General features: G+C 65.5%; 52 protein-coding genes and 2 pseudogenes (1 of these 54 only partly in view). 26 read left to right on the top strand and 28 right to left on the bottom strand.

Annotated elements, in window-relative coordinates; all coding sequences use genetic code 11:
• Positions 1-143, bottom strand: a pseudogene (locus tag C7402_RS42710) (acetaldehyde dehydrogenase); the annotation flags it as partial.
• Between the two features lie 206 nt (positions 144-349).
• Between C7402_RS42710 and C7402_RS42715 the strand changes: the two are divergent.
• Positions 350-562, top strand: a complete 213-nt coding sequence (locus tag C7402_RS42715) for a ParD-like family protein (RefSeq protein ID WP_116614841.1) — start codon at positions 350-352, stop codon at positions 560-562.
• Positions 559-1,326: a type I methionyl aminopeptidase gene (gene map / locus C7402_RS42720; protein ID WP_116614842.1), complete on the top strand. Its 768-nt coding sequence runs from the start codon at positions 559-561 to the stop codon at positions 1,324-1,326. Before C7402_RS42715 ends, map begins: the two co-directional genes overlap by 4 nt.
• Here the strand turns inward: map and C7402_RS42725 are convergent.
• Entirely contained in the window at positions 1,323-2,309 is a 987-nt protein-coding gene (locus tag C7402_RS42725; RefSeq protein ID WP_112177904.1) for a GNAT family N-acetyltransferase, read from the bottom strand. The genes map and C7402_RS42725 overlap by 4 nt on opposite strands.
• 388 nt (positions 2,310-2,697) lie before the next feature.
• Here C7402_RS42725 and C7402_RS42730 point away from each other — a divergent pair, with 388 nt between their 5' ends.
• The 5 genes from C7402_RS42730 to C7402_RS42750 all read left to right on the top strand — a co-directional run bounded on the left by C7402_RS42730 (position 2,698) and on the right by C7402_RS42750 (position 8,193).
• On the top strand, positions 2,698-3,834 hold the full coding sequence (locus tag C7402_RS42730) for a porin (protein ID WP_116614843.1): 1,137 nt from the start codon (positions 2,698-2,700) through the stop codon (positions 3,832-3,834).
• Positions 3,835-4,050: 216 nt separating this feature from the next.
• Positions 4,051-4,383, top strand: a complete 333-nt coding sequence (locus tag C7402_RS42735) for a YciI family protein (protein WP_112177902.1) — start codon at positions 4,051-4,053, stop codon at positions 4,381-4,383.
• 50 nt (positions 4,384-4,433) lie between these two features.
• Positions 4,434-5,048, top strand: coding sequence for an NIPSNAP family protein (locus tag C7402_RS42740; protein WP_112177912.1), 615 nt, complete (start codon positions 4,434-4,436; stop codon positions 5,046-5,048).
• A 582-nt stretch (positions 5,049-5,630) separates the two neighbouring features.
• Positions 5,631-6,797 (top strand): porin, encoded by a 1,167-nt coding sequence (locus tag C7402_RS42745; protein ID WP_112177901.1) that lies wholly within the window; start codon positions 5,631-5,633, stop codon positions 6,795-6,797.
• Between the two features lie 70 nt (positions 6,798-6,867).
• Positions 6,868-8,193: an MFS transporter gene (locus C7402_RS42750; RefSeq protein WP_165842122.1), complete on the top strand. Its 1,326-nt coding sequence runs from the start codon at positions 6,868-6,870 to the stop codon at positions 8,191-8,193.
• A gap of 40 nt (positions 8,194-8,233) precedes the next feature.
• On the opposite strand, the gene C7402_RS42755 is transcribed toward C7402_RS42750, so the two are convergent.
• The 4 genes from C7402_RS42755 to C7402_RS42770 are packed head-to-tail and all read right to left on the bottom strand — an operon-like array spanning position 8,234 to position 11,731.
• A complete protein-coding gene (locus tag C7402_RS42755; RefSeq protein WP_116614845.1) occupies positions 8,234-9,292 on the bottom strand; it encodes a quinone oxidoreductase family protein in 1,059 nt (352 codons plus the stop codon).
• Positions 9,289-9,702, bottom strand: coding sequence for a Zn-ribbon domain-containing OB-fold protein (locus tag C7402_RS42760; RefSeq protein WP_112177898.1), 414 nt, complete (start codon positions 9,700-9,702; stop codon positions 9,289-9,291). Before C7402_RS42760 ends, C7402_RS42755 begins: the two co-directional genes overlap by 4 nt.
• A complete protein-coding gene (locus C7402_RS42765) occupies positions 9,699-10,823 on the bottom strand; it encodes a thiolase family protein (protein ID WP_116614846.1) in 1,125 nt (374 codons plus the stop codon). The genes C7402_RS42760 and C7402_RS42765 overlap by 4 nt, the downstream gene beginning before the upstream one ends.
• Entirely contained in the window at positions 10,820-11,731 is a 912-nt protein-coding gene (locus C7402_RS42770) for an SMP-30/gluconolactonase/LRE family protein (RefSeq protein ID WP_116614847.1), read from the bottom strand. The genes C7402_RS42765 and C7402_RS42770 overlap by 4 nt, the downstream gene beginning before the upstream one ends.
• Before the next feature lie 266 nt (positions 11,732-11,997).
• Between C7402_RS42770 and C7402_RS42775 the strand changes: the two genes are divergently transcribed.
• The 10 genes from C7402_RS42775 to C7402_RS42820 all read left to right on the top strand — a co-directional run bounded on the left by C7402_RS42775 (position 11,998) and on the right by C7402_RS42820 (position 23,439).
• Positions 11,998-13,437 carry an aldehyde dehydrogenase family protein gene (locus C7402_RS42775; protein ID WP_116614848.1) on the top strand — a complete coding sequence of 480 codons (1,440 nt, stop codon included), beginning with the start codon at positions 11,998-12,000 and terminating at the stop codon, positions 13,435-13,437.
• A 17-nt stretch (positions 13,438-13,454) separates the two neighbouring features.
• Positions 13,455-15,137: a long-chain fatty acid--CoA ligase gene (locus C7402_RS42780; protein ID WP_341869288.1), complete on the top strand. Its 1,683-nt coding sequence runs from the start codon at positions 13,455-13,457 to the stop codon at positions 15,135-15,137.
• Positions 15,134-15,916, top strand: a complete 783-nt coding sequence (locus C7402_RS42785) for a hypothetical protein (RefSeq protein WP_116614850.1) — start codon at positions 15,134-15,136, stop codon at positions 15,914-15,916. The genes C7402_RS42780 and C7402_RS42785 overlap by 4 nt, the downstream gene beginning before the upstream one ends.
• 50 nt (positions 15,917-15,966) lie before the next feature.
• Positions 15,967-17,130, top strand: a complete 1,164-nt coding sequence (locus tag C7402_RS42790) for a CaiB/BaiF CoA transferase family protein (protein ID WP_116614851.1) — start codon at positions 15,967-15,969, stop codon at positions 17,128-17,130.
• 39 nt (positions 17,131-17,169) lie between these two features.
• Positions 17,170-17,997, top strand: coding sequence for an enoyl-CoA hydratase/isomerase family protein (locus tag C7402_RS42795; protein WP_165842123.1), 828 nt, complete (start codon positions 17,170-17,172; stop codon positions 17,995-17,997).
• A gap of 168 nt (positions 17,998-18,165) precedes the next feature.
• Positions 18,166-18,834, top strand: a complete 669-nt coding sequence (locus tag C7402_RS48120) for a TetR/AcrR family transcriptional regulator (protein WP_279635610.1) — start codon at positions 18,166-18,168, stop codon at positions 18,832-18,834.
• Between the two features lie 215 nt (positions 18,835-19,049).
• Positions 19,050-20,633, top strand: a complete 1,584-nt coding sequence (locus C7402_RS42805) for a class I adenylate-forming enzyme family protein (RefSeq protein ID WP_116614854.1) — start codon at positions 19,050-19,052, stop codon at positions 20,631-20,633.
• A gap of 213 nt (positions 20,634-20,846) precedes the next feature.
• Positions 20,847-21,596, top strand: a complete 750-nt coding sequence (locus C7402_RS42810; protein ID WP_116614882.1) for an electron transfer flavoprotein subunit beta/FixA family protein — start codon at positions 20,847-20,849, stop codon at positions 21,594-21,596.
• A gap of 15 nt (positions 21,597-21,611) precedes the next feature.
• Positions 21,612-22,544, top strand: a complete 933-nt coding sequence (locus tag C7402_RS42815; protein ID WP_116614855.1) for an electron transfer flavoprotein subunit alpha/FixB family protein — start codon at positions 21,612-21,614, stop codon at positions 22,542-22,544.
• Positions 22,545-22,614: 70 nt separating this feature from the next.
• Positions 22,615-23,439: an HpcH/HpaI aldolase/citrate lyase family protein gene (locus C7402_RS42820; RefSeq protein WP_244315076.1), complete on the top strand. Its 825-nt coding sequence runs from the start codon at positions 22,615-22,617 to the stop codon at positions 23,437-23,439.
• A gap of 49 nt (positions 23,440-23,488) precedes the next feature.
• Here C7402_RS42820 and C7402_RS42825 read toward each other — a convergent pair whose 3' ends face one another.
• The 3 genes from C7402_RS42825 to C7402_RS42835 are packed head-to-tail and all read right to left on the bottom strand — an operon-like array spanning position 23,489 to position 26,716.
• Positions 23,489-24,667, bottom strand: coding sequence for a CaiB/BaiF CoA transferase family protein (locus C7402_RS42825; RefSeq protein ID WP_116614856.1), 1,179 nt, complete (start codon positions 24,665-24,667; stop codon positions 23,489-23,491).
• A gap of 16 nt (positions 24,668-24,683) precedes the next feature.
• Positions 24,684-25,844 (bottom strand): acyl-CoA dehydrogenase family protein, encoded by a 1,161-nt coding sequence (locus C7402_RS42830; RefSeq protein ID WP_112177884.1) that lies wholly within the window; start codon positions 25,842-25,844, stop codon positions 24,684-24,686.
• Positions 25,845-25,873: 29 nt separating this feature from the next.
• Complete coding sequence (locus C7402_RS42835; RefSeq protein ID WP_112177883.1) at positions 25,874-26,716, bottom strand: HTD2 family dehydratase; 843 nt, start codon at positions 26,714-26,716, stop codon at positions 25,874-25,876.
• 151 nt (positions 26,717-26,867) lie between these two features.
• Between C7402_RS42835 and C7402_RS42840 the strand changes: the two genes are divergently transcribed.
• Positions 26,868-27,812: a LysR substrate-binding domain-containing protein gene (locus C7402_RS42840; protein WP_116614883.1), complete on the top strand. Its 945-nt coding sequence runs from the start codon at positions 26,868-26,870 to the stop codon at positions 27,810-27,812.
• Positions 27,813-27,849: 37 nt separating this feature from the next.
• Here the strand turns inward: C7402_RS42840 and C7402_RS42845 are convergent, their stop codons facing one another.
• The 3 genes from C7402_RS42845 to C7402_RS42855 form a co-directional block, all read right to left on the bottom strand.
• Complete coding sequence (locus C7402_RS42845; RefSeq protein WP_112177882.1) at positions 27,850-28,563, bottom strand: Crp/Fnr family transcriptional regulator; 714 nt, start codon at positions 28,561-28,563, stop codon at positions 27,850-27,852.
• 252 nt (positions 28,564-28,815) lie between these two features.
• The gene (locus C7402_RS42850) at positions 28,816-32,862 is read right to left on the bottom strand and encodes an autotransporter outer membrane beta-barrel domain-containing protein (protein ID WP_133254646.1); all 4,047 of its coding nucleotides are present in this window, start codon (positions 32,860-32,862) and stop codon (positions 28,816-28,818) included.
• Between the two features lie 320 nt (positions 32,863-33,182).
• On the bottom strand, positions 33,183-33,557 hold the full coding sequence (locus tag C7402_RS42855; RefSeq protein WP_116614858.1) for a winged helix-turn-helix transcriptional regulator: 375 nt from the start codon (positions 33,555-33,557) through the stop codon (positions 33,183-33,185).
• A 169-nt stretch (positions 33,558-33,726) separates the two neighbouring features.
• Between C7402_RS42855 and C7402_RS42860 the strand changes: the two genes are divergently transcribed.
• The 3 genes from C7402_RS42860 (at position 33,727) to C7402_RS42870 (ending at position 35,797) form a co-directional block, all read left to right on the top strand.
• The gene (locus tag C7402_RS42860; protein ID WP_116614859.1) at positions 33,727-34,611 is read left to right on the top strand and encodes an alpha/beta fold hydrolase; all 885 of its coding nucleotides are present in this window, start codon (positions 33,727-33,729) and stop codon (positions 34,609-34,611) included.
• 518 nt (positions 34,612-35,129) lie between these two features.
• Entirely contained in the window at positions 35,130-35,456 is a 327-nt protein-coding gene (locus C7402_RS42865; protein WP_208949089.1) for a hypothetical protein, read from the top strand.
• Positions 35,457-35,491: 35 nt separating this feature from the next.
• Positions 35,492-35,797 (top strand): hypothetical protein, encoded by a 306-nt coding sequence (locus C7402_RS42870; protein WP_112177877.1) that lies wholly within the window; start codon positions 35,492-35,494, stop codon positions 35,795-35,797.
• A 64-nt stretch (positions 35,798-35,861) separates the two neighbouring features.
• On the opposite strand, the gene C7402_RS42875 is transcribed toward C7402_RS42870, so the two are convergent.
• The 3 genes from C7402_RS42875 to C7402_RS42885 form a co-directional block, all read right to left on the bottom strand.
• Positions 35,862-37,640, bottom strand: a complete 1,779-nt coding sequence (locus tag C7402_RS42875; protein ID WP_116614860.1) for a sigma 54-interacting transcriptional regulator — start codon at positions 37,638-37,640, stop codon at positions 35,862-35,864.
• A 201-nt stretch (positions 37,641-37,841) separates the two neighbouring features.
• Complete coding sequence (locus C7402_RS42880) at positions 37,842-38,573, bottom strand: pirin family protein (RefSeq protein ID WP_116614884.1); 732 nt, start codon at positions 38,571-38,573, stop codon at positions 37,842-37,844.
• 85 nt (positions 38,574-38,658) lie between these two features.
• Positions 38,659-39,414: an SDR family NAD(P)-dependent oxidoreductase gene (locus tag C7402_RS42885; RefSeq protein ID WP_116614861.1), complete on the bottom strand. Its 756-nt coding sequence runs from the start codon at positions 39,412-39,414 to the stop codon at positions 38,659-38,661.
• A gap of 122 nt (positions 39,415-39,536) precedes the next feature.
• Here C7402_RS42885 and C7402_RS42890 point away from each other — a divergent pair.
• Positions 39,537-39,669 (top strand): annotated as a pseudogene (locus C7402_RS42890) (LysR family transcriptional regulator); the annotation flags it as partial.
• A 106-nt stretch (positions 39,670-39,775) separates the two neighbouring features.
• Here the strand turns inward: C7402_RS42890 and C7402_RS46620 are convergent.
• A complete protein-coding gene (locus C7402_RS46620; protein ID WP_133254647.1) occupies positions 39,776-40,165 on the bottom strand; it encodes a hypothetical protein in 390 nt (129 codons plus the stop codon).
• Between the two features lie 229 nt (positions 40,166-40,394).
• Between C7402_RS46620 and C7402_RS46625 the strand changes: the two genes are divergently transcribed.
• Positions 40,395-41,033 carry a hypothetical protein gene (locus tag C7402_RS46625; RefSeq protein WP_133254648.1) on the top strand — a complete coding sequence of 213 codons (639 nt, stop codon included), beginning with the start codon at positions 40,395-40,397 and terminating at the stop codon, positions 41,031-41,033.
• Positions 41,034-41,650: 617 nt separating this feature from the next.
• Here the strand turns inward: C7402_RS46625 and C7402_RS42895 are convergent.
• Positions 41,651-42,484, bottom strand: coding sequence for an oxidoreductase (locus C7402_RS42895; protein ID WP_116614862.1), 834 nt, complete (start codon positions 42,482-42,484; stop codon positions 41,651-41,653).
• 94 nt (positions 42,485-42,578) lie between these two features.
• Between C7402_RS42895 and C7402_RS42900 the strand changes: the two genes are divergently transcribed.
• The gene (locus tag C7402_RS42900) at positions 42,579-43,550 is read left to right on the top strand and encodes an AraC family transcriptional regulator (protein ID WP_116614863.1); all 972 of its coding nucleotides are present in this window, start codon (positions 42,579-42,581) and stop codon (positions 43,548-43,550) included.
• Between the two features lie 22 nt (positions 43,551-43,572).
• Here C7402_RS42900 and C7402_RS42905 read toward each other — a convergent pair whose 3' ends face one another.
• The 3 genes from C7402_RS42905 to C7402_RS42915 all read right to left on the bottom strand — a co-directional run bounded on the left by C7402_RS42905 (position 43,573) and on the right by C7402_RS42915 (position 46,289).
• Positions 43,573-43,956, bottom strand: a complete 384-nt coding sequence (locus tag C7402_RS42905) for a nuclear transport factor 2 family protein (protein WP_116614864.1) — start codon at positions 43,954-43,956, stop codon at positions 43,573-43,575.
• A 65-nt stretch (positions 43,957-44,021) separates the two neighbouring features.
• Positions 44,022-45,146, bottom strand: coding sequence for a TAXI family TRAP transporter solute-binding subunit (locus C7402_RS42910; RefSeq protein WP_112177872.1), 1,125 nt, complete (start codon positions 45,144-45,146; stop codon positions 44,022-44,024).
• Between the two features lie 60 nt (positions 45,147-45,206).
• Positions 45,207-46,289 (bottom strand): zinc ribbon domain-containing protein, encoded by a 1,083-nt coding sequence (locus C7402_RS42915; RefSeq protein WP_133254649.1) that lies wholly within the window; start codon positions 46,287-46,289, stop codon positions 45,207-45,209.
• A 477-nt stretch (positions 46,290-46,766) separates the two neighbouring features.
• Here C7402_RS42915 and C7402_RS42920 point away from each other — a divergent pair, with 477 nt between their 5' ends.
• Complete coding sequence (locus C7402_RS42920) at positions 46,767-47,051, top strand: CppA family protein (protein WP_116614866.1); 285 nt, start codon at positions 46,767-46,769, stop codon at positions 47,049-47,051.
• A gap of 58 nt (positions 47,052-47,109) precedes the next feature.
• On the opposite strand, the gene C7402_RS42925 is transcribed toward C7402_RS42920, so the two are convergent.
• From C7402_RS42925 to C7402_RS42960, 8 genes are all read right to left on the bottom strand, one after another.
• The gene (locus tag C7402_RS42925) at positions 47,110-47,964 is read right to left on the bottom strand and encodes an ABC transporter permease (protein ID WP_116614867.1); all 855 of its coding nucleotides are present in this window, start codon (positions 47,962-47,964) and stop codon (positions 47,110-47,112) included.
• On the bottom strand, positions 47,936-49,126 hold the full coding sequence (locus C7402_RS42930) for an ABC transporter substrate-binding protein (RefSeq protein WP_116614868.1): 1,191 nt from the start codon (positions 49,124-49,126) through the stop codon (positions 47,936-47,938). Before C7402_RS42930 ends, C7402_RS42925 begins: the two co-directional genes overlap by 29 nt.
• 29 nt (positions 49,127-49,155) lie before the next feature.
• On the bottom strand, positions 49,156-49,947 hold the full coding sequence (locus tag C7402_RS42935) for an ABC transporter ATP-binding protein (RefSeq protein WP_116614869.1): 792 nt from the start codon (positions 49,945-49,947) through the stop codon (positions 49,156-49,158).
• Positions 49,944-51,086 (bottom strand): acyl-CoA dehydrogenase family protein, encoded by a 1,143-nt coding sequence (locus C7402_RS42940; protein ID WP_116614870.1) that lies wholly within the window; start codon positions 51,084-51,086, stop codon positions 49,944-49,946. The genes C7402_RS42935 and C7402_RS42940 overlap by 4 nt, the downstream gene beginning before the upstream one ends.
• Positions 51,083-51,649, bottom strand: coding sequence for a carboxymuconolactone decarboxylase family protein (locus C7402_RS42945; RefSeq protein ID WP_116614871.1), 567 nt, complete (start codon positions 51,647-51,649; stop codon positions 51,083-51,085). The genes C7402_RS42940 and C7402_RS42945 overlap by 4 nt, the downstream gene beginning before the upstream one ends.
• A 144-nt stretch (positions 51,650-51,793) precedes the next feature.
• The gene (locus tag C7402_RS42950; RefSeq protein ID WP_116614872.1) at positions 51,794-52,762 is read right to left on the bottom strand and encodes an AraC family transcriptional regulator; all 969 of its coding nucleotides are present in this window, start codon (positions 52,760-52,762) and stop codon (positions 51,794-51,796) included.
• A 175-nt stretch (positions 52,763-52,937) separates the two neighbouring features.
• Entirely contained in the window at positions 52,938-53,861 is a 924-nt protein-coding gene (locus C7402_RS42955) for a nucleotidyl transferase AbiEii/AbiGii toxin family protein (RefSeq protein WP_116614873.1), read from the bottom strand.
• The gene (locus C7402_RS42960) at positions 53,818-54,894 is read right to left on the bottom strand and encodes a type IV toxin-antitoxin system AbiEi family antitoxin (RefSeq protein WP_116614874.1); all 1,077 of its coding nucleotides are present in this window, start codon (positions 54,892-54,894) and stop codon (positions 53,818-53,820) included. The genes C7402_RS42955 and C7402_RS42960 overlap by 44 nt, the downstream gene beginning before the upstream one ends.
• Positions 54,895-55,300: 406 nt before the next feature.
• Between C7402_RS42960 and C7402_RS42965 the strand changes: the two genes are divergently transcribed.
• On the top strand, positions 55,301-56,166 hold the 5' portion of the coding sequence (locus tag C7402_RS42965) for a caspase family protein (RefSeq protein WP_165842124.1). It continues 862 nt past the right edge of the window; 866 of the gene's 1,728 nt are visible here — the first part of the coding sequence; the start codon lies at positions 55,301-55,303; the stop codon falls past the right edge of the window.

A 56,166-nucleotide genomic window follows, 5' to 3' on the forward strand; every position in this document is an offset into this window, starting at 1 on the left:
GCCAGGCCATCGGAGTTCGGGTCGATGCCGACCATCGCCGCCATCTCCAGATGCTGGCTGTTGCGCATGATCTTGATCATCAGGTCCGTGCCGATGTTGCCGGAGCCGATGATCGCGGCCTTGAGTTTTTCTCTTGCTGACATGTTTCCTCCACGATGGAAGGCGGCGGGCGCGCATGCGCTCACAGCCCTTCTTTTCAGTGATCGCATGGTAGGAGGACTCTCATTAACTGTCAACATGTGATTTAGACTACTGTATGTTGAGAGTTAATGGGTTGAATCGACTCGTGCTTGCGCAATTACCGGTTCAGACTATATGATTCGTATATGGAACATATAGGGAGCGTAGTATGGGCATCGTGAACATCGACGACGAACTGCACGATCAAATCCGCAAGGCGAGCGCCGTGTCATGCCGGTCGATCAACGCACAGGCCGCCTTCTGGATCAAGATTGGTATGTTGTGCGAAATGAATCCGACGCTGAGCTTCAATGAGATCGTGGCGCGTGAGTTGCGGGCCGCGGGCGTTGTGGAGCAGAGCGTCAGGGCGGCGTCGGCATGACGAAGCGCCCCGAAGAAGTGGCGTTGCTGGCTGAGTCGGGCAAGTTGCTCGCCGGTGTGTTCGCTCACCTGGACCGGCTGAACCTGATCGGCATGTCGACCATGGAGGTCAACGACCTTGTCGATAGCCACATCGTGAATGAACTCGGCGCACGCCCCGCGAGCAAAGGCCAGTATGGCTACGCCTACGCGCTCAACGCTTCGCGCAACAACGTGGTTTGCCACGGCGTGCCGTCCGCGACGGAGCGATTGCAGAGCGGGGATATCGTCAATTTCGATATCACGCTGGAGAAGAACGGCTATATCGCCGACTCCAGCAAGACCTATCTAATTGGCGAGGTGTCGCCAGCGGCCAAACGGCTCGTGCAGGTGACCTACGACGCCATGTGGAAGGGCATCAAGACGGTGCGCCCAGGCGCCAGGCTGGGCGATGTGGGGCATGCCATCGAGCGGCACGCCCGGCTAAACGGTTATTCGGTCGTGAGGGAATATTGCGGGCACGGCATCGGGCGCGAAATGCACGAGCCGCCCCAGGTGCTGCATTGGGGAAAACCGCGAACGGGTCTCGTGTTGCGCGAAGGCATGGTGTTCACCATCGAACCGATGCTGAACCAGGGTGGGCATGACGTTCAGACCGAAGACGATGGCTGGACGGTCGTCACGCGCGACGGGCAACTCTCCGCGCAATTCGAACACACCGTGGCCGTGACCGGAAACGGCGTGCGGGTCTTGACGCTGCGCCGCGACGAAAGGCCTGCGGCCTAACGCAGTTCGGACGCCGATGGTTCCAGCACGCTGCGCAGCTTGCCGAGCAGCCAGTTGACCAGCGGGTTTTTATGCCGGTAGTGATTCCATGTGGGAACCTGGTGCGCGCCCAGAATGCGTTTGAACTCGTATGAGGTCGCGCCCAGCTCGATTTCCGCGAAGCCTTCACGAATGCCGAATTCGACCGTGCGAATGAACATGGCGAAATACAAGCCGTAGTCATGGCTCCTCGCGTAGTCGAGCCCGATATAGCGGTTGACCAGGTGACGCCCCTTGCCGATCAACTGCGTGAAGCCGATCAGTTCGTCATCGAGAAAGAACAGCAGATAGTGGCTGAGGCGGCTCGTATTGGCGAAATACTCCGGCGTGAGCTTTTCGAATTTCAACTCGGCTTTTTGCCAGGTGTTCAAATACAGTTGATACACCTTGGCGACCAGGTGATCGGGCAAGCCCGCGCACTCTTCATAACGCAGCGCCGCCGCTTTTTTCAGCTTGCGTTTGAGCAGGTTCCTGCGGTCGCTCTTCATGGCCTGATAGTAGTCCGGGCCGATCGAGAGCACAGGCACGGGCAGCCCTTTTGCCGCCACGAAACCCTTGAGCGGCAGATTCTCGTCGAATCCCTTATAGGCGAGCAGACTCCCTTTCTTTTCGAGCGCCGCGCTGATGGCCGCGAGCGTCTCCCCGGAAACCTCGCCGTGAATGCGGCCGGCGTCGACAGTCGGGTGCCCGATGCACGCCAGCTTGAAGCGGATCCCGCTCAGGCTGCGCTTCAGCCAGCCGTTGGGCAGCAGGGTATTGAGCCGGAAATCCATCACGAAGTAGGGCGCCACGGTCACGAGCGCGCCTGCGCGGTAGACGGCGAAATAACCGAAGCTGAAGTCGTCCAGGCGCGCGGTCTGAAAGGCCTGATAAAACTCCGCGCCCTCCGGCTCGTCGCGCAGGAACCCCTCTGGCGGAGTGACCAGGTCCTCGATGTGCAGCATGGTAGCCGTCCTTTTTCTGATGGTCTTGCCATCGTTTTGTCATGGAAATTCACATCGTCCGTTCGCGTCACGGCAATGCCGGGCATCGATTGTCTGTGATCCGCACACGGTTGTCGAACGCCCGCAAGCCGTTGCGGCCGGAGCGATCGCTCACGGGCGATGTTGCACAAAAACGACTCCCGCTGCGGGCAAATACTGCTCGCCGTAGGCGAACTGACAGCGAGTGCCTTGCTGCGCCCGTCTTTTCGGCATTTGTTGCAGTTTTTTGAATTGATTCTTCCAGATTCAGGAAGAGACCTTGCGGAACCGGGATCACGTTTTCCCGAATGTCCTTTTCTATACTCGCGGCGTCTCAACCCCAGCGTTTCCATAGAACTGGAGTCTCACAGTGAAAAAAATCTCGATCGCCGCAGCATGCGTCACCGCATTCGCGGCGGCTTCGGCCCACGCACAAAGCTCTGTCACCCTGTACGGTCTCATCGACGCCGGTATCGCTTACACGAATAACGTGGGCGGTAGCGGTCGTGTCGCCCTCGCGAGCGGCAACATCAGCGGCAGCCGCTTCGGCCTGCGCGGCGCCGAAGATCTCGGCGGCGGCCTCAAGGCGGTCTTCGTGCTCGAAAACGGCTTTAGCGTCAACAACGGCGCACTGGGTCAGAATGGCCGCATGTTCGGTCGTCAGGCTTATGTTGGTCTGAGCAGCAACGCGTACGGTACGCTCACGATGGGTCGCCAGTACGACGACGTCGTCGACTTCGTCTCGCCGCTGTCGGCCACGGCCGGCACGTTCGGCGATTCGGGCTTCGCCCACCCGTACGACAACGACAACCTTCAGCACAGCGTTCGCTTCAACAACTCGGTCAAGTACACGAGCCAGAACTACGGCGGCTTCAAGTTCGGCGGCATGTACGCGTTCAGCAACAGCACCGAGTTCGCCGTGAGCCGCGCCTACAGCGCGGCGGCAAGCTACAACTACGGCCCGTTGACGGCCGCTGCCGGCTACTTGCAGACCAACGGCTCGGGCGCCAAGACCGGCACCGCGTTCTCGAACACGAGCGGCGCTGTCGACCAGGCCGAAGTCAAGGGCAACCTCACGTCCGACGTGCAACGCACCGTCGCTGCCGGCCTGAACTACGCGATCGGACCGGCCGTGCTGGGCTTCGTCTACTCGCACAGCCAGTACCAGGGCACGAGCGCGTTCGGTCTGAACAACGGTTCGGTGCGCTTCGACAACTACGAAGTGAACGGCATGTACAACTTCACGCCCGCCCTCAAGGCCGGCCTGTCGTACGCGTACACCGACGCGCATCTGAACGGCACGACCTCGTATGGCGCCGATCCGAAGTGGAGCCAGGTGAACGCGATTGCGCGTTACTCGCTGTCCAAGCGCACGGAAATTTACGGCGAAGCGATGTACCAGCACGCAACGGGCAACAAGAACGTCGCGGTCATGTACAACGCGGGCGGCGCGTCGTCGACGGGCAACCAGGTCATGGGCGCCGTCGGCATGCTCACGCGCTTCTAAAGCGGCGGCGTTGGCGTAGCACGAATTCATACGTCAATCCGGGAGTCTTTTTTGCCCGTCTAACCAGACGGGCTTTTTTATTGGCGCACGCGCCCGGCACGACCGGGCCGTCGCGCATTGCCTACTCGCAGTTTCAAAAGAAGAAACCAGCGGGGCGTTTATCGCCCGGTGGCGGTGAACTATCGTTGATCATCCTTTTTCAACGAGGCAATCGCCATGCACATCTACCTTGTCAGAATGGAGCATCCCGACGGGGAAGGCTGGAATCAGCACGTCGTCGAACACGTGCAGTATCTGAAAGCGTTGATCGCCCGCGGCCAACTGCTTGCATCGGGGCCGCTTAAGGCGGGACCAGGCGCGCGCCGGGCGGGCTTCATCGTCATGAAAGCGCCCGACCGCGCGGCGGTGCAGGCGCTTGTCGACGCCGATCCCTTTGCGCGCGAGGGCCTGATTTGCGCGCTCACCATCGAGGAGTGGGACCCGCTCTTCGGCATGCTCGCCGAACATTCGAGCCAGAGTTTGCCGCCCGAACTGGCCGCGCTTGCATGAAGCGCGAGCGCCGTTCGGATCATGGACCTCTTCATCATGGGAATCGCGACATGCTGTATGAAATCGTGACGCTTTCTTGCCTGCCGCTCGAGCAGGACACCGTTTCCGCCGGCGCACACCGCTGGGTATCGGACGCCGACGCGTCGGGCCTTCTGCTTGGGGCGTGGCGCACGGAAATCGGCGAGCTCTTTCAGATCAAGCTCCTGCGCGCGTTCGAGACGCCCGAGGCGCTGGAGCAGGAGCGCGCTCGCGCGCTCGCCAGCACGCGGCCCTTCAATATCGACACGCCGAGCGTGGGGCTGAGCATGGAGCGCTATGCGCCGTTTCCGTTTTTGCCGCCCGTGAAGCCTGCGGTGTTTGGCGGCGTGTACGAGTTCCGGACGTATTGCCTGAAGCCCGGCGGCCTTGAGCCGACCCTTGCGGGCTGGGAGCGGGCGATCGAACCGGCGCACGCGTATACGTCGCATCTCGTCGTGAACCTCTACGCGCTCGACGGGCCGCCGCGCATTACCCACATCTGGGGATTTTCGAGCTTCGCCGAGCGTATCGAGCTGCGCGCACGGCATTATGCGCAAGGTCTTTGGCCGCCCGTTGGCGGGCCGCAGCAGATCGCCCGCGCGACTTCGACGATCGCGTTGCCGGAAGCGTATTCGCCGTTGAAGTGAGGCTCAGGGTGGCGCGCCCTTGGCCGCCACCGCCGCCGCCGCGTGATTCCCATTCCCACCGTCTCCCGAAGCTTTTCGGCGTCTTGAGCCGCTACGCCTGTGCAGGCGGCTCACCCCTTCTCGCCGTTCCCCTCTCCGATCGCCCCGCATGACCCCTTCGCGCGCCCGCGCCAGCCGGCGCGCGCGGTGTCGCATGCGGGAAATGCCGTATTTGAATATCTAAAAAACACAGTGTATAAACACGTTGTTTAATAAGATCGAGCGAAAAATAGATATCGCGCGAAAAGGATTGGAGAGACGCCGCGAGGCGGCACGAACCAGCGACCCCGACCGGATGAAGGCGCCCCACGCGGCGCCCGCTGCGGCTTTCCGGCCCGCAGCGTGAACGGCCTGTCTGCAAGGCCGCGTCGCCTTTGGCACACGCGGCAGGGGCACGCTTTTGCCCGCAGTTCCGTGCATGTCGCGCAAATTGCCACGGCCCTGCGCACACGTGTCCTGCCAGCGGGCCGGTGACTGGCTTCGCGCAGCGTTTCAATTTGATTAGTACTACCTAATTCAAACCAGTGGAGAGGAGACTCAGGCATGAAAGGAAAGGTGCTGTTAAGTGCGTTGCTAGGTCTGTATGCCGGCGTTTCATGGGCGCAGGGCAGCGTGACGCTTTACGGAATTCTCGATGAGGGTCTGCTGTTCAACGACAACGCCGCCGGCCACCGCCAGTACGCGATGGTCGCCAGCGTGTTGAGCGGCAACCGTTTCGGACTGCGCGGCAGCGAGGATCTGGGGGGCGGGCTCCAGGCGGTCTTCGTGCTCGAGAACGGGTTTGACATCAACACGGGCAAGCTCGGCCAGGGCGGGTTGATGTTCGGCAGGCAGGCCTGGGTCGGCGTGTCGAACGCGCGTTGGGGGAGCGTCACGCTCGGGCGGCAATACGATGCGTCGATCGATTATGTGGGGCCGCTCGCCGCGCCGAGCCAGTGGGGCGGCTATATCGTCACGAATCCCGGCGACATCGAAAACTACAGCGCCGCCAATCACCTCAACAACTCGATCAAGTACAAAAGCGCCAGTTTCGCCGGCTTGACGTTCGGCGGCGTCTACTCGCTTGGCGGCGTGGCGGGCGACTTCACGCAGAACCAGATCATTTCGGTTGGCGCGAGCTACGCGAACGGCTGGATCGCGATCGGAACGTCCTACCTGAACGCACGCAATCCGAACGCCTCGTACTACGCGACGAGCCTGCCGAATGCCACGGCCGCGACCAACAACTTCTACACGCCCGTCAACAGCGGTTACGCGTCGGCGCACACGCTCCAGATGGTCAATGTCGCGCTTGCGTGGACGCTCGGGCAGGCCACGCTCGGCATGAACTATTCGAACAGCCAGTTCAAGGGCTTGAGCGGCCAGGCAGGCGTGCTCAATCCGGCCGGGCTCAAGGGCGACGCGGCATTCAACAACGTCGCGCTCAATCTGCGCTACCGGGTTTCGCCGGAACTGCTGCTCGGCGGCCAGGCGTCATACAGCCATGGCAGCGCGGTAGCGGGCGAACCCGGCGGCAAGTATGGCCAGTTCGATCTCGGCGCGCTGTACTCGCTCTCCAAGCGAACCGATCTCTACGCCACGGCCGTGTACCAGGTCGCCTCGGGCACGCAGTCGACGGGCACGCGTGCGGTCGCTTCGATCTTCGGGCTCACGCCTTCGTCCTCGAACCGGCAGGCGGCCTTGCGCCTCGCCATTCGTCACGTCTTCTAAACCGTCGGCGCGCATGCGCCATCCGGCCCGCGCCGCGAAAGCGCTCGGGCCGCCCAATGCGGAGCTATTCATGGAATCCATCGAAAACGCGAATCGCGCGCTGTCGGCTGCCGGTGCTACGGCGAGTCGTGCGAAATTCGTCGTCGGGGCGCTGTTCTTCATCAACATGGTGGGCTATCTGGACCGCCAGATCCTCACGCTCTTCGTGCAGCCCATCAAGCACTCGCTGGGGCTCAGCGACGGGCAAATGGGACTGATGCAGGGCGCCGCGTTCGTGCTCGCCTTCACGGTGGCCGGGCCCTTCATCGGCCGCCTCGTCGATCAGCGCAACCGGCGCAACGTCTTGGCGGCGTGCATCGCGATCTGGTCGCTCAGCGCGGCCGCGAGCGGCTTCGCGCACAACGCCACGCAGCTTTTCATCGCCCGCATGGGCGTGGGCATGGGCGAGGCCGCGCTGCTGCCCGCCGCACTCTCGCTGATCGCCGACTACTTCGACGCGACGCGTCGCGGCAAGGCGCTGGGTTTCTTCCTGACGGGCGTCTACGCCGGCGCCGGTTTGTCGCTCGCCATCGTCGGCTTTGCGTTGCCCGGCATGGATGGGCTCGCCGCGCGGCTCGCCGCCGCCGGGCTGCCGATCGAAACGTGGCGTCTCGTGATGTTCGCGATGCTGCTGCCCGGCGCGCTCTGCTGCGCCTTGCTCGTCTTCGTGCAGGAGCCGCCGCGCGCATTCGCCGCTTCGCACGCGGCGCCGCTCGACTGGTCGGGGCTGCGCGACTGGGTCCACGGCATCGCGCTTTACGTGCCGCACCACGTCTCGTTCGCGCTGATCACGTTCTGCTCGTTCGCCACCACCGGCTGGGTGCCGACGGTCCTGATCCGCGAGCATGGTTTCGCCGCGCGCGAAGCGGGCATGACGTATGGCTGCCTGCTCGCGGTCATCGGCTGCGCCGCCGCATATCTCGGCGGCGTGATCGGCGACTACCGTAGCCGCAAGGCCGGTGGCCACGGGCGCGTGGCCGTGGCGGCGTGGTGCCTGCCGTTCGCGGCCGCGGGGTTTGCGACCGTCGCGCTCGCGCCCAATGCGGGCATCGTGCTCGCGGGCACGGCGCTGCTCTCGGCGGCGCTCGGCGTGGCCATGGTGATCGGTCTGCTTTCGATTGCCGACCTCGCGCCCGCGCGCTCGCGTGGGCAGATCTCGTCGATCTATCTGATCTTCACGGGGTTGATCGGGTCGGCGGGCGGTCCCGCATGCATCGGCTATGCGAACGATCTGTGGGGTGCGCCGGGGCGGCCGTTGAGCCTGCTGCTGGGCCTCGTTTGTCTCGCGGTGCTCGGCGCGGCGGCGCTGCTGCTGTGGATTTGCCTTGGCAAGATTCGCGCAAGGACGGTGCGATGAGGAAGCCCTGCGGCCACGGCGGCCGCAGGGCGCGTCACGCTCAGGCCTGGAGCAGTTCGGGGTTGGGCGTGAGCACGAGGCGGCCCGACACACGCGCCGCCTCGACGCGCGCGTGGGCGTCCGCCGCGGCTTCGAGCGGCAGCGTCCCGGCGACGATGGGGCGCACCACCGACCGCGCGATCAACGCGAGCGTGTCTTCGAGCTGCGTGCGCGAGCAACTGGAAACCGGCAGCAGGCTGACCGTGCCGTGGATGAGTTGCGCCGGGCTGAAGCTCACGAAGGCGGGATCGACCTGGCCGATCAGCAGCCACTTGCCGAGCGGCGCGAGGCTGCGTCGCGTGGCGTGAAAGCAGGCGCCGCCGACGTTGTCGAGCACCACGTCCACGCCTTCGCCGCCGCATGCGCGGCGCACATCGGCGGAAAAATCCGCGCCGCGCCCGGCGATCACGACTTCATGCGCGCCGTTCTCGCGGATGATGGCCGCCTTGGCGGGCGACGACGTGGTGGCCACGACGAAGGCGCCTGCCGCGCGCAGCAGTTGCAGCGCGTGCAGGCCGAGGCCGCCCGCCGCGCCGGTCACGAGCACGCGCTCGCCGGGCGCGACGCGCGCGACGTCGCGTACGGCGTTCAGCGAGGTGCCGACGCAGCACGCGGCAATCGCCGCCTCGGCGAGCGGCACGTGCTCCGGCACGGGCGCCACGTTGCGCTGATCGACCGAGACGAACTCCGCATAGCCGCCGTTGAGCCCCCAGTCGCCGAGGAAAACGCGCTCGCCGCACAGCGTTTCCCAGCCGCCCCGGCAAAACCGGCAGGCGCCGCAGATGTAGCGCCGCTGCGTGGTGGCCACGCGATCGCCTGGCTTGAAGCCGCGCACGGCCGGCCCGGCGGCCTCCACGATGCCCGCGACTTCGTGACCCGGAATCAGCGGCAACTGCACGCCTTTGTGCAGCACGCCGGCGCGCACCGCGATGTCGTGCGCACAGACGCCGCTGGCGGCCACGCGGATCAGCACATCGGAGGGGCCGACTTCGGGGCGCGGGAGAGTTTCGAGCTTGAGGGCGTCCAGGCCGCCGGTTTCGCGTACGACGATGGCTCTCATGCGTTCACCCTTTCGAAGCGCACGAGCGCGGCGTGCTCGCCGAGCGGGTCGAGGACGGCGCGCACGCGCTCGCCCGGCGCGGGCAGCGCGTGCGGTTCGTCGACCAGATTGGCGTAGAGCAGCGGCCCTTCCTCCAGACGCACGACGATCACGGTATAGGGCAGCGCATCGGCGAACTCGGCGAAGTACGGCCGATGAAACCGGCACGCGCTGACGATCTCGCCGCGCCCGGACAGCGCGCGCAATTCGGCTTGCGCCGAGCGGCATGTGGGGCAGCGCAGCGCGGTGGGATAGCGCACGGCGCCGCACTGGCCGCAGGCCTCGCCGACGAATTCGCCGGCGCGCAGCGCCTGCCAGAAGCGGGCGTCGCGCTCTCGCACGGGCGGCATGGGCCGCGTTTCGATGGTCATGCTTCACCTCCATAGATGAGTACGGAACTTTGGGGCGCGGCGCACGCATAGACGATCGTTGCGGCGCCCGGAATCTGCCGGGCGAGCGCTTCGCCGCGAATCTGCCGCACGGCTTCGACGTTGAGCGCCCAGCCCTGCATGTAGCTTTCGGAGAGATGGCCGCCGCTCGGATTCGCGGGATGCGCGCCTTGCAGGCCGAGCGCGCCGTCGAGCACGAGGCGGTCGGCGCGGCCGGCTTCGGCGAGGCCGAGGCCTTCCAGTTCGAACAGGACGGCGGGCGTGAAGTTGTCGTAGAGCATCAGCGCGTCGGCGTCGGCGGCCCCGCGCCCGGCCATCGCGCGGGCCGACTCGTGCGCGCTCGCGAGCGCGCCGCGCCAGTGGTCGGCGGGGGGGAAGCTGGCGCCTGCAAAGTCCGCGCATTGCCCGTGTCCGGCGAGATAGACCGGGGGTTTCGCGAGACCTCGTGCCTCTTGCGCGGCGCTCATGATCATCGCGACGCCGCCGTCGTTGATGAGGCAGTAATCGAGCAGGCGCAGGGGTTCGGCGATATATCGGGATGCGAAGTAATCGTCGCGCGTGAGTGCCTTTTGCATGACCGCGAGCGGGTTGAGCGCCGCATGGCGGCGGAACGTGAGCGAGATCTCGGCGAGCGCGGCCGGATCGCTGCGATGCTCATGCGCGTAGCGGGCGTACATGAGCGCGTGAAACGCGCCCGGCGACGTCATGCCGTAGGGCGCCCAGAAGCTCATGCCGCCGCCGTAGGCGTCGCCCGCGCCGCCATACGTGGCCCCTGCGGAGCGCCCGTCGTTGCCGTAGACGAGCGCGACGCGGCGCGCCTGGCCGCTTTCGATCAGCATGGCCGCGTACGCGATGGCGATGCCGCAGATGCGCCCGGCGGCGGGCCACGTGGAGGAGACGTTGGGCGCGAGCCCGGCGAGTTCGGCGAAACGCTGGTTGTCGGGGATCCGGGCGACGACCAGGCCGTCGATGTCCGCGGCCTCCAGACCCGCGTCGTCAAGGGCCGCCTGGAGCGCTTCGACGCCCAGGTCGAAGCTGGTTCGATCCGGCAGCCGGCCGAATCCGGTCGTGCCTACGCCGACCACGGCAACAGAAGACTTCATTTGCACTCCTGAGATGATTGCGTGAATGACAGGGTGAACGATTGCGTGACAAAGGGCTGGGCGAGGCCCGGCGTCGTAACCCGCACGGCGAACACAGCGCCCGCGCCGGGCTCGTCGTGCAGGGTCGCTTCGCCAAGGCCCATGCGCGCCGTGGTGATGAAGAGGGTGCGCCGGTCGGCGTCGCCGAAAGCGCAGCTCGTCGGTTTGCTGACCGGCAGGCGGATCGACTCCGCGACGCGCCCCGACGGGTCGATGCGGTCGATCCGGCCGCCGCCCGCCATCGCCACCCAGAGGCAACCGGCTTCGTCGATGGCGCAACCGTCCGGATGGCCCGGGCCTTCAGTCCTCGCGTGCAGGGTGCGCGGTCCGACCAGCCCTTCCTCGCGCGCCCACGGATAGCGCCAGACCGTACTGCGGTAGGTGTCCACGAAGTACTGGGTGCGTGCGTCCGGGCTCCATGCCAGGCCGTTGCCCAGCACGAAGCCCGCGTCGAACGCGGCGGGCACGCCGCCCTCGAAGCGGAACAGGCTGCCGAGCGGCGCCTGCACGCGCCGGTCCATGCCGCCTACCCAGAGCGCGCCCGCGGGGTCGACACCCGCATCGTTGAAGCGCTGGTCGCCGAGAAAGACGTCGTCGCGCCACAGGTCGGCGAATGCGTTTTCCTCCGGGTCGTAGCTGCGAATCTGGTTGCGCTGGACGCAGACGAGCGCTTTGGGAGAGAGCGCCAACGCCCCGATGGGGCGCTCGATGGGAATCGAATGATGGCGGCCGTCGAGCGTCATGCGCCAGATGGCGGGCGCGGTGACATCGATTCCCCATAGACATGAGCGGCGCTCGTCCCAGATGGGCGACTCGCCCAGGTCGCAACGAAGCTCGCCGAGCGGCTCGGCGTATCCGGTTCCTGGCATTGAAAGTCCTTATTGAACAGAGTGTACAAAAGAGGAATTTTTTCTTTTCGAGTCTACATACAGCGTGTTCAAAATTCAAATGGTTTGTAGATCCGAGCTGGGTGGGACGCGGAAAATGCCCTTCTTGTGGACGATACAGCCAATCAGTGCGTGGCTCCGGAGTGTGGGTGCAAAGAGGTGTCGGCCTGGAAATATCCGTTAAATCCCTTAGTTGATCGATTTTAAACACGATGTACAATCAAAAAACAGACACCAGGGAGGGGCAAATGAGCGAAGGCGGAGAATGGCGTAACAACCTGCATCACTACATTGACGGCCGGTGGATCGAAGCGGGCGCGGGCGGCACGCTGGAGATCGTCGATCCGGCTGAGGAATCCGGCTGCGGCACGCTTGCGCTGGGCGGCGAGGCGGATGTCGATGACGCGGTGCGCGCGGCGCGCGCCGCCTTCGAAACGTTCGGCTGCTCGACGCTGGCGGCGCGCAAGCAACTGCTGGAGCGGATCATCGAGTGTTACTCGGCGCGCCGCGCCGAACTCGCCGACGCCGTGCGCCGCGAGATGGGCGCGCCCGCGTGGCTGGCCGCCGGTCTCCAGGTCGATCTCGGGCTCGCCCATTTGCGCTCGGCGCGCGAGGTGCTCGATCGTTATGCGTTCGAGCACGACGCGGGGCGCTCGCGCATTGTTTCCGAGCCGATCGGCGTGTGCGCGCTGATCACGCCGTGGAACTGGCCGCTCAACCAGATCGCGTGCAAGGTTGCGCCCGCGCTCGCCACCGGCTGCACGATGGTGCTCAAGCCCTCCGAGCTGGCGCCCTTTTCGGCCACCTTGTTCGCTGAAATCCTCGACGAGGCGCAGACGCCCGCCGGCGTCTTCAATCTGGTGCATGGCGATGGCGCGACGGTTGGCTCGGCGTTGAGCCGCCATCCGGACGTCGACATGGTGTCGTTCACGGGCTCGACGCGCGCGGGCGTGCAGGTCGCGCTGAACGCGGCGCCTACCATCAAGCGCGTGAGCCAGGAACTGGGTGGCAAGTCCGCCAACCTCATCTTGCGCAGCGCGGACCTCGAAGCGGCCGTGGTCGACGGCGTGCGCACGATCATGCTGAACTCGGGGCAGTCATGCAACGCGCCTTCGCGCATGCTGGTGCCGCGCGAGCGTCTCGCGCAGGCGAGCGACTATGCGCGGCGCGCGGCGCAAGCGATCGCGGCCGGGCCAGGCGCACCAGGCACGCAAATCACCATCGGACCGGTGGCCTCGCGCGCGCAGTTCGAAAAGATCCAGGGCCTGATTCGCCGCGGCATGGAGGAGGGCGCCACGCTCGTGGCGGGCGGCCCGGGGCGGCCCGATGGCGTCGAACGCGGATTTTACGTGCGGCCCACGGTGTTCGCGGATGTGCACAACGACATGACGATCGCACGTGAGGAGATCTTCGGGCCGGTGCTCGTGATGATCGGCTACGACAGCGAGGAGGACGCGATCGCGATCGCCAACGACACGCCTTATGGACTCGCCGCCTACGTACAGGGCGAGCCCGGCGAGGCACGGCGCGTTGCGGCACGCTTGCGCGCGGGGCAGGTGGTGCTCAACGGCGCAAGCCTCGACACCGACGCGCCGTTCGGCGGCTACAAGCAATCGGGCAACGGCCGCGAGTGGGGCGAGCACGCGTTCGCCGAATATCTGGAAACCAAGGCGATCGTGGGCGCATGAGGCCACCGCGCAACGACATGACAGACCTTGAAAAAAACCCCGCCATGACCGGCTCGATGCAACATTGGCCGTTGCTGATCTGGAAGCTCATCGATCACGCGGCGCTCAATCACCCGGCCACGGAAATCGTGACGCGCACGGTGGAAGGCCCGCTGCACCGAAGCACGTGGGCGCAGGCGCACACGCGGGCCAAACGTGTGGCCGGCGCGCTGCGCGCGCTCGGCGTGCAGGCAGGCGACCGGGTGGGCACGCTCGCCTGGAACACCGTTCGCCATCTGGAGTGCTGGTACGGCATCTCGGGCATGGGTGCGGTCGCGCATACGATCAATCCGCGTCTTTTCGTCGATCAGATCGTCTATATCGTGAATCATGCGCGCGACCGCGTCCTGTTCTTCGATCTCAGCTTCGTCGATCTGGTCAGGCAGATTGCGCCACGCCTCGAAACTGTTGAACACTTCGTCATCCTGACCGATGGCGAGCACATGCCGCCGCAGGAGGCTGCGCGGCTGCTCTGCTACGAGGACCTGCTGGCCATGCAGAACGGCGACGAGCCGTGGGCCGAACTCGACGAGAACAGTCCCGCCGGGCTTTGCTACACCTCGGGCACGACCGGCAATCCCAAGGGCGTGCTCTACACGCATCGATCCACGGTCCTGCACGCGTGGTCCGTTTGCCAGCCGGACCTGCTCGGCATGTCCGCGCGCACGAGTGCGCTGCCCGTCGTGCCGATGTTCCACGCCAACGCCTGGGGCATTCCGCATGCGGCGGCCGCTGTCGGCGCGAAGCTCGTCATGCCGGGCCCGGATCTCGCCGCGCCGGCGTTGCAGCGCCTCATCGTGGACGAGCGCGTGACGCTCACCGCCGCCGTACCGACCGTGTGGCTCGCCGTGCTGGCGCACCTGGAGCGCGAGGGCGGCGATCTTGGCGTGCTGGAGCGGCTCATCATCGGCGGCGCGGCGGCGCCGCCTTCGATGATCGAAGCATTCGAGCAGCGCTACGGCGTGAGCGTCGCGCACATGTGGGGCGCGACGGAACTGTCGCCCGTGGGGTCGTCCGGCATGCTCTGCGCGAGCGCGGCCGCGCTGTCGCCAGCGCGGCAGCTCGAACTCAAATGCACGCAGGGCCGCGCGCCGTTCGGCGTCGAAATGGTGCTGCGCGACGACGAGGGGCGCACGCTGCCGCGCGACGGCGTGCAGCGAGGCCGCCTTGCCGTGCGCGGACCGTGGGTGGTGGACCGCTATTTCGACAGCGAAGGCGGCCACGCGCGTGACCGGCGCGACGCCGATGACTGGTTCGACACCGGCGACATTGCGACCATCGACGAGCGCGGCTACATGCGCATCGTCGATCGCGCGAAGGACGTCATCAAGTCGGGCGGCGAGTGGATCAGCTCCATCGAACTGGAAAACGCCGCAATGGGCTGCCCGGGTGTTGCCGAAGTCGCCGTGATCGGCGTGGACGATCCGAAGTGGGGCGAGCGTCCCGCCATGCTCCTCACACGCGAGGCGGGCGCCGCAGTCGCGCAAGCCGACGTCAAGGCCTGGCTGCGCGAGCGGGTGGCGAAGTGGTGGATGCCGGAGCACGTGATCTTCATCGAATCGATGCCGCACACCGCGACCGGCAAGATCATGAAAACGGCGTTGCGCGAGCAGTTTGGCGCAGCGGGTTCCAAACCGGAGAAAGGAGGCGTCAAGCCGTGACCGAGACCGAAATCAAAGCGATCCAACCCGAACCGTTCGACAAGATCGGGCGCCCGCTGCGCCGCGACGACTGGCGCACCCTGGGCGAATCGACTGAGCGCCTGCTTTGCGAAGCCATCGACGCAGGCGACGCGGAGCGCGCGAAAGCGCTGGTGCGCTACGCGCTGAACGAGCGCAAGCCCGTACACGACCTCAGCGCCGACTGGGTGTGGGACTCGCTCACGCGCATTGCGCAGCGCTGGGGCGAGGACGCGGTGGGCGAGATGCTGCGTGACGTCCAGTCGACGTGGATGCTACGGCGCACGTGGAAGGCTTTCCTGAAAATGACGGTGGAGGAGCGCGCGCAGCTATGCGCGGAAATGATGCGCTCGCATGCCTTCACGGCAGAGCCGGGCGCCAATGGCGTCACGGTCGAGGAGGACGACGAGAAGTACACGATCCGGCTCGACCCTTGCGGGTCCGGCGGCCGCATGCGGCGGGGCGATCCGGCCGACGGCTCGCCATCGCGCCTCGGGCCGCCCTACGAGTTCGGCGTGACCGCGCAGGCGCACGACTGGTCGTGGGGCCAGGAAAACGTGCCGTACTACTGCGCGCATTGCGCGGTCAACGAAATCCTGCCGATGGAATGGGGCGGCCATCCGCTCTGGGTCACCGCGTTCGACCCCGACGCCTCGCGGCCCTGCGCGTGGCTACTCTACAAGAAGGCAGAAGCGATCCCGGTGCACTTTTATGAACGCGTGGGCCGCCAGAAGCCGCCCGCAGGCGAAGGCCAGTACTGAATCCGCCGGCGTCACCCGGCATCGACACGACACACTGGAGGAGAGACGACATGGCAGGACCACTGGAGGGGCTGCGCATCATCGAGATGGTCGGCATCGGGCCTTGCCCGTTCGCGGCGATGATGCTGGCCGACATGGGGGCGGAGGTGATCCGCATCGACCGGCCGCCCGTGCCGGGCGCGCCCAATCCGTATCCCATGCTCGGCACGCGCTTCGACGTGATGGCGCGCGGCCGCCGCTCGCTGACGCTCGATCTGAAGCACCTCGACGCGCGGGACGTCATGCTGCATCTGTGCGAAAAGGCCGACGCCATCATCGAAGGATTTCGGCCCGGCGTGATGGAGCGGTTAGGCATTGGTCCCGACGATTGCCAGGGGCGCAGTCCGAAGCTCGTGTACGGACGTGTGACGGGCTGGGGGCAGACCGGGCCGCTCGCCCAGGCGGCCGGGCACGACATCAACTACCTCGCCTTGACGGGCCTGCTGCACGAGATGGGCCCGGCTGACGTGCCGCCCACGCCGCCGCTGAACCTCGTCGGCGACTTTGGCGGCGGCGGCATGATGTTCGCGTTCGGCGTGCTGTGCGCGCTGTTCGAGGCGCGCCGGTCGGGGCGCGGCCAGATCGTCGACTCCGCGATGCTCGACGGCTCGAACCTGCTCGGCGCGATGATTCACGGTTTTCTCGCGCACGGTTCCTGGCGTGACGGACGCGAGACCAATATTGTCGCGGGTGGCTCGCACTTCTACGGCACCTACGCCTGCGCGGACGGCAAGTATATTTGCGTGGGCGCGATCGAGCCGCATTTCTACGCACTCCTGCTCGAACGCTGCGGCGTGACGGACGACGCCTTTCGCGATCAGATGAACGAAGCGCACTGGCCTGCGCTCAAGGCGAAGACTGTCGAACTCTTCAAGACCCGCACCCGCGACGAATGGAGCGCGCTGCTCGCCGGCACGGACGCGTGCTTCGCGCCCGTCCTCGATCTACATGAGGCGCCTCGCCATGAGCAAAACGTCGCGCGCGACAATTTCATCGAGGTGGACGGCGTGATCCAGCCAGCCCCGGCGCCGCGCTTCAGTCGCACGCAGGCGGGCGTGCACAGCGGTCCCGCGACGCCTGGGCAGCATAACCGCGAGATCCTCGAAGGCTGGGACGTGCCCGCTGCGTTGATCGAGCGCGTTGATGGCGCGAGTCCCGCCAGTCGCGCCGCATAGCGTGCGATGCCGCGCATGCCGAAAACGATAAGCAGTCCGATGGATAGTGCGGGAACGGACGCTTGCGGCCTGCGCGTCGAGACGCGCGGCCGCGTGCGATGGCTGCGCATCGAGCGCCCGGCGCGGCTCAACGCGCTGGACAGATCGCTGGTGCACACGTTGGGGCTCGCCTTGCGCGAGGCCCAGCGCGATGACCGCGTGAGCGTGCTGGTGCTCGCCGGGGCCGGTCGCGCGTTCTGTGCGGGCGCCGATCTGCACGGGCTCAGTCAGACGCTACAGCAAGCGCAAGCCGCGCAGGGCGAAGGCGGCCCGCGCCGCGCGGGCCGCCTCGTCGATCAATGCGCGGCCTTGATGCGCCGCCTCGAACGCGTGAGCAAGCCCGTGCTGGCGGCCGTGAACGGGTTCGCGGTGGGCGGCGGCCTCGAACTGCTTTTGTGCTGCGATTTGATCGTCGCCGCGCGCAGCGCCCGCATTGGCGACGGGCACGCGAAGATCGGCGCGCTGCCGGGCTCCGGCGCGAGCGCGCGCTTGCCACGCCGTTTGCCGCCCGCGCACGCGAAGTTTCTGCTGTTCACCGGTGACATGCTCCCCGCCGACGATCCGCTATTGGCGGCGCTGATTCATCGTGTGGTGGACGACGCCTCGCTCGAATCCGTAACCGCAGCGCTCGCCGACACGCTGGCCGCGAACAGCCCGCTCATGCTGGCGCGCCTGAAGCGCCTGCTCGCGAGCGGAGCGGACGCCACGCTCGGCGACGCGCTGCGGCTCGAACGCCAGGCGCGGCTTCGTCATGCCTCCAGCTTCGATTGCCGCGAGGGCGTCGATGCCTTTCGCGAAAAGCGCGCACCGGATTTTCAGGGCCGCTAGCGCGCCGCCTCCGGTCACACCTTCACAACCCGCCTTCCTCTCCCGCCGCGCCGGCGCCCGTGCCATTGCCGGGATGCTAATATATACACGCTGTGCAAAAAACGGCGCCAGGTGCGTGCGGCAACGCGATATTTCGAATGCCCGCGCATTTGTCCATTCGAAATGACCATGCGCCGGCATGCGCAATATCCGGCGAATCAGGGAGATGGCTTGTCAATGCAGACGGATGATAAGGACGTTCAGGCGGACGCGCCCGATCGTATCGATTACTCGCAGGAGGCGCCTACCCGCATCCTGACCGCCGCCGCGCGCCTGATCCGGCGCAACGGCGTGCGCGCGGTCTCGTTCGAAGGTATCGCGAAAGCGGCCGGCGTCACGCGCGGCGCGATCTATTACAACTTCAAGGGGCGCGACGACCTGTTCCTGAGCCTGCTCGAGCACCTGATGGACCGGCGCATGGCCGGGCTGCGCAAGCTGTTGCAGGCGAGCGAGCCCGCCGCGCGGGTGAACAAGGTAGCGGCCCTGCTTGCCGAGGACATTCTGGAATGGCGCAGCTGGACCACGCTGTTCGCGGAAACCTGGCTGGACGCGCTCGGTTCCGAAGCCCTCATGGAGCGGCTGGCGAAGTTGAGGACGGGCTTCTATCACCAGATAGCCGGCGTCTTGAAGGAGGCCTTTCCGCACAGCCAGCCGGAGGCTCAGGAAGAGTTCGCGGTCATTTTGCTCGGCGTCGTGGCCGGGCTCGCGATTGAAGGTTCGATCAGCGGCCTGTCGCTGGGCGCGCCCCAACTGGAACGCTTTCTCGTCGACGCGATGATGGCGCGTTTCGGCGCCTGAACGCCGCACTGCGAATATCCCGCTTTCCATTCACGGCGGCGCTTGCGCGCCGCGCATCGATTCCCGTTTTCCACCCCCTCCGGTTCCGCAGCGTGGCGTCTTCATCAGGCGCAGGGTAAATACGTATACTTATAAAAAACGTCGAGTTTATACAATGTGTTTAAAATGAATCGCAAGACAAAGCCATTGATCTGAAAACATCTGGAGAGAGACACATGAACAAGCCTGAAAGCCGGACGCTCGCTGCGCTAGTCGAGGAGCTGGCCGTGCGCTTTCCCGAGCGTCCCGCAGTCAGTTTCGAAGGGCGCACGGTCACCTTCGCGCAGTTTCGCGATCTGGCGATCGAGTTCGCGAAGGCCTTGCAGGCCGAGGGCGTCATGCCCGGCGACAAGGTGGGCATCCTGATGGGCAACCGGATCGAATGGCTGGTCGTGAACTTCGCCATCCAGTACCTGGGCGCGACCATGGTGGCGCTCAACACGTGGTACACCGCGCGGGAACTGGCCTATGTGCTCGATCATGCGGACATTTCCGTGCTCGTGACCGTGGATCGCTATCTGAACGCCGACTATGTGGAAATGCTCGACGGGCTCGCGCCGCTGTCCGAGACATTTCCGCGACTCAAGCGCGTGGTCATGCTCGGAGACCGCACGGCCGCGCAGGCGATCGGCTACGAGGCGTTCGTCGCGCGCGGCGCGGCCGTGGCCGACACGGTCATCCACACGCGGCTCTCCGCCGTGCAGCCGAGCGACATTGCTTACCTGCTCTATACGTCGGGCTCCACTTCGCATCCGAAGGGCGTGCTGTTGCAGCACGACAGCCTGATCGAGAATACCTGGAATATCGGTGCGCGTTTGCATCTGGATAGCGACGACGCCTTGTTTCTGCCCGTTTCGCTGTTCTGGGGAATGGGTTGCGAGAACCTCCTGCTGACGAGCTGGACACATGGCGTGCATATCGTCATGCAGCAGCAGTTCGACGCAACGGAGGCGCTTCACCTCATCTCCCGTTACCGTTGCACGGCGCTTGGCGCGACGCCGAATATCGTGCACGCGATCTTCGAGCACCCGCAACGCGGCGAATACGATCTTTCCGGTCTGCGAAAGGGCGTGGCGTCCGGTTCGCCCGAGGTGTCGCGCAAGCTGATCGCCACGGCCATGCCGCTGCTGTGCCACTGCTACGGGCTGACCGAATGTTATGGCTTCGCGACGGTGAACGATGCGAGCGATCCTGTGGCCAGGCGCGCGGAAACCGAAGGACGCGTGTTGCCTGGGACCCAGGTGCGCATCGTATGTCCGGAGACCGGGCGTACCCTGCCGGCCGGCGAAGCGGGCGAGGTGTGTCTGCGCGGGCACGTGATGCGCGGCTACTTCAAGAATCCGGAAGCGACGGCGGCGAGCTTTGACGCCGACGGTTTTTTCCACACGGGCGACCTGGGCGTGCTCGACGCCGAAGGTTTCCTGCACTTCAAGGGGCGCATCAAGGAGATGCTGAAGACCGGCGGCATCAACGTGGCGCCGATCGAAGTGGAAGAGGTGCTGCGCACCCATCCGGCCATTGAAGAAGCGTTCGTTACCGGACTGCCTGACCCTGTGCGCGACGAAGTGGTGGCGGCCGTGATCGTGCTGGCGCGCGGCGCGACGCTAGACAAGGCGGCGGTGCTTGAATACTGCCGGGCTTCACTGGCCGCGTATAAGGTGCCGCGCGAAGTGGTGTTCGTGCCCATGCACGAGATTCCGCAGACCAGTACGCGCAAGGTCCACAGAATGCGGCTGGTGGAATTGTTCAGCAAGGCCTAGGCGCACCGCGCCAACAGGCAGCGAGCCCGGATCTTTCCGGGCTTTTTTGTTTTCGCCGGGTTTCGCGGGTTTTCGTCGATTCGCATCGCGTTGATCTGTCGCCATAGGATTGATCTATGGCGGTCAGAACTAATCGATAGTTGTGGACAAGCGCGATTCAGCATGTAATCGGCTGCGTTTAGCAGCATGTCCATGCATCATTGGGAGACGAAATTGAAGGTTCTTGTAGCAGTGAAACGCGTGGTGGATTACAACGTGAAGGTTCGCGTGAAGTCGGACGGCACGGGCGTGGATATCGCCAACGTGAAGTTCTCGATGAATCCGTTCGATGAAATTGCTGTTGAAGAAGCCGTGCGGTTGAAGGAAGCGGGTGTCGCCACCGAGGTGATCGCCGTTTCGTGCGGTCCTTCGCAGTCGCAGGAAACGCTGCGTACGGCGCTCGCGATTGGTGCCGATCGCGCGGTGCTGGTCGAGTCGAATGAGGACCTGCAACCGCTGGCCGTGGCGAAGCTTTTAAAGGCGCTGGTCGATAAGGAACAGCCATCGCTCATCATCCTCGGCAAGCAGGCGATTGACGACGATTCGAACCAGACCGGGCAGATGCTCGCCGCCCTGGCGAACCTGCCGCAAGCCACGTTTGCTTCGAAGGTTGTCGTGGCCGATGGCAAGGCCACCGTGTCGCGCGAAGTGGATGGCGGCGCGCAAACGCTGTCTTTGACGCTGCCCGCAGTCGTCACGACCGACCTGCGCCTGAACGAGCCGCGCTACGTCACGCTACCGAACATCATGAAGGCGAAGAAGAAGCCGCTTGAAACGGTCAAGCCGGAAGACCTGGGCGTTGACGTTACGCCGCGCCTGAAGACGCTGAAGGTCGCGGAACCGGCCAAGCGTAGCGCGGGCGTGAAGGTGCCCGACGTTGCGGCGCTGATTGACAAGCTGAAAACCGAAGCCAAGGTGCTGTAAGGGAGCGATTTGAAAATGACGATTCTGGTTATTGCCGAACACGACAACGCGAGCGTCAAGGCCGCGACGCTGAACACCGTGGCCGCTGCGAAAAAGATTGGCGGTGATGTGCACGTGCTGGTGGCGGGACACAACGCGCAGGCCGCAGCCGATGCGGCAGCGAAGATCGCAGGCGTTGCGAAGGTGCTATTGGCCGACGCGCCGCAACTCGAACACGGTCTCGCTGAAAACGTCGAAGCGACGGTCATCAGCATTGCGAAGAATTACTCGCACATCCTCACGCCGACCACGGCCGCGGGCAAGAACGTCACGCCACGCATTGCCGCGAAGCTCGACGTTGCGCAGATCAGCGACATCACCGCCGTCGAATCGCCCGATACCTTCGAGCGTCCGATTTACGCGGGCAATGCGATCGCCACGGTTCAATCGGCCGATCCGGTCAAGGTCATCACTGTCCGCACGACCGCGTTCGACGCAGCCTCAGCCGAAGGCGGCAGCGCCGCAATCGAAAAGCTCGAAGCCGCAGCGGACAGCGGCCTTGCGCAGTTCGTGAGCCGCGAAGTCACGAAGCTCGATCGCCCGGAACTCACGAGCGCGTCGATCATCGTCTCCGGTGGTCGCGGTCTTGGCAGCGGCGAGAACTACACCAAGGTTCTGGAACCGCTCGCGGACAAGCTCAACGCAGCCCTGGGCGCGTCACGCGCCGCCGTGGACGCGGGCTACGTGCCCAACGACTACCAGGTCGGCCAAACCGGCAAGATCGTTGCGCCGGGGCTTTACGTTGCCGTGGGCATCTCCGGCGCGATCCAGCATCTGGCCGGCATGAAAGACTCGAAGGTCATCGTCGCGATCAACAAGGACGAAGAAGCGCCGATCTTCAGCGTGGCCGACTACGGCCTCGTAGGCGATCTCTTTGCAGTCGTACCGGAGCTCGCAAATGTCCTCTAACCCTAACGCAGAAAGGCCCGTTCACGCTCATCGCGATGAAATCGGGACTGCGAAATTTTCCGCGCAGTCCATGCTGTTCGTGCCGGGCAGTCGTCCCGAGCGCTTCGAGCGTGCGCTGGAAAGCGGCGCCGACGCGGTCATCATCGACCTGGAGGACGCCGTCGAGCCCGCGGCGAAGGACGCCGCGCGCGAGCACATCGCCAACTGGGTGTCGCGCAAGCGCCCGGTGCTGGTTCGCATCAACGGGCGGGGCACTCCGTGGTTCGAGCGCGACGCGAAGCTCGGCGCTCTGGACGGCGTGGCCGGCATCGTGCTTCCGAAGGCGGAGCACGCCGCCGATGTCGCTGCGACGGTCGCGCTCGCGCGCCGCCGCATACCGGTCTTCCCGCTGGTCGAGAGCGCGCTCGGCATGTGGAACGCGATGGAGATTGCGAAGGCGCCGTTCGTGAAGCGCCTGCTGTTCGGCACGCTCGACTTCATCGCGGAGATGGGCATGGATGACGACGGCGAGCCGCTCAATCACCATCGCGCGCAACTCGCGCTGGTATCGCGCGTGGCGGGTATCGAAACGCCGGTGGACGGCGTCACGCCCGATATCCACGATGAAGGCCGGCTTGAACGCGATGCGGAAAACGGCAAGAAGCTAGGATTCGGCGCGAAGCTCTGCATCCATCCGAAGCAGATCGAAGCGGTACATCGCTGCTATCGCCCGAATGCGCGCGACCTCGATTGGGCGGCGCGCGTCGTCGAAGCGTCGGACAAGACGCAGACGGGCGCGATTGCGCTGGACGGCAAGATGATCGACCGGCCGGTGCTGCTGCGCGCCCAGCAGTTGCTCGCGCTGGACGCCGCCGTGCGCCGCAAGGCCGATCGTTTTGTGGAAGCGGTACGGTAAAGGGTGCGGAAACCTGGCGCGGCAAGCCGCGCCAGGTTTCGCTTGCCGCTCACACCGCGCCGGTTTGGCGCAACGTCTCGATGCGATCTTCGCGGTAGCCCAGTTCCCGCAAGATCGCGTCGGTGTGTTCGCCGAGCGCGGGGACCGGGTCCATGCGCGGCGCGTCGTCCTGCCCCACGCCCGGCGGATAAAGCGCGTCGACGGCGCCTGCTGGCGTCGCGATGCGGGTCCAGCGCTGTCTCGCCGCGAGTTGCTCGTGCGTCCACACGGCGTGCATGTCGTTCATCTGGGCGCTGGCGATTTTCGCTTCCTCCAGGCGCTCGATGACCTGGCGCGCCGTGAGTGCTCCGAATGCGGTTTCAATGACCCGCCCGAGTTCCGCACGGTTCTCCACACGCCGGCTGTTCGCAGAGAAGCGTCCATCCTCCGCGAGGTCGGGCTGCTGGATAACGGTCTCGCAGAAGCGCTTCCACTCGCGTTCGTTTTGAAGGCCGAGCATCACGGTCTTGCCGTCACCCGCCTTGAACGGCCCATACGGGTAAATGGTCGCGTGCGAGGCGCCCGTGCGCTGCGGCGGCGTTTGCCCGTCGATTGCGTAGTACAACGGATAACCCATCCATTCCACCATGCTTTCGAGCATCGAAATGTCGATGTGCCGCCCGCGCCCGGTTTTGCCGCGCTCGATGAGCGCCGCGAGAATGTTCGTATAGGCGTACATGCCCGCGGCGATGTCGGCGATGGAGCAACCGGCCTTGGCGGGCTCGTCCTGCGATCCCGTGATGCTGAGGAAGCCCGACTCGCTCTGGATCAGCAGGTCGTAGGCCTTCTTGTCGCGATACGGGCCGTCGAGCCCGTAGCCCGAGATATCGCAGACGATGAGCTTCGGGTAGCGCGCGTGCAGGCTCGCATGGTCCAGCCCCAGGCGCTGGGTCGCGCCCGGTGCGAGGTTCTGCACGAACACATCGGCGTCGGCGAGCAGGCCGTGCACGATCTCCAGGGCGTCCTGTTGCTTGACATCCAGGGTGATGCTTTCTTTCGAGCGGTTGGTCCAGACGAAATGCGAGGCGAGTCCGTGCACGCGTTCGTCATAATTGCGTGCGAAGTCGCCGCTGCCCGGCCGTTCGATCTTGATGACGCGCGCGCCGAGGTCCGCGAGTTGCCGCGTGCAGAAGGGCGCCGCGATCGCGTGTTCGAACGTGATGACCTTGATGCCTTCGAGTGAGCGCATGGTTGCCATGACCTCTTTAGAACGAACGGGGCAAGCCGAGAATATGCTCGGCGACGTACGAGAGAATCAGGTTCGTCGAGATCGGCGCAACCTGGTAAAGGCGCGTCTCGCGGAATTTGCGCTCCACGTCGTATTCGCAGGCGAAGCCGAAGCCGCCGTGGAATTGCAGGCAGGCATTGGCGGCTTCCCACGAGGCGTCGGCGGCGAGCAGCTTCGCCATGTTGGCCTGGGCGCCGCACGGCTCATGGGCGTCGAAGCGGCGCGCGGCTTCGAAGCGCATCAGGCTGGCCGCTTCGACGTTGACGTACGAGCGCGCGATCGGGAACTGGACGCCCTGGTTTTGTCCGATCGGGCGTCCGAACACCACGCGGTCCTTCACATACTGCGAGACCTTGTCGACGAACCAGTAACCGTCGCCGATACATTCCGCGGCGATCAGCGTGCGCTCGGCATTGAGGCCGTCGAGGATATACTTGAAGCCCTTGCCTTCCTCGCCGATCAGGTTTTCGGCGGGAATCTCCAGATTGTCGAAGAACAGCTCATTGGTCTCGTGATTGACCATGTTCGGAATCGGGCGCACCGTCATGCCCTTGCCGATCGCTTCGTGCAGGTCGACGATGAAGATGGACATGCCCTCGCTCTTCTTCGTGACGTCGGAGAGCGGGGTCGTGCGCGCAAGGAGGATCATCAGATCGGAGTGCTGAATGCGCGAGATCCACACTTTCTGGCCGTTCACGACATAGCGGTCGCCCTTGCGTACAGCCGTCGTCTTGATCTTCGTGGTGTCGGTGCCGGTGGTGGGTTCGGTCACGCCCATCGACTGAAGGCGCAACTCGCCGGAGGCGATTTTCGGCAGATAGCGCGCCTTTTGCTCGGCCGAGCCATGACGCAGCAGCGTGCCCATGTTGTACATCTGGCCGTGGCAGGCGCCCGAGTTGCCGCCGTTGCGGTTGATTTCCTCCATGATCACCGAGGCTTCGGTGAGGCCGAGTCCAGATCCTCCGTACTCCTGCGGAATCAGCGCGGCAAGCCAGCCTGCCTTGGTGAGCGCTTCGACGAAGGCTTCCGGATAGCCGCGCTCTTCATCGATCTTGCGAAAGTATTCGGCGGGAAACTGGTTGCACAGGTCGCGAACGGCTTCGCGAATGTCCTGAAACGGGTCGGTTGCAGTGTTCATGATGTGGCTTCAGTGGAATGAATGGCGGGTCAGGCGAGCTGTGCACGGGCCGACATGGTCAGGTAGCCTTCGTGGTCTCTGGCCCAAAGATCGATGGACTTGCCGTCCTCGGCGCGGCGGCCGCATACGGCGAACGCGTGGCCGAGGAAAGTCGGCCGCACGGCCTTGAACGCGTACTCGCGTACCACGGCATCGGGCGCGAAGCGGGCCACGCTGTCGAGCAGCAGCGTGGCGATCAGCGGGCCGTGAACGACGAGGTCCGGATAGCCTTCGACTTCGCGCGCGTATTCGCGGTCGTAGTGGATGCGGTGGCCGTTGAACGTGAGCGCGGAGTAACGGAACAGCAGCGCTTCGGTCGGCTCGATCACGCGCTCCCAGTCGGCGCCCGCCGGCGCGGGCGTGGGTGCGGGCAGCGGCTGTCCCGGCCGCGCGGGCTCGCGATAGACGATGTCCTGCTCCTCGCGGATCGCGATGCCGCCATCGATATGAATGGCGTGCTCGACCGTGACGAATGCGAGGCGGCCGCTGCGGCCTTCCTTGCTTTCAACGGAGATCGCGCGCGAAACGCGCTCCGCGCTGTTGCCTATCGTGAGCGGCGCGTCGAAGCGGATTCGTCCGCCGGCAGCCATGCGTCGCGGCAGGCCGAGGTCGGGCAGGAAGCCGCCCGTGCGCGGATGCCCGTCGGCCCCCAGATCGGCCTGCGGCGCGGGCGTCCAGAAGTAGAGCCAGTGCCAGATCGGCGGCAACGTGTCACCGCTGCGTGGCGTGTGGCGCAAGTCGAGCGTCGAGGCCAGCGCGGCGGCAGGGGCGGGGGAAATGATGTCGATGGCGCGCTGAACTTGCTGTGAAAGCGCGGGCAGGGGGGCGGTCATGGCGGCAAGTCGTCTCCAGCGCCGGTCGGCCCGGCGCTTGCGGATTGGAATGGGACGACTCTATGTGAATGCCCGGCGCGCCGGAAATATCGATTGAATGTGCCGGACATAGGCGTATCCTATGGCTCTCCGGTCATTGCGGGTCGCCATCGTGGACATACGCCAGCTTCGCTACTTCGTGAACATCGTCGATTACGGCAGCCTCGGCAAGGCGGCGGAGAAGCTGTACGTCGCGCAGCCCTCGCTGAGCCAGCAGATCGCGAAGCTCGAAGACGACGTGGGCGTGCCGCTGCTCGTTCGCAGTTCGCAAGGCGTGAAGCCGACCGCCGCGGGGCAGGCCATGTACCGGCATGCGCGTCTCGTCCTGCATCAGATGGAGCAGTTGCGGCAGGAGGTGCGCGAGGGTGTGGGGGCGGAGTCGGGAACGGTGGCCGTGGGGTTTCCCACCACGATGGCCTCGATTCTCGCCATGCCGGTTTTCGAGCGCGTGCGGCAGCGTTACCCTGGCATCCGCCTGCAATTCTTCGAGAGCATGAGCGGCTATCTGAACGAGTTGCTCGCCAACGGGCGGCTCGATCTGGCCATCCTGTTTCGCGACACGAATACGGCGGGCATCAGCGCGCTGCCGGTGCTCGACGAAGAATTGCACGTGATGGGGGAGCCCGGCGGCGCGGTGACGGGGCGCGCCCGCACGTGCACGCTGCGCGCGCTGGCCGACGTTCCGCTGGTGGCGCCGGGTGCGTCCAACGGGCTGCGGCTGCTGCTCGAACGCACCTTCGCGCGCGAACAGGTGCCGCTGAGCATCATCGCGGACGTGGATTCGCTACCCATGCTGCTTTCTATCGCGCAGTCCGGCGCGGCGAGCACGATATTGCCCGCTTCGGCGCTGGCGTTGCGCGCCCCGGCCGACCGGCCCAGGACGCGCCGACTCGTCGATCCGCTCATCCGCCGGCCGGCAAGTCTTTGCTGGCCCAACGCGTTGCCCGTCAGTTCGGCCTCGCTCGCGGTGCGCCAGACGATCTGCGAACTCATCGCGGAGTTGCGCGCGAGCGGCGTGTGGACCGGGATCGAATTGCGCGAGGGCGTGGCGTCCTGACGTCGCGCACGAGCAGCGCGAACCCACTGGCAAGCGCTTATTCCCCGGCGCCTTCGGGGCCGATCGTCGAACCGGAGGCCAACAGCTGCAACGCCTCCGGCTTCCTGACGAAAATTCTCTGACGCTCCTTCACGATGATCTCGCGGCGGGACAGCAGGCCAAGCACACGCGTAACGGTTTCACGGCTTACCTGCGCCACCGAAGCGAGGGACGAATGCGTTGGCAACTCGACCGGCGAATCCTGCTTCGATCCCGCTTCGCGGAACATGGCGTAAAGGATCGCGCAAACGCGGGCCGTCGATTTCGCGCTACCCGTGGTGTTCTGTTCGGTAATCACGCCTTGAATGAGGCTCGCGAACATCGCGTTGAGCTCGCGGGTGACGGTGGGCGCCGAGAACAGCCGGCGCGCGTCGGCGCGATTGATGAGCGCGACGACACTGGGTTTGACCGCGACGACGTTTTTCGTGCTCGGTATGCCTTGGATAATGGACACCGCACCGGTCGCGTCGCCCGCGTGGAGCATATGCAGTGGAAGCTCGCGGCCGTCCTCGGTCAGCACGCAGGTGCGAAGCTGGCCCGTGAGCAAGAGCACCAGGGGCGAAGTCTTGTCGCCTTGAATGACAAGATAATCTTCCGCCTTCACTTTCTCGACACGAGCCATTGTGCGGGCAAGCTCGATGGTGTCGTTATCACTGGATTTAAGAAGGAATTGCGCTCTCAGGTATTCCTTCAGATTGAAATCTTCCCTCATTTTTTATCTGATGTACGACGCTTGAGGCGCGGTCCAACGCCCGGGTTACTCTGGAGTCCCCAAAATTACCTACCTCTTGATATATCCCGCTTTCACGTCCTTTACCCCGCGCAATCCATACATATGATTAATCATGTATCGATTCGCAGTGAGTATAAGTGGGAAGGCGCATTTAGAATGCCTGAAAACGCGCGCAGGCGTGCGAGGCCGAACGAAGTGCGGCCGAAGCCAGGCGAAGCAAACGATTGCGCCTCAGAACAGGTACCTGGCCCCGCCGTTCACGAGCCATCCCCGGAATCCCGCATTGCCGATTTGCTGCTGATACGAGACGCGTCCGTAAAGTGAAAGCTTCGGCGTATAGGAGCCGCTGATCCCCAGCGAGTATTGCAGCGCGTCGCCCATCTTGCCGCTCACGAACTGCACGTCGCTGACCTGAACGTTCGTGCCATTCGTGAAGGAATGCAGCACGTCGATGGCGGCGTAAGGCGTGAGCCGTCCGGTGCTCACGTCGATCGGGCGCGTCACGCGCACACCCAGACGACCCGTGAGCTGGTTCTGCGAGCCGATGTTCACATCGAGGTCGTCCACGTCGGTCGAATTATGGAAGCCCAGATGCTGGCCGATGAGCTGGATTTGCGGCTCCACGTTGATGCGATACGGCAGCGCGAACGGATAGCCGGCTTCCACGGAGGCGGCGTACGAACTGCCTTGAAGCTTCATGGCCTGGCCGCGCGCGCCCGTCGTGACATCGCCGTTGAACCAGCCGAGGGAAAGAATGCCGTCGAAGTACCAGCCCTGGCGGCTCTGGTAGGTGCCGTACCCCGAGAGTCGATAGATGTTCGAGCGGCTGCTGCTCGGGCCGTCGACGGCATCGGGCTCGAAATGCAGCCATCCCACGCTGCCCGCGAGACCGAAGCGCCAGATGCCGTTGTCGTTGCGCAGCTTGAGCGCGTTCGCGCCGAACTGGATCGCGCTGTAATCACCGGACATGTCGTAGCCGAACTGCTGAAAGCCGATGTTCGACGAGTAGTTGAAGTCGCCGCCATAGGCGCGGAAGAACATTTCGGCCGGGCCGCCGTCGCGGCCCAGATCGCCGTCGTCGCGTATCTCGCCCAGGCGCCGGTGCAGCGTGTCCATGTCGAGCATGCCCGCGTAGAGGAACGCGGCCGGTGCGCTCAGATAGGCGGCCACCTGGGGCGCGACGGCGGGTCGTGCGTCGGGCGGAATCGGATAGTCGAGTTCGCCGCCCGGCCCCGGAATGGGTTCGGGATTCGGTTCCGGATTCGGTTCGGGCTGCGGCTCGGGGCCGGGCTGCACGCCGGGCTCATCGGGATCGACCGGGCCTTCCGGCGTGACGTACGCGCTTTGCAGCCGGTAGTCCCAGAAGCCGTTGCCGCTGCCGGACACCACGCGCTGTGCCGCATCGGCGGTGCCGTGCACGGAGCCGGGTCCGTATGCGTACAGGCGGTATTCATACGGCGAGTCGGGGGCGACGGCGTAGCCGCCGGGCAGCGCGAACGCGCCCGCGCTCGATGCGCCCGCAACCTGCACGATCGAGATGCCGTCGGAGTGCGTGATCTGTCCCGTGAGCGAGGTGACGCCGCCGGGACTGCCGGCCACGGGCTTGACGTCGACGAGCGTGGTGCCCGACGCATTGCCCGCCACGAGCAGGCGGTCGGTGAATTGCGCGCCGAGCGCGCCGCCTTTATCGAGCCAGGTGTTCACGCCGAGCGTGCCCTGCGCGCCGGTATAGTCGCCCGTCACGTTCACGGCGCGATACGACGATGCCGTGGTCGGCGTCTGCACCTGGTCCGGCGCGGCCAGGATGTCGATCACGCTGTTCGCGTTGACCAGCGTGGTCAGGGTGGAGTCGCCGCCCACGTTCCAGCGGCTTGCGTTGGTGAGGCTCAGTGCAGTCGTGCTGTCCGCGTCGGTCAGCACCGCGCCGTTGAGCGTCGAGCCGGCAGCATTGACCGTGAGCGTGGAGGGTGTCGAGCCCGTCGTCGTGGCCTGCAAGGCCGCAGTGGCGCCCGTTATCGTGGAGCCTGTGAGCGCGACGTTGGCGATGCCGCCCGCGACAGCAATGCCCGCGGCGTTGTCGGACTGCACCGTCGTGTCGTTCAGCGTGACGGTTTCCACCGGCCCGGCAGCGTGCACGACAGCCGCGGCGACGCGGGCGGCCGCCGCCTCCACGGGCGCTGCGACGGCGGTGGGCACCGGCGTCGTGTCGGCCCCCGGCGTGTCGCCGACCGCCGGGTCGGCGGGGCTCGCGGCCGCGGCCGTCGTTGCCGTGCCGATGAGAGAGAGGCCGTTGCCGTTCGCGCCTCGCGCGTGCAGCGACGCGCCCGTGGCCGTGAAGGTGCCGCCATTGGAGACGCGCACCGCGTTGCCGTTCGCACCGCCCGCCGTCACGCTCATGCCCGCGCCGTTGGCGTCGCGATCGAGTGTGGCGCTCGACAACCCGTCGACGACGATGCCCGCCGCGTTCGCGCCGCTCGTGCTCACGCTGCCGCCATAGGCATGCAGGAGGCCGGTGGTCCAGACGTAGTAGCCCGCCGCGCCGCCGCCCGTGGTGTTCACCGTGACATCCGTGGCCGTTGCGCTTGCAGCGGAGCCACCGACGAGCAGGCCATAGGCGTTGCCGCCCGCCGTGGAGATCGTCGTGCCCGCCAGCGTGCCGTTGGCCGCGCCCGAGAACCAGACGGCGTAGGCGTTCGCGCCGTTCGTCGCGACGCTGCCGCCTTGCATGGCGAGGGCCGCGCTCGACGTGCCGTACACGCCATAGGCGGTGTCGCCCGATGTCGAAACGCGGTCGTCGGTCAGCGTCGCGTTCGTGCCGTCGCCGTTGACGTAGACGCCGCGAGCCGCTGCGCCGCTCGTGGAAATGGTTGCGTCCGCAATTGTGCCGCTGCTTGCGCTCGCGAGCCACACGGCATGCGCGGTGTTGCCCGCTGTCGAAACGCCGCCGCCGCTCATGTCGAGGGTCGAGGCCGTGCCGGCATAGATGCCATAGGCGGTCGCACCCAGTGTAGAGACGCTGGTGTCCTGCAACTTCACGGCGACGTTGGTGACCGCGTACACGCCGTAGCCGTTGTCGGCGAGGGTCGAGATCCGGTCGCCGGCCAGCGACGCTGTCGTGCCCGCGCCGTTCACGTAGACGCCGCGCGCCGAAGCGCCGCGCGTTTCGATGTTCATGTCGCTTATGCTGGCGCTCGAGCCGCCTGTGAGCCACACGCCGTGTGCGCCCGAGCCGGTCGTCGTAATGGCGCCGCCATCGGCCGAAAGCGTGGCGCCCGTGCTGTAAATGCCGTGCGCGTTGGCGCCGGTCGTGGCGAACTGCGCGTTCGTGAGCGTGGCGCTGGAGCCGCCCGATTCATACAGCCCGATGCCCGAGGTGCCGCTCGTGTTGATGGCGGTGCCGTTCACCGTGAGCTTCGAGCCGCTGTAGACATACATCGCGTAGGCGCTCGGCGCGACGGTGGTGACCGAACCGTTGGTGAGGTTGATCGTCGACGCCGACGACACGATGCCGTACGTCGACGTGCCCAGCGCGCTCACGGCCGTGTCGATCAGGTTGATGGTGGGCCCCGCCCAGGCATAGACGCCGTACGCCGAGGTAAAGCCGCTCGCGGTCGTGATGGAAGAGTCGCGTAGCGTGATGACGGGCGCGCCCATCGACGTGCCATAGGCGCGAATGCCGATCGCGCCATTGCCCGCCGTGGTGACGTAAAGGTTGGTGGCGTCCAGCGTGGTCGCCACGGCTTGCGAGGACGAGAATGGCGCGTAGATGCCATAGACATCCAGACCGTCGGTGCTCACGTAGGTACCGTAGCCGTGAGCGCTGCCGCTTATTGTCAGTGAACCGCTCGACACATAAAGCCCGTCGTTGGGCGCGCCGCTTCGATAGTGCGAGTAAATGTTGATGTTGCCCGGCGTGCTTCCCGCATCGGGCTGAATGATTGCCGATCCGCCGATTTCCACCGAGACCCCCGGGCCACCCAGGTTGGCGGGATAGGGCGGCGTGGGATCGATCGTCGTCGAGCCGACGATCTGACCGCTTTTCTGGTTGAACTTCTGCGAATAATTGTAGAACCCCGGGCCAATCACAATATCGTATTGCGCCTGGGCCGGGACGGCGCACAGCGCGAGCCACGCGCTAATTGACGCGGGTATGACGCGCAAGCGCGAACGGCGATGCGGCCGGGAAGCGTGATGGAGCGCGCAACCATTTCGCATGGCGCGGCTAAGCGGATTGAACGAGACAGCAAACTGCATGGGCGGATTGCGTCTATTCGTCAATTCGTCCTCCATTTGCACCGTTTCGAGTTCGAACGGATTTGGCGTGGTCGTTGCTGTTTTTTGATGCTCGTGAATAGCCGGATTGAAATGGCACACTCACTGCGCATAATCAAGTACGGAAACGACGCTCAAAAAGACGTTAGCAAATCTGCACTGCGAATTAATGAGGTAATAATAAGTAAGTTTTTTTGAAGTTACCACGCAAATGCGTATTGTGATTTTTGGGTGTCGAAATCGATGATGACAGCCGCGAGAGGGCGGTGCAGGCGCGCGCCGGCCAATGGTTGCGCGCGCCCCGGTTTTCCGGCGCCTACCCTCCATTACCCTCGTATTTCATGCTGGTCATAGGCCAGTTGCGCCTGCTCGATATCGCGCAAGTGTTCGATCGACCATGCATAGACCGCGCCGAACGGAATTTGCAGGGTGCGCCCGAGTTCCGTGATCGAGTATTCCACGGCCACCGGCGAGGTATTGAGCACCCGCCGCGCGATCAGGCCATTGCGTTCGAGACGCCTCAGGGCCTGCGTAAGCGCCTTGTGCGTGATGCCTTCCAGCCGGCGCTTGATTTCATTGAAGCGCGTTGGTTTCGCCGTGAGCAGCGTGAGTATCATCACCGACCATTTGTTCGCCACCTGGTCGAAAAACGAACGTGCGGCGCAGTCCGCAAAGAAGACTTCGTCAACCTCGCAAGCCATCCCGGTATCCTCCTGTATATCTGCGCACCTTAAGGTGCGTAATTGACCTTAGATATCCAACGTATAACATAACCCCAGGTCATCTGCTTCGCGCGCCGCGCGACGTGATCAAACCCGGTGGCCAAACCCAATGTGCAGTGGATTCAAGTTAGATTAATAAGGATATCGAATGGAAATCATGGAAAGCGAACTTTCCCGCCGAGGCGTGCTGAAGGTCGCCGGCGCGGCGGTCGTGGCCGGCGTGCTGGGCGAGCGCCCGGCACTGGCGGCGTCCGGGTCGCCCGCAATGCTGTTCGCGACGCAGCGCGGCAAAGGCCGCAACGTGATGTTTCTCCACGGCTGGACTTGCGATTCCCATGACTGGAGCTGGCAACTGCCGTACTTCGAAACGCGTTACCGGGTCGTTGCCGTCGATCTGCGGGGGCATGGCCGGTCGGAGGTCGAGCCGCAAGGCGGCTACACGCCCGCCGACTATGTTTCGGATGTCGAGGCGCTGATCGAGAGCCGGTATCCCGGCGAGCCGTTCGTGATCGTGGGGCATTCGATGGGCGGGCAGATCGCCGCCCGGCTCGCCGCGAAGCGGCCGGACCTGGTGAGCGCCGTGGTGTCCGTGGACGGCGCCCTGGGCTTTTCGGAAGCCGTTGGCGAGGGCTTTGCAAAAACCAGCCACGATCTGGACGCAGGCGACCCCGGCGTAGTGGTTCCCGCGCTGTTCGAGCTTGTCTATGACCGCAGCACCGACCCGGCCTACAAGCGCTGGCACACAAGGCGCGTCCAGGGCATGCCCGCGCATGTCGTGCGCGAGTCCTTCGCGCCCCTGTTCTTCGGCGCGGATCAGGTCGGCATTGGCGAGGCCAGCGCCACGTTTTGCAAGCGCCTCACGGTTCCCGTCAGGCATTTGTGCCGCGACCCCGAGCAGGCCGCGCGCATGCGGACCTGGTTTGCGCATCCGAAATCGAAAGTCGACGTGTGGGACAACACGGGCCACTGGATCATGCAGGACCGCAGCGACGACGTGAACGTCGCGGTGAGCGCCTGGATCGACGCGCTCTAACCGGCCCGGCGCGATGGATAAGCAGGGAGTCAGCGGCAAGCCATTGCTCCAGACTGGCGCAGGTGCTGTTCGCGTGAGTTGCGACAATATGCGACACCTGCGCCGATCCGCGTATTCGTCAGCGCATTCGCCACCCGGGGCGGCGAGGCTTTCGTCTGATCGATGCCCGGCCGCCCTCATGCCGATTTTCCGTCGCCCGCCGATGCGCTCGGGCCCGTCGCTTCATCGTTTGATCAAGTCCGGGCGGCCCATTGCGGGCCGTATTCGCTCATTTCATCGATTCCTTCGCCTGGCTAACAGGGGCTTGCACTGGCTGTGCATGCCGTCTCGCCAAGGCCGCCGGTCCGTCTGCGCGTGGGCGGGCCTGCATGGCATGTCCATTGCATGACATGGTGTGGAGCCGGCGGTTCGATCAAAACGCCAGATGGCCAGGCGGTTCACTGGCCGGCAAGCGGATCGACGCCCTGTGCGCCGCGAAGTGGTGATGCCAATCAGAGACGCTGGATGCGGGAGACATGATGAACAGTACGCCGGGACCCGAAGAACTCAACGCGCTGTGCACGCAGCTGTTCGACTCGTTTTGCGAGCACCGGAGCGTGCTGCCGCTTGCGTACCTCATGCATGCGTGGCCGCTCGTCGAGGGCAGCGAGCACGGGCTGCGCACGTTGCGGCAAAGCCTGCTCGACCTGGATCGATGGCACGCGGCCGAGATCGACGCCACCGAATGCCTCCTGATCTCGCAGATCCTCTCCAGGCTGGCGATCGCGGGCCAAGTGACGGCCGACGAACCGGAACGCGGCGTCGCGTGGGCGCTGGAGACGTATCTGCCGGGCACGCGGCACTGAAGCATTGAGGCACTAAAGCGCCGAGGCGAGGCGCGGTGACAGTCAGCGAGGCAATCGTGGGAACAGTGGGATTGGCGGGAAGGGAGACGATGATGTACGGGAAACCAGGGTCATTGCGAGCCATGGCCGAGAAATGGCTCGCCTTGCATCCCGATATGCAGGTGAGCATCACGCGGCATGCTCAGGGTCCGAAGCGCAGACGGTCTTGTGTCTATGTCAGTACGGTCTGTGCCATGGGTGAAGTCGGTATGTTCTTTTTCCGTCACGACGACGGCGGCTGGTACATCTTCCCGCCGGGAGAAACGCGGCTCTCCATGGGGCGCTTGTCCATCGCAGGTTGAGCGTGGCCTGAGCGTGGCTTGAGCGCGGCGCTCGCGTGACACAGGCAGGCGAAGGCCCGCATGTTCACACGCGCAAGCCGCGACTCTTCAGACGATAGACAAGCTGCGCCCGCGTAATGCCCAGCGCGCGGGCCGCCGCGGAGAGGTTGCCGCCGGCCTGGCGCACCGCGCTCTTGAGCAGCGCCGTTTCGATATCGTCCAGCGACGTGGGTTCGGCATCGCCCGCGAGCCCCATGAGCAGACTGTTCACCTTGCGGCTGATGCGGTCGGTTTCCGTTCCCGCGCGGTTCTCCATCTGCGCGAGCAGCGAGCCGGTTGGAGAGAGCGCGCCGCTCGCGTCCAGTCCGAACAGGGTCGTTTCGATCGTCTCGCCGCTGATGAAGAGATGGCCGATGTCGATCGACCCGCCTTCGGGCGCGAGGATCACGCCGCGCTCGACGATATTTTCCATTTCGCGGATGTTGCCCGGCCAGCCATAGCTGAGCAGGGCGTCGAGGGCGCGGCTCGTAAAGCCCGTGACCTCGCGCGCGTGGCGTTCGCGGTATTTGTGGAGCACGTGGTTGAGCAGGACCGGAAGATCCTCGCGCCGCTCGCGCAACGAAGGCACGCGAATCGGAAAGACGTTGAGCCGGAAATAGAGGTCCTCGCGAAAGCGGCCTGCGCGGATCTCGTCCTTGAGGTCGAGATTCGTCGCGGCGACCACCCGCACGTCCACGCGGCGGGTCTGGGTATCGCCCACCCGCTCGATCTCGCCCTCCTGGAGGGCACGCAGCAGCTTGCCCTGCGCGGTGGGGCTCAGAATGCCGATTTCGTCGAGAAAGAGCGTGCCGCCGCTCGCGCGTTCGAAGCGGCCTGGACGGCTTTGGGTGGCGTCGGTGAAGCCGCCTTTTTCCACGCCGAACAGCTCGGACTCCACCAGCGCCTCGGGAATGGCGGCGCAGTTGACGGCGACGAACGGCCCGTCCTTGCGCCGGCTGATGCGATGCAGGGTCCGGGCGCACACTTCCTTGCCCACGCCGCTTTCGCCGAGAAAGAGCACCGTGGCGTCGGTGCCGGCCACGCGGCGGATCATGTGGCAGACCGCATTGAAGCCGGGCGACGCCCCCGCCATGTTGCTGTCGCCGAAAGCCGTGGGCGTGGGGCGCTGACCCAGGCCCGGGACTGCGCCGCGCTGCGCGCTGGCCGCCGAAAGGCCCTGGGTGAACGATTGCGCTTGCAGGAAGCGGATATCGTTGGCGGCTTCCTCGCCCCATTCCTCGATCGGTTTGCCGATGATCCGGCAATGCGGCTGCCCGAGCCCCCGGCATTCCACTTCGCGATAGAGGATGGGGCGGCCCATGAATACGCTCGTGTAGCCGCAGGCATAGCCGATCTGCGTCCAGCAGACAGGCTCGACGCCAATGCCGTAAATGCGCACGTGCTCTTCGTCTTCGGAGCAGTTCTTCCAGATGAATTCGCCGTGGTACACGCCCTTTTCGACGTCGATTTCCACGTGAACGGGCTCGACGGCGGTCACGCCTTCGAGCATATGCAACTGCGGGCCGACCGCGAACATGTCCATGATGCTGTTGTCGGGCCGCACGCGCCGCGCCAGTTCGGCGTCGCGCGCGCCCGAGTTGTAGCCCATTCTCGTGAGCAGTCCGCGCGCGGTGTCGATGCCGAGGCTGTCGATCAGTTCGCGCCTCAAGGAGCCCATCGACTCGGCATGAAGCAGCAGCATGCGCTGTTCGTCGAGCCAGATGCGGCCGTCTTCGGGCGCGAAGCGCAAGCGCGACATCAGGTCGGCGATGTCGGGATAGCGCACGCTGTCCACGCGCGCGCCCTTTGGGGCGACCAGCGTCATCTGTGCGCCGGCAGAATGGGTCCCGTTGTCCGTGCTCACGATGGCGCCTCCGGCATGCAGTCGTTGTCACTCAAGGCAGGGCCTGGAAACCGCGCGTGGCGGCGCCTGCGATACAAGCCATAGTGCACAGCGCCGGCGCGGCGTTGTCTTTTCGGGTATTCCCCCAAAGACCGCGATTGCCTGCTGTCAGGCTTGCCGGATTCAGCGTCCGTTCCCGCCTTTCCTGCTGCTCAGGAGTTCGACGAGCACGACATCGGTGTCGGCATGCGCGTTCAGCACGACGGTTCGCTCGTCGCGGATCGCGGCGCCGTCGCGCGGCGCGAGCCGCGCACCGCCTAGCTCGAGCCCGCCATGATCGGCGACGAGGTACGCCGTGCCGGGCGCGGGCAACGCCCAGCACAGCGTGTCGCCTTCGCGCAGCGTGGCCACGCGCACGCGCGCATCGGCGTGTATGGGCAGCGCGCCCGCGTCGATCTCGCACGGGTCGCCGCTCGCGATCGTCACGAAGCGGCCTTCGCGGCTTTCGGGCGAGCACGCGAGCATCGCCCAGCGCGGCTTGCCGCCCGGCGTGCGAGGATGCAGCCAGATCTGAAAGAGGCGCGTGGGTAGCGCCTCCTCGTTGCGCTCGGCGTGATGCATGCCCGCGCCCGCGCTCATCACCTGCGCCGAACCCGCCACGACGCGCGCACGATTGCCCGAGTCGTCTTCGTGCGTGATGGCGCCCGAGCGCACCCACGTGACGATCTCCACGTCGCGATGCGCATGCATGCCGAAGCCCGAACGCGGCGCGAACTCGTCGTCGTTCCAGACGTGCAGCGCGCCGAGCGGCGCATGCTGCGCGCGCCCGGCGTCGCCGAAGCGAACGTGCAGCCGCGACTTTAGCCAGTCGCGCGAGATGCAGCCAAGAGAAAGATAAGGACGATGTTCGATCACGATGCCGATGCCCCGCGCGCATGAAATGGCGAATACCGGGCGCGATCCGTCCGCGCCCAGCATGCACCGTGGAGTGTCGTGAAGCTCAGATCTGCTGCTGGCCGCCGTCGACGAACAGCTCGGCGCCGTTCACGAAGCTCGCGTCGTCCGAGGCGAGGAACAGCGCGGCGCTCGCGATTTCATCGGGTTCGCCCAGTCGTGCGAGCGGAATCTGCGCGGCGAGGTAGTCGGCGAGACCTTGTTGCTGGGCGGCGTCCGGGCCGGCGAGATCGAGCAGGCCGGGCGTGCGCGTCGCGCCGGGGCTCACCGTGTTGACGCGGATGCCGCGGTCCTTCAGGTCGAGAATCCAGCTGCGGGCGAAGGCGCGCACGGCGGCCTTCGAAGCCGAATACACGCTGAACGCCGCCGTGCCCGCGCTGCCCGCGGTCGACCCCGCGAGGATCACCGACGCGCCCTTCGAAAGCAGCGGCAGCGCCTTTTGCACCGTGAAGAGGACACCCTTGACGTTGCGGTTGAAGGTGTCGTCGAAGTGCTCCTCGGTGATGCTGCCGAGCGGCAGCATCGAGCCGCCGCCGGCGTTGGCGAACAGCACGTCGAGGCGGCCCTTTTCCTCGCCGATCTGCGCATAGAGCGCGTCGAGTTCGGTGGGCTTCGACGAGTCGACGCGCACGCCGGTCGCGTTGTCGCCGATCGACTTCACCGCCGCTTCGAGCTCCGCCTGGCGGCGGCCGGTGATGTAGACGTGCGCGCCTTCGGCGGCGAAACGGCGGGCGGTGGCGAGGCCGATGCCGCTGGTTGCGCCGGTGACGAGTGCGATCTTGCCTTCGAGCTTGCGTGCCATGGTGTTTCTCCTTCTTCGCTTGATGAGTGGGTGGGGTGTTGCGTGCTGCGATGTGAGGAGAATATCGACGCGCCGATCTTTCCGAAATAGAATTGATCGCAAACAAACGTTGCAAAAATGAAATGATGAAGATGCCCGATTTCGAAGGACTGGCGATGTTTGCCAAGGTCGCGGAAGAAGGCTCGTTTGCGGCGGCGGCCCGCGCTCACGGAGTTCGGCCGCACGACCTGCGAGAAGGCGGGGGAGATTTACCGGTAAGCCGAAGAAGCCGAGAGCGCCGCGCGCGAGATGTCGGTCCAGCCGCGCGGGCGCGGTTTGCCCGGCACAGGCGCTTTGGCTCGTGCCGGACCGGGCCTGTGTGTTACTGCGCCGGGGTATCCGGCACCGTGCGTACGCTGCCGGAGTAGTCCGGCGAATTCGCGTTCTGTGGCGCGCTCGGCGGCGTGTGTGGCTTCGCGCCCGCAGGCGTGAGGATTGGCGGGCCATAGCCGCCCGTATCGACCCCGGTGCCCGTGTAGGCGTCCGCGCTTGTGCCCATGTCGGTGGCCGTGCCCGTATCGGCTACGCCGGGCGGGCTGGCGTTGTGCGTAACCGGGGCCGGGTGCGGGACAGTGTTGGTTTGCGTGACGCCTGGCGGGCTGTAGCTGCTCGTGACCGGCGCTGGCGCTGGTGGCGCGGCGACGTTCGTGGCGGGTATGCTCGGCGGGCTATAGGCGTTCACAACCGGCGCAGCCGGATGGGGGACTGTCACGGTGTTTGCCGGCACTGTGCCGGGAGGCCCGTAGTTCGCCGGAGGATGGGGCGGAGGGGGCCGGGGAGGCGGCACGGCGCTCATGACGCGTTCCGCGGCCGGCGCGCTTTGGGGGCCGTAGTCGCTCATATCGGCCGGGGTGGCGGGTCTTACCGCGATTGCGCTCATGCCGATCGCTTCGCCCGCTGGGGCGTGGCCCATCGGCCCTCCAGGGCCGCCGGCGCCCGCGTTGCCTGCGCTGCCTGCTGCACCGGAGCTGCCTGCGCTGCCCGAGCTGCCCGAGCTGCCTGAGCTGCCTGAGCTTCCCGAGCTACCTGAGCTGCCCGAGCTGCCCGAGCTGCCCGAGCTGCCCGAGCTGCCCGAGCTGCCCGAGCTGCCCGAGCTGCCTGAGCTGCCTGAGCTGCCTGAGCTGCCTGAGCTGCCTGAGCTGCCTGAGCTGCCTGAGCTGCCTGAGCTGCCTGAGCTTCCCGAGCTGCCTGAGCTGCCTGAGCTTCCCGAGCTGCCTGAGCTTCCCGAGCTTCCCGAGCTGCCCGAGCTGCCCGAGCTGCCCGAGCTTCCCGAGCTTCCCGAGCTTCCCGAGCTGCCTGAGCTGCCTGAGCTGCCTGAGCTGCCTGAGCTACCCGAGCTACCTGAGCTACCTGAGCTACCTGAGCTTCCCGAACTGCCCGCGCCAGAACTACCCGCACCGGAACTACCTGCGCCAGAATTTCCACCCTTTCCGCCGCCATTCCCGCCACCGTTTCCGCCGCCATTACCACCACCATTGCCGCCGCCGTTCCCGCCGCCGTTCCCGCCGCCGTTCCCGCCGCCATTCCCACCGCCATTCCCACCACCATTACCACCGCCGTTTCCGCCACCAGCACCATAAGCCGCACCCGAAAGCGCCAGAGCCAGCACCCATACCACTGTCTGTTTCATCGATCGGTTCATCGTCTCCCCCTTTTTGCACAAACCGCTTCAAAAGCGGGCCCGACCCGCGTAAAGGCGCATTGCCCGATCGCCAACAACGTCGACGCGCAAGCGATGTGCCGCAACGCGAACCAGGGAATGACACGGCTATTCTTGGGCAGAACCGAAATAAATGCGATACCGGATGTATTCGCCGGAACGCAACGCCTGGTCGCTTCAGGATGCAGTGGTCAGGGAGGAACGTCGATTGTGGTTTATTTCGTCATGCAAATTAATGAGTTTGCATTCAACGCGTAGTTTTCCGAATGCGCTGGTTCTCATACTTGCTTGCGCGTTCTGGCCGGACATCTGGCGGTCGTCCGCCCGATCCTTGGGACGCGCTTCGGCACACGAACCGAATGACGATCCGTGACTTGCGATTCGATGCGTCGACGAATTCATCCAGGAGATGGATCACCTGCGCGTGTTCGGCCAGGCGCAAGAGGCAACAAGTTCGTTGCAATGACAACCGGTCGAGAAAAGGCTGCCGGAGCCGGGCGCGAGAAAATCTCGACAGCTTGCCCGCACCGGCGGCCATCAACCGTCCGTCGACACCGTGAGAGCCTCCCACGCACCGATTTCGTCCGCCAGCGCGGCCAGTTTTTCCCGCACGAGTCCGAGTGCGTCGCTGCCAAGCAGGAGATGCGCTGGCGGGTGCTCCGCCGCCATGGCGGCGAGCATGGCGCGCGCCGCTTTCCTCGGGTCTCCCAATTGCTTGCCGCTCTTTTCCTCTCGCGCTTTGCGAATGGGGTCGAAGACAGCGTCGTAATCCGCAATCGAGCGCGGCGTGCGCGTCATCGAGCGGCCCGCCCAGTCCGTGCGAAACGAACCCGGCGCCACGGCAGTCACTGCAATGCCGAACGATTTGACCTCTTTGCCAAGCGCTTCGGAAATGCCTTCCAGCGCGAATTTGCTCCCGCAGTAGTAGGCAATGCCAGGCATCGTGATATGGCCGCCCATCGACGTGATATTCAGGATGTGGCCGCGGCGGCGCTTACGCATGAAAGGCAGGACGGCTTTCATCATCGCCACCGCACCGAATACATTCACATCGAACTGTTGGCGCATTTCCGCCAAAGGCGATTCTTCCATGATGCCCTCGTGACCATAGCCCGCATTGTTCACGAGGACGTCGATGGGCCCCACGCTCGTTTCGATTTCCGACACGACGCCGTCGATGGCGTCGAAGTCGGTCACGTCGAGTATGCGTCCCAGCGCGGCGTGCGCGGACAACGATTCGAAATCGCGCTTGGCCTGCGCACTGCGCACGGTGCCGACCACGGTGTGGCCCTCAGCCAACGCTTCTTGTGCCAGCGCGCGGCCAAAGCCGCTGCTGACTCCCGTGATGAGCAAGATTTTGCCGGATGCCATCGATGCTTCTCCTGAATGTCGATTGGGTAGTGCATACTAGTCTGATGCCGGCGGCCGAATAAGCCACATTTCGCTATTTATATTGCACAAAACTATGAGCATGAAGCGCGCTGCGTTGCCGCCAGCGGACCTTTCCACGCGAAGCCAGAAGCGCATGGTCACGTTGTTGCGCGCGTTGGCGCCCGAGGAAGGCTACAACCTCACGCCGCTGCCGAGCGTGCGCATCCTGCGCTCGAACCGCCCGCTGTCGCGCACGCCGGTTCTGTACGATCCCGGCATCGTGATCGTTTGCCAGGGCCGCAAGCGAGGCTACTTCGGCGATCAGCTGTATCTCTACGACGAGCGACATTACCTGGCCGTGTCCGTGCCCGTGCCGTTCAGCATGGAGACCGACGCCACGCGCGAGCGCCCGCTGCTCGCCCTGTATCTTCACCTCGATTTCGTGATGGCCGCCGAACTCGCGGCGCAGATCGACCGCGCAGGCGTGATGGAGTCTGTGCAAGCGCCGCAGAGCATGATGTCGACGCCCATGGACGACGCGATGCAAGCGTCGGTGCTGCACTTGCTCGAGGCAATGCAGCGTCCGCTCGAAGCCGCCGTGTTGGGCCACGGCCTGCTGCGCGAGTTGTATTTCCGCGTGCTCACGGGCGCCCAGGGAAGCTCGATGCGCGAGGCGCTGGCCATGCGAGGACAGTTCGGCCGGGTGGGCCGGTCATTGCGCCTCATCCATGCGCGCTACGCGCAGCCGCTCGACGTCACGCAACTGGCCGAGGAAGCGGGCATGAGCGTGCCGAGTTTCCATAGCCACTTCAAGGCGGTCACGCAGGTGTCGCCGATGCAGTATGTGAAATCCACGCGTCTGCATGAGGCCAGGCTACTGATGGTGCGCGAGGCGTTGACCGCGGAGGTGGCGGCACACGCCGTGGGCTACACGAGCCCGTCGCAGTTCAGCAGGGAATTCAAGCGCTTGTTCGGCTTGACGCCGGCGGCGGAGGCGAGGCGCATGCGCGAGAGTTTCGCGATTCCCGCAGCGTTTGCCGACGCGATCTATGTGTCGTCGCACTGAGACGGGCTCGCTGCCACTCGCCTCATGTGATCCGCGCGACCCATTGGCTTCGCCATGCCGGAGCGTCGAACGGATCGCAGAAGTACTGGGTCTCGTGAACGACCTGGGTGCCCCTGAACTCCATGATGCTGACCGTGCAGGTGGCGCGCCCCTTGTATGAAATGATGTATTCGGTCACCCAAAGCGGGCCTTCGCCCTGAATTCTTCTTACGTTGAAGCCCGATGGTTTGTCCGGGTGATGGCTGCGCAGCGCCTGCAAATTGGCTCTCCCGACAATCCGCTCGGCCGATTGGGGATAATCACAGATCGCATCGTCGGCATAGATGGCGTGCTCGGCGTCGAGATCGCCCGCTGCCGACGCGCGCCAATGCGCATCCAGTGCGTCACGTATGCTTGCTTCTGTCATGGGGTGCCTCCGGACGGCGAGTTCTTCGCCAACGGTTCCATAGCGGCGTCCGGTACTGCGCCGCGTTACTTTCCGCAAAGCAGCAGCAGGCGCTCCTGGTCCGTACAAGGCCTTCCGTTGATCTTTTGCGAAGCGGTGGCCCCTTGCGGCGCGGCCGCGCCGTTGGCCGGGCTGTTGGCCGCCTGCATCGCGGCGCGATGCGCGAAACACGCCTTCAGCCGCCGCTCGACAGGCTGATAGTATTGCCACCCCTTGCCAAGACCGGGTAATTCGAGCTTCACCTGCTTCCACTTCGGGTGGCCGTGTTCCTGGAGATTGTCGAAGTTCTCGCAGAGCGAATCGGCAAAGCGCTTCAGGTTGCCGACCGTGTCGCGCAGATTGTAGTCATAGGTGACGAGAAAGGCCTTGACCGTCCATGTCGGCACGTCCTCTTTCAGCCAGTTCGGGTAGCTCGATACGTGGATCGTCGCGGGAAAGTAGGTTTGCCTGGCGCGCGCCGTTTCGGGCGCGTTCGGGTCGACGCGCAGGAAGCGGATCTGCTGTAGCAACTCGGGGTTCATGTCGGTGAAGAGTTTCGCGGGTTGCCCGGCGACGATGATCGCAACGTCGATCTTCTTCACGATCAGCGCGGCAAGCGCGTCTTCATTGCTCAGGTGCTGCGCGTTCTGCTCGGGAATCGGCTGGCCGAACATCAGGCGGTACAGCGTGCTTGCCGATTGCGCAGTGCCGCTGCCAATCAGCCCCACGCTCATCACCTTGTCCTTGATCTCGTTGATCGTCTTCATCGGCGAGTCGTTGCGCACGACGAAGTAAATTTCCTCGTCATAGAGCGGCATGATGAGGCGCAGTGGGCGAATCATCGTGCCCGCCTCTTCGTTGCCGGAATTGGCCATGTCAACATAAGCCTGATAGACGTCCGATTGCACGAGCGCGAGCTTCACGCCCGGCTCGAAACGCATGCGCTGCACGTTTTCCGCCGAACCTTTCGAGGGCAGCACTTCGAGGTCGATGCCGGCCGGTTGGGCAACCCATTTCGACAGGTCCTGACCGATCTGAATGTAGGTGCCGCGCTCGGGGCCGGTCACGATGCGGTAGTGCGCGTCTGGCGCGGCGGCCATGGAAAGTGTCGTGAAAAACAGGGCGATCAGTGCCAGCAGGGCCACCGGGGCCGCCAGAATCGTTTTCAGCATGGTCTCTCTCCCGCGTTGGAGGTGAGGTGCGGCAGACTTCGAAGTGTTATGGAGTCCTGCTCAATGTGCGGTGCCGGTTGGGGTGGATGGTTTCCAGCCGTTTTGCAGGATCGCGCGCTCCTGAGCATCGACGCCGTGGTCGTTGCTCGCTGCATTCGCGGCGCCTGCGTTCGCGGACGGGTTAGCCGTGGCTGTCGTGGTTGCTTGCGGGGCGCCATTCGCAGGATTAGCGGGATTGGGCGCCTTCGTCGAACCGGTCGAACTCGTTGAATTCGGCGACCCGAGCGGCTTCCAGGCCGTTGCGACGATGGCGCGCTCCAGCAACGATTGCGCGTGCTGGCTGCTCGAATCGATTGCCAGGGCCTCCGACGCCTGTTGCTGTGCGCAGGCCCAGGTATGCTGCGCCGCGCATCGCTCTGCGCCCTGCAATGCGTTGTCGCGCCGCTGCTCGCGCGCCGCGATGTCACGCTGGATCGTGCGCGCGTCCTCGTTGTCCGGGTCGCGCGCGAGTGCGGCGCTGTTCGCGGCCTTCGCGTCGAACAGGTTGTTTTCCGCGAGGCTCCTGCGGGCGACGCGCAAGCTGTCGGCCACATCCGTGTATTGCGGCGTCGCACGGGGCGGCGGCGAGGCAGCGGGCGCCCCCGTGTCGGCAGCAGGGGGCAGCGTCGCGTTCGTCGTTTCCCGGGACGCAGAGGTCGAGACCGAGCCGCCCGACGAGTGCGTGCTCTGATCTTCGTTCGCGCTGTCCTGCTTGCGATTGTCGCCAAGCAGCAGATAGGTGGCGTAGCCGAACATGAGAACGAGCCAGAAAAGGAAGAGGCCCTTCGTCAGGATCCATCGTTTCGTGAGCCCGAACGGCAACGCATGCCCGGGCAACTGGTGCGGATCACCGGGCTGCGCCGTCGGGTGGTCGGATGCCAGCGCGGCGGCCGGTGAGAGCTTCGCGGCCGCAGGCACGGGCGGCGCTGCCGCCGTGGGACCGAGCGCTTCCAGCGTGGCTTTCGGATGCGTGCCCAGCGTAACGGTGTCGAGCGGTCGATCCGTGCCGCAGTAAGGGCAGAAGTCGACGTGCTGATAGATCAACCCACCGCAGCGCTTGCACGCAAAGGGGTAACTCGGGTCGTGAGTAATCTGAGCGGACATGCGTGCGTCCCACCGTTATGGCGATGCCATTTCGGCATGCTCAGAATCGTTGTTGAAGCGATCGGCAAGGCCTCGCGGAACCCACGATCTGCATGCACAGGAAAGCGGCGGCGCTGGTCCGAGCGCTACCGCTTGCAGGAAAATATGGTTGATTTCCCACAGCGCGTCAATGTCCGCTGTTGCCTACCGCACATAACGTATTCCCTCGCATGCGCGTGACCGATCGGATCGCGGGATTTCTTGCGGTTCATGCAAGCTTTTTATGCGCGCCGTTTTTATTCATAAGAATAGCTAAATGATCGGATGGATTCGCTGCGCGGGTGTGCAAATAAGACCCCAATTTGGCGTCGTGACTCGCAGGCATTCCCCGGGGCACCGATCCACGCCCACTCACGCCACAATCCAAAATCCACCTTGCGGCGGTGCAAAATACTGTATAAATTAACAGTATGTGTTTACGTCCAGTAGGAGCGTGGCATGGAATCGCTGATCCGCATCGTGAATGATGAAGACCGTCAGGCGTTTGAATGGTTGGTCGCCAACGTGGGCGCGCAGCGCGTCGGGGCGGCGGCGCAACGGCTGGCTGCCGGAGGAAAGCGGCCGTTCGTTTCCGCGCTGTGCCGGTACCTGGGCGCGTGGCCGCCGGCTGCGCGCCGGGGGCGCTCGGTTGCACCCGTTCATACGGCGGTGGGTGACCTGCACCTCGCGCGCATCCGTGAGATGCTCGCACAGAGCAACACGGTGAAGGCTCGCGCGCATTGATGTTTGGGGCTTCTCCGGGCTTCCCGCCGGTGTTCCCGCCGCCGGGAAGCCCGCGGGATCAGCGCTGCGCGCCAAAGCGGCGATAGAGCTGCCGCGCCACATGGTCGAGCAGGAAGCCCAGCGCGCCAATCACGAGCACGACCGCCATCAGCTCCGAATACGCGAGCCGGTCGCGCGTATCGAGAATCAGGTAACCGAGTCCCGAACTCACGCCCAGCATTTCGGCGGGCACGAGCACGATCCACAACACGCCGATGGCGAGGCGCACGCCCGTGAGCACATGCGCGGCAATGCCCGGCACGTAGATGTGCCAGAGCATTTCGGCGCGCGTCGCGGCGAGGCTTTCGCCAAGCTGCACCCAGCGCGCGTCGATATGCTGGACGCCCGACGCCGTGCTCATCACGATCGGCCACACCGCCGCGAAGGCGAGCAGGAAGTACACGGGCGGGTCGCCCACGCCGAGCGACATCACGGCGATAGGCATCCACGAAAGCGGCGAGATCATGCGCAGGAATTGCAGCGCGGGCGACAGCGCCGTTTCGAGCGCCTTCACGCGGCCGATCAGAAAGCCGAGCGGCACGCCTATCGCCATCGCGAACGCGAGACCGACGCCAATGCGCCGCAGACTCGCGCCGATATGCGCGAACAACCGGTCGTCGGTGATGAGCGATGGGAAGGTTTGCAGCGCCGCGAGCGGGCCGAACTGCGCGGCGAGCGCGTTGTGGCGCGCGAGCACCGCCACGCCTGCTGCCCAGAACGCGAGGATCGCCACGAGGCCGAGCACGCCGAGCGAAGCGTGCGCCAGAACGCCGCGCGCACGTTCCCGGTGCGCGCCTTCGCCTGGCGGCGCGGCGCCTCGTGCGGCGCCGGAGTGGGCGGGCAGGCTAGACAACGATCGTCTCCGTGCGCGCATACGAAGCGGGCAGGCCAAATGTCTTCATGCCGCCGACGGCTTCGATGCTCTTTTTCACGAAGCGGTCGTCAACGAGATCGCGCGCCACGAAGGCCGGGTCCAGCGCCTTGATGAACTGCCCGTTGCCTTCGACCTGCGTCGCCTTGAGCCGCCGCACGAGTTCCTCGGTGTACGCGGGGTAAGGATAGGGCTGGAAGTCGATGCGCTTCTCGTGCCAGTCGCCGTGAATGATGGCGCGGTCGCCCAGATAGCGCGCTTCGTCGGCGGGCGTGGGCGCGAGCACGCTTTGCAGCAGGCCGGCCGCGTGTGGCGTGTAGTGATTCTCGCCGCTCTTCGAGAGCAGTTGCGCGGCTTCTTGCGGATGCGCGCGCGTCCACACCTGGGCCTGCACGATCGCATTGACGACCTTTTGCGACCACGCGGGCCGCCCGGTCAGGTCGCGTTCGTGCATGAACACCACACAGCACGCGTGATCGCGCCAGACGTCGCCCGTGAAGCGCAGGATCTTGCCGACCTTGAGCGCCTCCGCTGCCGCGTTGAACGGCTCCGCCACGATAAAGCCCGCGATCTGCTTCGCGGCGAGCGCGGGCGGCATGTCGGAAGGCGCCATCACGACGAGGCGCACTTCGTTGGACTTGAGCGCGCCGTCCTTCGCGAGCACCGGCGTGAGGCCTTGCGCGCGAAGCATGTCTTGCAGCACGACGTTGTGAATGGAGTACCAGAACGGCACGGCAAAGGTCTTGCCGCCCAGATCCGCGAGCTTGTCGATCTCGGGCGCGACCGTGAGCGCCGAGCCGTTCACGTGATTCCACGCCACGACCTTGGCGCTCGCCTGGCTGCCGTAGCGTGCCCAGATCGTCATCGGCGAGAGCAGGTGGACGACGTTGACCTGACCGGAGAGGAAGGCCTCGACGAGCTGTGCCCAGCTGCGCAGCAGCGTGGGTTTTTCGACCTGCAAGCCCGCTTGCGCGAAATAGCCGTTGTTGTGCGCGACGAGCAGGGGCGCCGCGTCGGTAATGGGCAGATAGCCGATCCGCAGCGGCGCGTCCGGTTCGCTCGCGGCACGCGCGTCGAGCGCGCTGAGCAGCGGCGCGGCGCCCGCGACCGTGAAAAGCGATGCGAGCTTGAGCCACTCGCGGCGGGTCATCGGAAACTGGCACATGCGGTGGTCGTCCTCGTGGGTTGCGGGTTTTACAGGTGGGGCGCGGCGGTGCGCGCCATGGAGTCGTGCAGCGCGCTCACGAGCCGCACACGCAGCGCGCCGAGCGCTTCGACGTGCGAGTGGCGCGGCGCGGGCACGTCGACGGTGAGATCGAGCGCGATGCCGCCCTGCCCGAGCACGCACACGCGGTCGGAAACGAGCAGCGCCTCGTCGATGTCGTGGGTGACGAGCAGCGTCGCGGCCTGCGTGTTGCGTACGACCTGCACGAGCAGGCGCTGCATGTCGGCGCGCGTGACTTCGTCGAGTGCGCCGAACGGTTCGTCGAGCAGCAGCGTGCGCGGCTCGCGTGCGAGTGCACGGGCGAGCGCGGCGCGCTGCGCCATGCCGCCCGAAAGCTGGCGCGGCGCGAGATGCGCGGCATGTGCGAGGCCCACGGCCTGCAATGCCGTTGCCACGCGCGCCTGGCGCACGCTGCGCGTGAGTGCGGGCTGGCGGCGGAAGTTCAGGCCGAACGCCACGTTGCGCTCGACCGAAAGCCAGGGCAGCAGGCACGGGTCCTGAAACGCGAGCGCGACGTCGGGGCGCGTGCCGTCGAGCCGCGCGCCGTCCACGCGCACTTCGCCCGCGGCCGGCGCGATCAGCCCGGCGGCGATGCGCAGCAGCGTGGACTTGCCCGCGCCGCTCGCCCCGAGGATCGACACGAGTTCGCCCGCGTGCACGTCGAGATCGACGCCGTCGAGCACGTTGCGCTGCTGCCAGCCCATGCGGATGCCGCGCAACGCGATACGCGCCGCGGGCGCTGCGTGCGCGCCGCCGCTCATGCGGCCTCGCTGCGGCGATGCTGCGCGAGCTGGTTTTTCAACTGCACGAGCGTGGGCGTGACGATGGGCACGAAGGCGGCTTCGCGGCTGCGGCGCGCGGTGTCGTTCGTCATGCTTGTGGCGTTTGTGGTTTGCGCCGCGCCCTGCGCGCGCAAATAGCCGCGTCCGCCCGCTGCCTGCACGTCCAGACGCGCGGCGGCCGCGACCACATCGGCCAGGCCGATGCGCACTTCGAATTGCGCGGCAGGCTGCGCGACGAAAGCGCCGCTTGCCACGCCTTCGTAGAGGCGCGCGGTAAGCGTGTCGAGTTCGGCGCGCAGTGCGGCGGCGTCATCGGCGAGCGCCGCGCGCACGGCAGGGCTGCTCGCATCGACGGATTCGAGCGCGCGGCGCGCGAGGCCAATCGACATGCCGCATTGCAGGCCGAGGAACGCGGGGCGGGCGCGCGCGAGGAAGGCAGGCGTGTCGGCGGCGATCAGCCAGCTTGCGTCGAGCTCGGTGTGCGCGAGCGTGAGCGCGGCCGTGTTGCTGCCGCGCAGGGCGATCAGGTCGAGGTCGTCGCTGCGCGTGACGCCCGGCGCGTCGTGCGGTACGGCGAAGAGGGCGGGCGGCGCGCCGTCGTGGCGGTCGAACGCGGCGGCGACCACGAAGCCTTCGGGGCGCAGATTCGTGATCCAGGGCAACGCGCCGTCGAGCGCGAAGCGTGTGGCGCCGGCGTCGAGCGGCGTGGCGCGCATCTGCAATGGCTCGATCGCGCAGAGGTATTTCATCGCGTTCGAGAGTCCCGTCGCGCCCGCGTGCTCGCCCGAAAGGAGCGCGGGCAGCCAGCGCGCGCGCAGGGCGTCGTTATCGCTTTGCAGCAGGTATTCGATGAATGTGCGCTGGCCCCAGAACACGAACGCGCTCGCAAGCGAATGGCGCGCGACGGCGGCGATCGCCTCGATGGCGTCGACGGTCGTGCCGCCCGCTCCGCCCAGCGCAGCGGCCACGCCCACGCGAAAGAGGCCCGCGCGCGCGAGTCGCGGCACGATCTCGCTTGCGTGATTGTCGCCGCGCGAGTGGGCGTCGATGGCCTCGGCGTGCGCGTCGAGCCAGGCCGCGAGATCGGCGGGCAGCGTGTGAAGCCGCACGCTCGTCATGCCGCGCGCACGCCCGCTTCCCAGCGATAGGCGGCCAGTTGAGGATTGAGCTCGTTTTGCGCGAGGTTGTTCGCGAAGTTGCACAGCGTTGCGAGGCTCACGCCGAGCACGACTTCGAGCGCGTTCGCGTCGCTGAAACCGGCTTCGCGAAACGCGGCGAGCGCGGCGTCGGGCACCGCGCCGCGCGTGGCGATCACCTCGCGCGCGAACGTGGCGACGGCGTCGAGCCGAGCATCGCCGCTCGCACGCCCGTCGCGCAGCGCGCCAACCACGGCGTCGGGCAACTGCGCCTTTTTGAGCGCGACGGCGGTGTGGCCCGCCACGCAGAAGCCGCAGCCGTGAATCGCGGCGGCGGTGATCTGCACGGCTTCGCGCTCGGCAAGCGTGAGGCCGCTGCGCGCGTTGATCTCGCCGACGGTCAAATACGTTTCGAGCGCGACGGGTGCGTTGGCGAGCGAGGCGACGAGATTGGGCAGAAAGCCGTTCGCGGCCTGCGAGCGCTCCAGGAACGGGCGGCTCGCTTCAGGCGCGCTTTCGATGGTGTGCAGCGGCAGACGGCTCATGACGGTTCCTCGCAGATTCGGTGAAAGTGGTGCGATTATGTTGTCGCGCGCAACGGCGAACAATGCGCGCGCGTCTGCGATTCATGCGGATTTGTCTTGCGTGCGGTTTTCGCGCGATTTCCCTACATCGTCCATACGTGGCACTCAATGGAGCGCGACGTGCGCGAGCGATTCGGCATCCTTAGCGGTGCGCCGCCACGCGCCGGGCTGCACGCCGGTCACGCGCTTGAACGCCTGTGCGAACGCCGATTCCGATTGATAGCCCACTTGCTCCGCCGCATCGGGCGTGCTGGCCCCCGTGCTCAGCATGGACGCCGCGAGCTTCATGCGCACGAGCGTGACGAATTGCGCGGGCGGCTGCCCCGACAACTCCGCGAACAGTTTGCAAAAGCGCGCGCGCGACATATGGCTGAATTCGGCCATGCTCGCCGTGGTCCAGGATTTGCCGGGTTCGGCGACGATGGCCGCGACGAGCGGAGCGAACGCGGGCCGGCGCATGAGCGACCAGAAGCAGGGCGCGAGTTCGTCGTTGCCGTCGAGCGCGCGCAGCGCGTAGACGAACAGCAGGCCAGTTAGACGCGCAATGAGTGGCGAAGGCGTGTGCGGATCGAGCAGCGCCTCGGCCCGGATCAACTCGAAAATCTGGCGCGCGCCATGCAGCGCCGACTGATCGTGACGCGCGATCACGTGATCGGGCAGCAGGCCGAGCATGAGATCGTCGAGGCCCGCTTTGAACTCGAAGAAGCCGCAGGCAAGACCTAGGCTGCCGGGCGCTTCGCGACCGTCTGGGTCGAGCGGCGTCATCGTGCCTGCGCGCGCCGTTTCGCGACCGCGCTCGGGCGCGAGCGGATCGGGCGAAAGACAGTGGGGCGAATCGGCGAGCAGGAACACGGCGTCGCCCGCGGCGAGCGGCACGCTGCGCGCGGGGCGTTGCGCTCGCGCCGGCACATGGAGCCAGCACCGGCCGTGCAGCACCACATGAAAGCTCGCACGCCGAAGGCCGCTTGTCGAAGCCTGCCACTCGCCGCAATACTGGCCTACGTGAAAGAGTGTGCTCGTCGGTTCAAGACCTTCGAGCAGCCAGGCGGAGAAAGCATCGACATGAGAAGGCATACGTTCCAGCTTGCGGATAGCGCGGACAGACCTGACGCAGGATCTCCCACCATAATCCGTTCCGGCGTCGATGCAACCAAGATATCGTCAGATGCTTATCTACGGTTTCGTATAGGTCCGCGCCGCTTCGCCAGGCGTTGCGGCTTGATGGCTGCTTCCTGGGCCTGCTGGCCGGCTAGCCGCCATCATCGTCAGCGAGGCCGCTGGCGGGCGGATCGGCAACGAACTGCGCGGTGAAGGCGGCCAGCAAATCGTCCGAGTCGTCGACGAACTCGCCAAGCATGAGCGTCGCCGCGCGCGCGAGCAGGTCCGACTGTAGCGTGGCGTAGGTTGTGCGCGACCGGAGCAGCGCGCGCACCGCCGCGCGGGTTGCGGGGCGCGCGACGTCCCGGGCGTTGCGCCCGAGCAGCCCTGCGGCGGCGATCTCGGCCTTGAACTCGCTGGCTTCGAGCAGGTCCATGGCCTCGTCGTACACCCGGTCGGTGTTGCCCGCGAAGAAAAACTTACGGAGTACGAACAGGATGTCCGAGGCGTCGGTGGATGTCGACGTGCGCCGGTCTTGCCACGCCATGAGTTTGAGCAGCACGAAAGCGGGAATCGTCACGACCGGAACGACCTGTCCTTCGCCGATGTCGATCTGCTCGGCGGTGTCCACCGCCTCCTGAAAGCCCAGCACGGTCATGACGATGTCGCCGTCGGGCGGCCAGGCAATCGTGCCGGGCTGCGCCTCGACCGGACCGAAGGGAACGAGGTCGAGTTGCACGCCAAATGCGTCGGTCTCGCGCTGAAAGATGAGCTTTTGCTGGGCTTTTGCGTCGCGCGTGAAGTGGCCGCTCGCAAGCAACCGGTCGATCAGCGTCTGATGAAACTCCCAACTGAGCGCGCACACCGCCACGTCGACGTCGCGGGTGGCGATCGGCGACTTGATGCCCCGGAGGTGCCAGAACTGGATGTCGCGCGCGGTTGCGCCCGCCAGCACGAAGTGCGCGCCAAGTTGCCCGCAGGCGTCTTTTACGGCGGACAGCAGCGCGATGGTGAGCGCGGGGACCGGCCGGTCAGCCGGCACCTTGACTACCGGTGTTTGCGAGGAAGCGGTCATAGACGGTCTGTGCAGCGGCGTGGTGCCGGCTGTCGCCCGTGGCGATCAGGTCGGCGTAGACGAGCAGCGGATGGACGACGCCCGGCGGGACGTCCCAGTTGCGCTCGGCAGTTTCGGGCCAAAACGACTCGAGTATTTCGACTTCGCCTTGCGGGTCGGCGCGCAGGCGCGCGGTTTTCTTGAGCGCGAGCGTCGCGGCTGTGCGCGCATAGACCGTGACCGACGCGGGCTTGATCTCGTGCGTGAGGAGATCGGCGGCGCACTCGCCACCCAGGCGCGCTTCGAGCCCCGAAAGATGCGCGCCTTGCCACCAGTCGACGCCCACGCCGCTCGTGAAGCGCTGCGCCATGAGTTTTGGCCGCAAGCGGGCAGGGTACAGGCTTGCCCACTCGTCAATCATGCGGCGCGGGTTGGCGAGCACGCGCCGGTTGCCCTTGTGAACGACGAGCCCTCGTGCGATCAGGTCGTCGACGGCGAGGTTGACGGTGTTCAGCGCCACGCCCGACGCTTGCGCAATCGTGCGGTACGGCTGTTGCACGAGGCCCGGTTGAGTCGCAAGCGCGAATGTTACGCGCAAGCCCTTTGGGGTTGTCGAGCGCGAACGTGTGTCGCTTTGCGCGAGCGCAGGTTTGCTGCGCCCCACGATCATGATCGTGGCCTCGGGCTCGTCGAGCCAGGCGTTGCCGGCGGTGTCCAGAAACGGAATACCCTTCGCGATAAGGCTCTGCGCGAGCCTCGCCGTGACATGCTGGGTGACCAGCATGACCGGCCGGCCGGACTTCGGCCCGGCTGCGGCGCTCGCGAGACGAATGCCGGCGCTCGAGGCGCTGGCGGGGTTCGTTGCGATCACCACGGGCATCTCGAACTGCTTGCCGGAAACCGAAAAGCGCACCGACGCGTCGACCCTGGGCGGGCGCGAGGGGGGGCTGAAGCCCGGTTCGGCGTGGTAGCGATGCGTGGCGTCCGAGAAGGCTTCGCATGCCAGGCTAAGCGCCATCTGCTCCGAGGCGGAAAGGCGGTGGGTGGCAGCCATCAAGGACACTCCTGTATGTTATTTTTTAGTGTACGTTAAAAAAGAACACTGTGCAAATAACGTACAAGATGCCTACTCGATTGAATTTTATGGGGAAATTATCGAGATATGGCTTTTTTGTACGCTTAATCGATATGTACGCTAATTGAGGACGAAGAAAATAAAACGTACAGACACTGCCTGAAACGTGGACCGGATCGGGACTTCGCGTTTGCCGGCGCCGTATAAACCGTTCGCTATCGCACATTTTCCCGGACCTTCACGGTCCTTCCACAGGCAACGAACGGGATAATGAGAGGCGGTGTCCGGCAGAGGCAAGGCGCGACTGGCGCGCCGCTAACCGGCCGGGAAGTTCTTTCCGGAAACGATGCACCCAGCATCGTTTGCTGACTCAGCGTGGGGAACAGTGATCACCCGTCGCAGGTTCATCGGCGCGTTGCCGGTCTTGCCGTCACTCTTTGCGTCCGCGACAAGCCGGGCGGGCTCCGATGCGGCCTCCAGGGTCGCGCTCGTCATCGGCAACAGCCACTATCCGCACATGGCGCTGCGCAATCCGGGAAACGATGCGCAGGCAATGGCGGGTTTGCTCAGCAAGGCGGGTTTTCACGTCGACACACAGCTCGACGCGAATCGCGATGCCTGTCTGTCCGCCATCCAGCAATTCGGCCAGAGCCTTTCGAATGCCGATGTCAAGCTGGCGATTTTTTATTACGCGGGGCATGGCGCGCAACTCGACTGGCACAACTATCTGATTCCGGTGGACGCGCACGTGAGCACCGGCGACGAACTCCGATCGCGCTGTGTCGATCTCGGCGCGTTGCTCGACGCGTTTGCGAAGGCGAAGGGAAAGACATACGTCGTCATTCTCGATGCGTGTCGCAATGATCCGTTCAACGGCACATACCGGCCCGCGCAAGCGGGGCTCAGCCAGTTCGACGCACCCGTGGGCAGTCTGCTGGCCTATGCCACATCGCCGGGCAGCGTTGCGTACGACGGCGACGCGAACAACGGCCTGTACACCGGGAGCCTGGTGCGCGAACTGTCGCGCACGGCCACGCGGATCGAGGACGCGTTTAAGCGCGTGCGCCTGAACGTGCAGCTCATGTCGAACGGCGGGCAGATTCCGTGGGAATCGACGTCGCTCGAGAACGACGTGTACATCTTCGAAAACGACGCGAAGCCGCTCACCGACGCGGAGATCGAAGTCATCACGCGGGACGATCTCGACACCTGGATGCGGATCAAGTCGTCACGCAACCCCGACGACTGGGT

It is taken from the genome of Paraburkholderia unamae, assembly GCF_003096875.1.
GTDB lineage: Bacteria > Pseudomonadota > Gammaproteobacteria > Burkholderiales > Burkholderiaceae > Paraburkholderia > Paraburkholderia unamae.

Coding starts and splice junctions, on each gene's coding strand:
- C7402_RS42715 (WP_116614841.1), top strand. CDS start 350: ATGGGCATCGTGAACATCGACGACGAACTGCACGATCAAATCCGCAAG.
- map (WP_116614842.1), top strand. CDS start 559: ATGACGAAGCGCCCCGAAGAAGTGGCGTTGCTGGCTGAGTCGGGCAAG.
- C7402_RS42725 (WP_112177904.1), bottom strand. CDS start 2,309: ATGCTGCACATCGAGGACCTGGTCACTCCGCCAGAGGGGTTCCTGCGC.
- C7402_RS42735 (WP_112177902.1), top strand. CDS start 4,051: ATGCACATCTACCTTGTCAGAATGGAGCATCCCGACGGGGAAGGCTGG.
- C7402_RS42740 (WP_112177912.1), top strand. CDS start 4,434: ATGCTGTATGAAATCGTGACGCTTTCTTGCCTGCCGCTCGAGCAGGAC.
- C7402_RS42745 (WP_112177901.1), top strand. CDS start 5,631: ATGAAAGGAAAGGTGCTGTTAAGTGCGTTGCTAGGTCTGTATGCCGGC.
- C7402_RS42750 (WP_165842122.1), top strand. CDS start 6,868: ATGGAATCCATCGAAAACGCGAATCGCGCGCTGTCGGCTGCCGGTGCT.
- C7402_RS42755 (WP_116614845.1), bottom strand. CDS start 9,292: ATGAGAGCCATCGTCGTACGCGAAACCGGCGGCCTGGACGCCCTCAAG.
- C7402_RS42760 (WP_112177898.1), bottom strand. CDS start 9,702: ATGACCATCGAAACGCGGCCCATGCCGCCCGTGCGAGAGCGCGACGCC.
- C7402_RS42765 (WP_116614846.1), bottom strand. CDS start 10,823: ATGAAGTCTTCTGTTGCCGTGGTCGGCGTAGGCACGACCGGATTCGGC.
- C7402_RS42770 (WP_116614847.1), bottom strand. CDS start 11,731: ATGCCAGGAACCGGATACGCCGAGCCGCTCGGCGAGCTTCGTTGCGAC.
- C7402_RS42775 (WP_116614848.1), top strand. CDS start 11,998: ATGAGCGAAGGCGGAGAATGGCGTAACAACCTGCATCACTACATTGAC.
- C7402_RS42780 (WP_341869288.1), top strand. CDS start 13,455: ATGACAGACCTTGAAAAAAACCCCGCCATGACCGGCTCGATGCAACAT.
- C7402_RS42790 (WP_116614851.1), top strand. CDS start 15,967: ATGGCAGGACCACTGGAGGGGCTGCGCATCATCGAGATGGTCGGCATC.
- C7402_RS42795 (WP_165842123.1), top strand. CDS start 17,170: ATGGATAGTGCGGGAACGGACGCTTGCGGCCTGCGCGTCGAGACGCGC.
- C7402_RS48120 (WP_279635610.1), top strand. CDS start 18,166: ATGCGCCGGCATGCGCAATATCCGGCGAATCAGGGAGATGGCTTGTCA.
- C7402_RS42805 (WP_116614854.1), top strand. CDS start 19,050: ATGAACAAGCCTGAAAGCCGGACGCTCGCTGCGCTAGTCGAGGAGCTG.
- C7402_RS42815 (WP_116614855.1), top strand. CDS start 21,612: ATGACGATTCTGGTTATTGCCGAACACGACAACGCGAGCGTCAAGGCC.
- C7402_RS42820 (WP_244315076.1), top strand. CDS start 22,615: ATGCTGTTCGTGCCGGGCAGTCGTCCCGAGCGCTTCGAGCGTGCGCTG.
- C7402_RS42825 (WP_116614856.1), bottom strand. CDS start 24,667: ATGCGCTCACTCGAAGGCATCAAGGTCATCACGTTCGAACACGCGATC.
- C7402_RS42830 (WP_112177884.1), bottom strand. CDS start 25,844: ATGAACACTGCAACCGACCCGTTTCAGGACATTCGCGAAGCCGTTCGC.
- C7402_RS42835 (WP_112177883.1), bottom strand. CDS start 26,716: ATGACCGCCCCCCTGCCCGCGCTTTCACAGCAAGTTCAGCGCGCCATC.
- C7402_RS42845 (WP_112177882.1), bottom strand. CDS start 28,563: ATGAGGGAAGATTTCAATCTGAAGGAATACCTGAGAGCGCAATTCCTT.
- C7402_RS42855 (WP_116614858.1), bottom strand. CDS start 33,557: ATGGCTTGCGAGGTTGACGAAGTCTTCTTTGCGGACTGCGCCGCACGT.
- C7402_RS42860 (WP_116614859.1), top strand. CDS start 33,727: ATGGAAATCATGGAAAGCGAACTTTCCCGCCGAGGCGTGCTGAAGGTC.
- C7402_RS42865 (WP_208949089.1), top strand. CDS start 35,130: ATGAACAGTACGCCGGGACCCGAAGAACTCAACGCGCTGTGCACGCAG.
- C7402_RS42875 (WP_116614860.1), bottom strand. CDS start 37,640: ATGACGCTGGTCGCCCCAAAGGGCGCGCGCGTGGACAGCGTGCGCTAT.
- C7402_RS42885 (WP_116614861.1), bottom strand. CDS start 39,414: ATGGCACGCAAGCTCGAAGGCAAGATCGCACTCGTCACCGGCGCAACC.
- C7402_RS42895 (WP_116614862.1), bottom strand. CDS start 42,484: ATGGCATCCGGCAAAATCTTGCTCATCACGGGAGTCAGCAGCGGCTTT.
- C7402_RS42900 (WP_116614863.1), top strand. CDS start 42,579: ATGAGCATGAAGCGCGCTGCGTTGCCGCCAGCGGACCTTTCCACGCGA.
- C7402_RS42905 (WP_116614864.1), bottom strand. CDS start 43,956: ATGACAGAAGCAAGCATACGTGACGCACTGGATGCGCATTGGCGCGCG.
- C7402_RS42910 (WP_112177872.1), bottom strand. CDS start 45,146: ATGCTGAAAACGATTCTGGCGGCCCCGGTGGCCCTGCTGGCACTGATC.
- C7402_RS42915 (WP_133254649.1), bottom strand. CDS start 46,289: ATGTCCGCTCAGATTACTCACGACCCGAGTTACCCCTTTGCGTGCAAG.
- C7402_RS42920 (WP_116614866.1), top strand. CDS start 46,767: ATGGAATCGCTGATCCGCATCGTGAATGATGAAGACCGTCAGGCGTTT.
- C7402_RS42925 (WP_116614867.1), bottom strand. CDS start 47,964: ATGCGCGCACGGAGACGATCGTTGTCTAGCCTGCCCGCCCACTCCGGC.
- C7402_RS42930 (WP_116614868.1), bottom strand. CDS start 49,126: ATGTGCCAGTTTCCGATGACCCGCCGCGAGTGGCTCAAGCTCGCATCG.
- C7402_RS42935 (WP_116614869.1), bottom strand. CDS start 49,947: ATGAGCGGCGGCGCGCACGCAGCGCCCGCGGCGCGTATCGCGTTGCGC.
- C7402_RS42940 (WP_116614870.1), bottom strand. CDS start 51,086: ATGACGAGCGTGCGGCTTCACACGCTGCCCGCCGATCTCGCGGCCTGG.
- C7402_RS42945 (WP_116614871.1), bottom strand. CDS start 51,649: ATGAGCCGTCTGCCGCTGCACACCATCGAAAGCGCGCCTGAAGCGAGC.
- C7402_RS42950 (WP_116614872.1), bottom strand. CDS start 52,762: ATGCCTTCTCATGTCGATGCTTTCTCCGCCTGGCTGCTCGAAGGTCTT.
- C7402_RS42955 (WP_116614873.1), bottom strand. CDS start 53,861: ATGACCGCTTCCTCGCAAACACCGGTAGTCAAGGTGCCGGCTGACCGG.
- C7402_RS42960 (WP_116614874.1), bottom strand. CDS start 54,894: ATGGCTGCCACCCACCGCCTTTCCGCCTCGGAGCAGATGGCGCTTAGC.